This window comes from Paraburkholderia nodosa (genome assembly GCF_001718195.1).
GTDB lineage: Bacteria > Pseudomonadota > Gammaproteobacteria > Burkholderiales > Burkholderiaceae > Paraburkholderia > Paraburkholderia nodosa_A.
The window spans coordinates 1-56,553 of sequence record NZ_MCNV01000007.1 but is presented as its reverse complement, the minus strand read 5'-3'; the positions used below and the strand labels follow the sequence as shown (position 1 = coordinate 56,553).

The following is a 56,553-nucleotide window of genomic DNA, read 5'->3' as shown; positions in this document are numbered from 1 at the left end:
ACTGCGCTCGAACCAGGCGCGGCTTGGCGCGCGCATGATCGAAATCGCAGAAGCCGACGCACTGCGTCTCGCGGCCAATCTCGCGCCAGGCTCGTTCGATGTGGTGTTCCTCGATCCCCCGTTCGGCGACACCGCGCTGCTCGAGCGCTCACTCGAACTGGCTGCGCCGCTCGTCGCCCCGGACGGCTGGCTTTACGTGGAGTCAGGTGAGCGTATCGATCCAGCTGCGCGGCCCGTGCTGGCGGGCTGGAGCGTGGTGCGCGAGGGCCGGGCCGGCGCCGTTCACTATCATTTGCTGCAGCGCGAAAATGAGGAATAATGCGCGTTCGATAAGAAGCGGCGGGCGGCCTGGCCGTCACGCACGCACGTGCGCATGCGTCGCCACGGCACTGCATTGCGCCCCATTTCTGTTGAGAGGAGAAGCCTCATGGTAGTCGCCGTGTACCCCGGTACCTTCGACCCGCTCACGCGCGGCCACGAAGATCTCGTGCGGCGCGCGTCGAGCATTTTCGACACGCTGGTAGTCGGCGTTGCGGACAGCCGCAACAAGAAGCCTTTCTTCTCGCTCGACGAGCGGCTCGAGATTGCCCACGAGGTGCTCGGCCACTATCCGAACGTGCAGGTCATGAGCTTCAAGGGGCTCCTGAAGGACTTCGTGCGCACCAACAACGCACGCGTGATCGTGCGCGGCCTGCGCGCGGTGTCGGACTTCGAGTACGAATTTCAGATGGCGGGCATGAACCGTTACCTGCTGCCCGACGTCGAGACGATGTTCATGACGCCATCGGACCAGTATCAGTTCATTTCGGGCACGATTGTGCGCGAAATCGCCCAGTTGGGCGGCGACGTGAGCAAGTTCGTGTTTCCGTCCGTGGAAAAGCGCTTGCAGGACAAGGTGGCCTCGATGGGCGCCCCGGTTACGAAGGTGTGAACGCCCGGCCAAAGCAGCGTAAACTGTCGGGCTAAGCAACGTGTGAGCCGGCCTTCGCGCCGGCGGGAAGTGAGAACAGCATGGCCCTGATGATTACCGACGAGTGCATCAATTGCGACGTGTGCGAGCCCGAGTGCCCGAACGACGCGATCTCGATGGGCCCGGAAATCTATGTGATCGACCCGAAGAAGTGCACCGAATGTGTCGGCCATTTCGATGAGCCGCAGTGCATCCAGGTGTGCCCGGTGGAGTGCATTCCCAAGAATCCGGAGCATGTCGAGTCGCCCGAGCAGTTGATGCAGAAGTACCACGCGCTGACGGCCGCCAAGAACAACGCCTGAATCGCGTAATTCTGCGGAAAATAAAAAACGCGCCAACTGGCGCGTTTTTTTTTCATCCTGCCGTCTTCTTACGCGACGGTGGCCTTCAATGCGTCGATGAGCGTGTCGCACTCGAGATCCGTGCCGATCGAGATACGCAGATGCTGTCTCACGCGCGGCGCGTTGAAATGGCGCACGAAGATCTCCTTTTCGCGCAGTTTGGCCGCAATTGCCGCCGCGTCGTGCGCAGAATGCGTCGCGAACACGAAATTCGCCGCCGAAGGCACCACGTCGAAGCCGAGCGCGGTGAGCGCGGCCGTCAGGCGCTCGCGGCTGGCGATCACGCGCGCGCTCGTGGTCTTCAGCCACTCGCCGTCTTCGTAAGCGGCGGTCGCGGCGGCTTGTGCCAGGCGGTCGAGCGGGTACGAGTTGAAGCTGTCCTTTACGCGGTTGAGCGCGTCGATGAGATCGGGGTGGCCGAACGCGAAGCCCACGCGCATGCCCGCGAGCGAGCGCGATTTCGAAGTTGTGTGCACGACCAGCAGGTTCGGATAGCGGTCGATCAGCGCAATCGCCGACTCGGCGCCGAAATCCACATACGCTTCGTCGATCACTACCACGGATTCCGCGTTCGCCGCGACAAGCCGCTCGATTTCCGCGAGCGGCAGCGCGTGACCCGTGGGCGCATTCGGATTCGGGAAAATCACGCCGCCATTGGGCTGGCGGTAATCGTCGACGCGAATCGTGAACTGTTCCGTGAGCGGCACGGTGCGGTACTCGACCTCGTAGAGCCGCGCGTAGGTCGGGTAGAAGCTGTAGGTGATGTCGGGAAAGAGGATCGGCTCGTCGTGCTTGAGCAGCGCCTGGAAGGCGTGAGCGAGCACCTCGTCCGAGCCGTTGCCGACGAACACCTGCTCCGCGCGGATGCCGTGATGCGCGGCCACGGCGGCGCGCAGACGCTTCGCGACGGGGTCGGGATAGCGGCGCAGCGACTCGCCCGTCTCGCCCAGTTCGTGGCGGATCGCCTCGAGCACACGCGGGGAGGGCGCATACGGATTCTCGTTGGTGTTGAGCTTGACCGGCTTCGCGAGCGCGGGCTGCTCGCCCGGCACGTAGGGCACGAGCCGGTTGACGATGTCACTCCAGTAACGACTCAAGACGCTCTCCTTGTTTCAACCGTTGCGATGCAGCTGCATCACCGCGCGTTCGGCCTCGCCCTTCACGAACGTCGGCATCACGGCGAGCGCGCGTTCGATCGATGCGTCGATCACCTCTTGCTCTTCGCGGCGCGGCGGCTTGAGCACGAAGTTCGCGACATCGGGCTTTGCACCGGCGCGCGCGCCTTCGGGGATCAGGTCGCGCGGATGGCCGATGCCGATGCGCAAACGCCAATACTGCTGCGTCGACAGATGCGCGGATATGTCCTTCAGGCCGTTGTGGCCGCCGCTGCCGCCGCCGAGCTTGAGCTTGACGGCGCCGGGCGGCAGATCGAGCTCGTCGTGCGCGACGAGGATCTGATCGGGCAGGATCTTGAAGAACGCCGCGAGAGCGACGACCGATTGCCCCGAGCGGTTCATATAGGTCTGCGGTTCGAGCAGATGCACTTCCTCGCCGTAGAGTCGCGCCTTCGCGTAGTGGCCGTGGAAGCGCCGCTCGTCGCGCAGCGTCGTGCCGGCTTCGCGCGCGAGCTGGTCCACGAGCCAGAAGCCCGCGTTGTGGCGCGTCGCCGTGTATTCGGCGCCCGGATTGCCGAGCCCGACGATCAACCTGATCATTGTGGTGTTCCGCTTGCGTAAATCGATGAACTGACCCGCAAGTGTACGAAAAAGTGCGAAAAAAAACCCGCCGGGGCGAACCGCGGCGGGTCACGTCGACCGTTTCAGGGAAACGGATCGAGAGGATCGGCTCATTGAGGCCGCTGCGCTTACTCCGCAGCCGGCGCTTCTTCGCCTTCAGCAGCCGCCTGGGCGCCAGCCGGCACGGGTGCCGACACGATGACCGGGTTTTCCACTTCGACGTGCTGAACCAGCGTCACGCCTGCGGGCAGGGTGATGTCCTTGGCATGCAGCGATTGACCGGCTTCGATCTTGGCGAGGTCGACTTCGAGGAATTCCGGCAGTTGGCCCGGCAGGCACTGGATTTCGATTTCAGCCAGAACGTGCGAGATGATCGCGCCACCCGTCTTCACAGCCGGGTTGGTTTCCTGGTTCATGAAGTGCAGGGGCACCTTCGTGTGGATCTTCTTGCTCGGATCCACGCGCTGGAAGTCCACGTGCAGCACGAGCTGACGGAACGGGTGGTATTGCACGTCGCGCAGCAGCACTTGCTGCGACTTGCCGGCCACTTCGAGGTCGAGGATCGACGAGTGGAAGGCTTCCTTCTTGAGGGCGTGCCACAGCGCGTTGTGATCGATTTCGATCAGTTGCGGCTCGGCGCCGACACCGTAAACGATGCCAGGGGTCTTGCCAGCAATGCGCAGGCGGCGGCTCGCACCCGTACCTTGCAGGTTACGCTCGAAAGCGATGACTTTCATTTGATTCTCCATTGCACTGCCCGCGACCAGGCAGTAAAACGGGGCCTTTTCAGCAGAATGCCTGCCTTCCGGCCCCCAGCGATGCAGCGCGAACCATCGTCCGTTCGCGCCGATTACGTGCAAAAGCGCGGCGTCCTTGCGAACACCGCGCCTTGCGCGTCAATTCTTCTTAGCTTTCCGCGAACAGCGACATCACCGAGTCGCCGCGACGGATACGCGAGAACGTTTCGGCGAGAAGTCCTGCGCTCGTGAGCGAGCGGATCTTCGCGCACGAACGCGCTTCGGCGCCCAGCGGAATCGTGTCGGTCACGACGAGTTCGTCCAGAGCCGAAGCGGCGATGCGCTCGCCTGCGCCACCCGAGAGAACCGGGTGCGTGGCGTAAGCGAACACCTTCTTCGCGCCGCGTTCCTTCAGCACTTGCGCTGCCTTGCAGAGCGTGCCGGCGGTGTCGACCATGTCGTCCATGATCACGCAGGTGCGGCCTTCGACTTCACCGATGATGTTCATCACTTCGGCGACGTTCGCCTTCGGACGACGCTTGTCGATGATGGCGAGATCGCAATTCAGTTGCTTGGCGAGCGCACGGGCGCGCACCACGCCGCCGACGTCCGGCGAAACGACCAGCAGGTTCTCGTGATTCTGCTTGCGCAGATCGCCGAGCAACACGGGCGTCGCGTAGATGTTGTCGACGGGAATATCGAAGAAGCCCTGAATCTGGTCAGCGTGCAGATCCATCGTGATGATCCGCTCGACGCCGGCGATTTCCAGCATGTTCGCCACGACCTTCGCCGAGATGGCGACGCGCGCCGAACGGGGGCGGCGGTCTTGACGGGCATAGCCGAAGTAGGGAATAGCTGCGGTGATCCGGCCTGCGGATGCGCGCTTGAGCGCATCGACCATGATCATCAGTTCCATCAGGTTGTCGTTGGTCGGCGCGCAAGTCGACTGAAGGACGAAGACGTCCTTGCCGCGCACGTTTTCCTGGATTTCGACCTGGATTTCACCGTCGGAAAATCGGCTAACCATAGCCTTACCGAGGGGAATACCGAGGATCTTGACGACTTCCTGGGCAAGCGCGGGATTTGCGTTGCCAGTAAAAACCATCAGGCCGTCATGGCTGCTCATCATGCACCTGCTGCGGACTTTGGGGGGCGAGAGGAACTACTTGGGCGAACTGCTCCGGGTAACCCACAGAGCGAACTGCCTGGAATTTTTGGCAGGGGAGGAAGGACTCGAACCCTCGCATGCCGGAATCAAAATCCGGTGCCTTAACCAACTTGGCGACTCCCCTACACTCAACTTTGAGCCTGACTGACCGGTAGGACGATCAACCATGCAAAACTATGCCGCGAAAGCGAAGAGTGGATGCTTGTTCAGACTCGAGGCTACCGCGCTTCGCCAGTCCGGTTGTTCCGCAAGCAGTCTGGCCTGTGCCGATTCTGCTTCGGACCGACTGGCGAATGCTGCAAAAACGCTGGCACCCGATCCGGTCATCCGCGCTGGTGCGATGCTGTTCGAGACACTCTCAAACCATCGAAGCACCTGCGCTACTTCCGCGTATTTTCCTGCGACAACCGCTTGCATATCGTTATGACCGAAGCTGTCTGGCCATCCGTTCTGCGTTGCTTGCTGTGCAAGAAAGACTGCAATTGTGCAGGTCTTTGTGTCCCTTGTCAACGATTTTTCTGAAAAAATCTCGGCAGTAGGAACATGAACCCGCGGCGTCACGACCAAAAAATGACGCGGGGGCAATTGTACAGCCTCGAGGGCTTCGCCAACACCCTCCGCGAACGCATTTTTCCCGAACACGAAGAAGGGCACGTCCGCGCCCAGTTCGAGTGCGAGCGCCTGCAATTCCTCGCGTTGCAGGTTGAGCTTCCACAGGCGGTTGAGCGCGAGCAGCGTCGTGGCCGCGTCGGAGCTGCCGCCGCCGAGACCCGCGCCCATCGGCAGACGCTTTTCGATATCGATCTCGACACCCTCGCTCGTGCCCGTGTGTTCCTTGAGCAGCGTCGCGGCGCGCACGGTGAGGTCGTGCTCGGCAGGTACGCCTTCCACTTCCACGGTGCGCGTGATGCGGCCGTCGTGGCGGCGCGTGAAATGCAGCGTGTCGCCCCAGTCGAGCAACTGGAACACGGTCTGCAGATCGTGATAGCCATTGGGGCGCCGGCCCGTGATGTGCAGGAAGAGATTGAGTTTCGCGGGCGCTAGGCAGTCGCGCAGCGAGTCCTGGGTTTCGATCATGATGCTCTTGGGATGATGCCTGGATTCTGGCCGGCGCGTGCCGGCCAGATATTGCTGATGAGAGACCGCAACCGGCCCGCTTACTGGTCGAGCACGAGCTTGATCTGGAGCGGCGGTGCTTCGCGCGTGAGATTGACGCGTTTCACGCCATTGGCCGGCGCGTCGGCGTAGGCGACGTAATCGATGGTCCAGCCGTCCTGCTCGATCTGCGAAAGCCGCTGCGGATTCTGCGAGTCGGGCGTAGTGCGTGCATGCGAGGTGGGCGCGACCGAAGGCTGCAGCCAGTAGCGCAGCCCTTCCACGGGCAGGGCAAAGCCGAGCGCCTGCTGCATGAGCGTGCTCACGTTGTCGGCCGTGAGCGGCTGGCGGTTGGGCAGTTCCAGCGTGGCTTGCGACGGCGCGGAAGTGACGAGCGCGAGTGTCTGGCCGAGCGGATTGAGCAGTTGCAGCGTCACCGTCGAATCGGTCTCGTGCCAGTCGAAGTTGCCGTACGCGTTGCGCTGCTGGCCGTTCTGATCGACATATTGAACGGCGAAGCGGCCATGATAGGCGCGGTTCGTCTGCGTACTGAGCGACGTCGTGGCGTTCGAGGTGGAAGGTTGGCGCGGCGGCTGCTGCGTCGCGCAACCCGTCAGCGCGAGGAGCGCGGCCGCCGCTGCGCCGAGCGACGCGCGCCGTACGAAACTGGCTGCGCGCGCAACGGTGAGAGCCTGGGGGGAAATCGAAGTGAAAAAATCTGCCATCAGAGATCGTTGACCTGGAAGCGTTTGAGCGTCTTCAGGAGCGTGTCGTTGTCGGGTTCGAGCTTGCGGGCCTCGCGCCACGCGGCGCGTGCGCCGTCCTGGTCGCCGTTTTTCCAGAGCACTTCACCGAGGTGCGCGCCTATTTCCGCGTTCGGCTGGAGGCTGTAGGCCTTGCGCAAGAGCTTGATCGCGTCGGCATTGTCACCCAGGCGGTATTTGACCCAGCCCACACTGTCCATGATGAACGCGTCGTCCGGTGCGAGCGACGAGGCTTTTTCCACCAGTTTGTCGGCTTCCTGCAGGCGCTGATTGCGGTCCGCAAGCGAGTAACCGAGCGCGTTGTAGGCCTGCGGATTGTCGGGCTGCGTCTTGATCAGCTTGCGCAGCTGCGCTTCCATGACGTCGTAGTGGCCGGTTTTTTCCGCAGCCATCGCGTAGTCATAGGTGAGGTCCGGGTCGTCCGGGAAGTCGGCGGTCGCCTTCGCGAGCCGTGCTTCGGCTTCCGGGTAGCGCTTCGCGTCGAACAGGATCGCGGCGTCGGTGCGCGCGATCAGCGCCTGGTCGCGCGGATCGTCGGCCTGAATGCTCGCGAGCTGACGGCGCGCGTCGTCGGTCTTGCCTTCCTTGTCCAGGATCTGTGCGCGCGTGATCTGGGCCGGCACATATTGCTGGCTGTTGGGCTGGATCTTGTCGAGCCACTTCTGTGCGCCGGCGTCGTCCTTCTGCTCGACCGACAGTTGCGCGAGGTAAATATAGGCCTGACCTGGGTCGGCGGCCGGATTCTTCTCGGCAACCTGCGCGTATTGCGTCAGATACTTCTGCGCGGCGTCGAACTTCTTCTGCTGCACGCTGATGAGCGCGAGCGCCATGAGCGGCATCAGGTCGGTCGCGTTGTCCTTGTGCAGAATCTCGAACTGCTTCTGCGCGTCGTCGAGGCGGTCGGCAGCGAGATAGGTCTGCGCGAGTGCGAGACGCCCTTCACGCGACTTCGGGTTCTGCTGGACGTACTTTTCGATCGACGCAATGCCTTCGGCGCGCTCCTCCGGCCCCATCTGCGCGAGCATCAGCGCGGCGGGAAGGTAGTCGGGCTTGAGCGCGAGCGCCTGCTCGAACGACTTGCGTGCGCCGGGTGCGTCGTCGGCGAGCAGCTGCTGGCGGCCGATCGCGAGCTGCGCCTCGGGACGGTTCATGTCGTCCTTGAGCAGCGTTTTGAGCACATTCAGGCCGCCCACGCGATTGGGACCGCGCGAAAGCAGAAGCTGCAGCGAGAGGATCGCCTGGCCACGACTGTCGGCCGGTACCTTCGCGAGTTCGCGCGCAAGCAGCGGCTGGGCGTCGTCGGGCTTGCCCGCGAGCACGAGGAGTGACGCGTCGAGCTGCGCCGCGCGCTCGGAATCGGGCGCGTACTGCTGCCAGAGCTGCACCGCAGTCAGGGCGTCGGACGGGCTTTGCGCCGAGAGCGCGATTTCCGTCGCGCGCTGCGCCATGCGCGGGTCGTGCGTGTCGCGCGCGAGCGCGAGATACGTTTGAAAGGCGGGGGCAGGCTGGTCGCGCTGCAGCGCGATTTCCGCGGCGAGCACCTGGAAGACGATCTGGCTCGACAGCGGAACGGCCGGCAGATCCTTCTTCTCGTCGGGCGAGGGGGGACCGAAAGCGTCCGGCATGGTGACGGAAGTGTCGTCCGTGTCAGGGGACGGATCCTGCGCATATGCGCTCGACGTGGTCAACGCCCAGGCGGCGAGAACTGCGGCGCCAACGAGGCGACGCGCGAAGGCGGCAGGGGCGCGGGGCGTCGCGGGACGCTTCGCGAACAGCTTAACGAAAGACAGTTCCATGGAATTCCGTCGAATGTTTCGGTCGATTGTAACGCGCTGGCTACAATACGCGCACAACGCGCACACACGTTTACGCAAGTTGCAGACCAACCCGGACCAGCATCCGAATCAGGCCGCGAGATATGCCAGAGTTGCCAGAAGTTGAGGTTACCCGAAGGGGGATCGAACCGTGGGTCGCGGGCCGCCGCGTCGAGCGCGTGGAGGTGCGCAACCCCGCATTGCGCTGGCCCGTGCCGGCTACGCTCGCCCGTACGCTGCGCGGCCGCACGATACGTTCGGTTGGGCGGCGCGGCAAGTATTTGCTGTTCGAGGTCGACGAAGGCTGGTTCATCGTGCATCTCGGCATGACCGGCACGCTGCGCGTGCTGCGCAATCTGCCGAAGCCGCCGGCCGCGGAGAAGCACGATCACGTCGACTGGTTCTTCGACGACTTCACGCTGCGCTTTCGCGACCCGCGCCGGTTCGGCGCCGTGCTCTGGCACCCGCGCGAGGCTGGCGACGTGCTCGGCCATCCGCTGCTGGCGGCGCTCGGCATCGAGCCGTTCACACCGGCCTTCGACGGCGCGCTGCTCTTTCGCGAGACCCGCGGCCGCAAGGTCGCCGTCAAGCAGGCTCTCCTCGCGGGCGATATCGTGGTGGGCGTGGGCAATATCTACGCATCGGAAAGTCTGTTCCGCGCCGGTATCCGGCCGACGACCCCGGCGGGCCGCGTTTCGCTCGCGCGCTACGAACTCCTCGCGGATGCCGTGCGCGCCGTGCTCGCCTCGGCCATCGAGAAGGGCGGCAGCACGCTGCGCGACTTCGTCGGCAGCAACGGCGAAAGCGGCTATTTTCAGCTCGAATACTTCGTTTATGACCGCGCGGGCCAACCCTGCCGCGTGTGCGGCACGCCGATCAAACAGATCGTGCAGGGCCAGCGTTCCACTTATTTCTGTCCGCGCTGCCAGCGCTGAGCGCCAGGCATTTCCATGTACCGAACTTCTTCCACTTCCGCGCCGCTACCGGCTGGCGCGTATCCCGCTGAGCTGCTCACCGGTTTCGCGCCGCGCCTGATCGCCTGGCAGCGCGAGCATGGCCGTCACGACCTGCCGTGGCAGAACACGCGCGACCCGTATCGCATCTGGCTATCGGAAATCATGCTGCAGCAGACTCAGGTCTCGACCGTGATTCCGTACTACGCGCGTTTTCTCGAGCGCTTTCCCACGGTCGAAGCGCTCGCCGCTGCGCCCGACGACGACGTGATGGCGCTCTGGGCCGGCCTCGGCTATTACTCGCGCGCGCGCAATCTGCACCGCTGCGCGCAGGTCGTGGCCGATACCCACGGTGGCAAGTTTCCGCAGACGGTCGAGGCGCTCGCGGAGCTGCCCGGCATCGGCCGTTCGACGGCGGCGGCGATCGCGTCGTTCGCGTTCGGCGCGCGCGAAACGATCCTGGACGGCAACGTGAAGCGCGTGCTCGCGCGCGTGTTCGGCGTGGAAGGCTTTCCTGGTGAAAAGCGCGTGGAGAACGCGATGTGGACGCTCGCCGAAACGCTCGTGCCGGGTCCCGAAGCGAGCGACGCCGACGTGAGCGCGTACACGCAAGGCTTGATGGATCTTGGCGCGACGCTGTGCGGGCGGGGCAAGCCCGACTGCGCGCGCTGTCCGTTCGCGCAGGACTGCGTGGCGAACGCGACGGGACGTCAACGCGAACTACCCGCCGCGCGCCCGAAGAAGGCCGTGCCCACGCGGCGCACGTGGATGCTCGTGCTGCTCGACGGCGATGCGGTGATGCTGGAGAAGCGCCCGCCATCGGGTATCTGGGGTGGGTTGTGGAGCTTGCCCGAAGCCGCGGACGAACCCGCGCTCGCCGAGCGCGCGCGAGACTTCGGAGTGACGCCGGAGCGCGCGGCGTCGAGTTCGGCGCTCATGCCGCTCACGCATACGTTCACGCACTTCAAGCTCGACATCGAGCCGCGCGTGATCGAACTCAAGCGCAATGCCGCGCCGCTCGAAGCCAATGATGGACAGAGCGCATGGGTGTCGCTAGGCAACATCGACGCGTATGGCGTGCCCGCGCCGGTGCGCAAACTGCTCGATGGTTTGCGTGGACCGCTGATCTGAGTCAGCGAGCAAGCGGCATCAACGCTGCATCAAAGCAGCTGATGCTGCTGCATGTAGTGATGCACGATTTCGATACGCGCGCCGGCATCGTTCAACTCCATGAGCTTCTGACGCGCGCGCAGCGCGATCGGCAGCACCTCGGCCAGACGGTTCGATACCCACGAGGGATCGTCGAAGCGGAACGGCTCCGCAAACGGCAGGCTCGCGGAATCGCGCTCGCGGATCGTCGCGATGATGCGCTCGAGCACTTCCGCACACGCGCCGAATTGCGCGAGCTGTTTGCCGCCTTCCAGTGGAATATCTTCGGGGATCAACTCGGCCGTGCCCACGAGCAGGCCGTCGGCTTCCACGCGATGCGAGAGCAGATGAAAGCGTTGCGTGCCGTGAGCCTGGATATGCAGCATGCCGACGGTCTCGACATCGCATTGCTCGATGAGCGCGAGGCATCCCACGGATTCGGGCACGGCAGTCGTCTCGTCGGGCTGCGCGACTTCCGCGCCACTTTTGAGCAGGCACACGCCGAACGGCGTGTGCTCGCGCAGGCACTCGCTCGCCATGTCCAGGTATCGCGCTTCGAAGATCTTGAGCGGCAGCAGGCCGCCGGGGAACAGCACCGTATGCAGCGGGAACAACGGCAAACGGCCAAGCACGGCAGGAGACGAGGACATGGCGCAACGCTTTCGGTTAAGGGCCGCGCGATGCGCAGCCGGTTAGGCGATCAGCCGTGACGACTCTCCGACATCGAGAGGCGCGTCGCGGTGACGCACGATAACGTTCGACTCGCCGGCAAAGCGCGTGGCGAGCGTCTGGGCGATGTACACCGATCGATGTTGTCCGCCCGTGCAGCCGATCGCAACGGTGAGATAGCTGCGGTTGTCGGCGCGAAAATGCGGCAGCCACTTCGCGACGAACGCATAGACATCGTCGATCATTTCGTGGACGGCCGGCTGCGCATTGAGAAAGTCGATCACGGGCTGATCGAGCCCGGTGAGCGGGCGCAGGCGGGCGTCGTAATGCGGGTTCGGCAGCGTGCGCACGTCGAACACGAGGTCGGCGTCGAGCGGTACGCCGCGCTTGAAGCCGAACGATTCGAACGTGAGCATGAGCGAGCCGCGCTCGCCGCCGACGAACACCTTCACCCACTGGCGCAGTGCGTTGGAACTCAGGTTGCTCGTGTCGACCTGATGGCCGAACTCGGCGAGGTTCGAAACGAGTTCACGCTCGTGCTCGATCGCTTCTTCGAGTGACTTGAGCATGCCCACGTTGGCGTCGTGCGCGGCGGAGCCCGAAAGCGGATGGCGGCGGCGCGTTTCCGAGAAGCGCTGGATGAGCGACTGCGTGCTCGCGTTGAGGAAGAGCACGCGCACATCGTGGCGAAGCGCCAGGTCGCGGATCATCTCCGGCATGTCGTCGAACGACGAACTCGAGCGCGCATCGATAGCGACGGCGAGGCGTTCGTAGCCGTCGTCGCTGAGATATTGGGCGAGTTGCGGTAGAAAGCGCGGCGGCAGATTGTCGACGCAATAATAGCCGACGTCTTCGAGCGCATTGAGCGCCACTGACTTGCCGGAACCCGAAATGCCGGTGATCAGGATGATACGCATGGGAGAGTCGATGAACCCGATTGGGTCATCATAGCATCCGATCCGCGCGCCTGTATTGGCTCTCCGGGCCGCAGGCGCTCGTTTCGAGGGCGCGCACGGCGTACATTGCGCGCCTCGCCGGCCTCACCGCTTCGGGCGTCAGATCAGCTTGCCGGGAAACTGGCTGTCGGGGTCCTGCATGGCGAGACGCTGGCGGTCCATGAAGTCGCGCAGGGTGTCGATACCGCGCAATTGCAGGATCGTGTTGCGCACGGCGGCCTCGACCAGCACGGCGAGGTTGCGGCCCGCGGCCACCTGGATCGTGACCTTGCTGATGGGCAGGCCGAGCACGTCGACGGTCTGGCTCTCCAGCGGCAGACGCTGGAACTCGCCGTCCGGGCGGCGCACGAGTTGCACGATGAGCTTGAGCTTCATCTTCCGGCGCACGGCCGTTTCACCGAAGATCGTCTTGATGTCGAGCAGGCCGAGGCCGCGCACTTCGAGCAGGTTCTGCAACAGCGGCGGGCAGCGCCCCTCGACGAAATCGGGGCCGAGGCGCACGAAGTCCACGGCGTCGTCGGCTACGAGGCCATGGCCGCGGCTGATCAGCTCCAGACCCAGCTCGCTCTTGCCGAGACCCGAGTCGCCCGTGAGCAGCACGCCCATGCCGAGAATGTCGAGAAATACGCCGTGCAGCGTCGCGCGCGGCGCGAGAATGCGCGACATGTAGAGGCGCAGGCTGTCGATGACGGTGGCCGCCGACATCGGCGTGGTGAAGAGTGGCGTGGAAGAACGCGTGCAACGCAGCACCAGTTCGGGCGGCGCGGTCATGCCGTCGGCGACCACGAGAAACGGTGGTTCGAGCGCGATCAGCTCGGCCATGTGGCGCGAGCGGTCTTCGTCGGTCTGGCGCTGGTAGTAGTGAATTTCGGCGTCGCCGAGCACCTGGATGCGGTTCGGATGGATCAGGTTCAGGTGACCGACGAGGTCGGCGCTCGCCGTGGCCGTGGCCACCGTTTCGGTCGAAAAGCCGCGTTCCCAGCCTTCGTGCCCCGTCAGCCAGCTGAGTTTCAGCGTGGTGGCGTTGTCGTCGAAGATGCTTTGGGCGTTGATGCTGGAAGTGTCCATGAGTCGGTGACTCCGCGAGATGACTCGCTTAACGGCTGACTGAATTGCTGGCTAAATAATCCGCGCGACCTGGCCTGGGTGCGCTACCTGGGTGGTTCACGGCTGCCGGCGCCTTACGCTTCACCCCTGCAACGAGCGTCGAGCGCGCGCTGTTCGGCCGCGCGTACCGCGACCGCGCCTCGCAAGACGCCGCACATTACATCAAGGTTGCCACTGGGTGAGCAGGCGATGCAACGTTTCGCGGTCTTCTTCCGTATGGAGCCGCTCACGCGTTTCGCGATCCGACAGTAGTTGTGCGATCTCGGACAGGATTTCAAGGTGCTGCTGCGTGGCCTGTTCGGGCACGAGCAGGAAGATCAAAAGCGACACGGGCAGGCCGTCTGGCGCTTCGAAGGCGATCGGCTCGGCGAGGCGCACGAAGGCGGCCTGCGGCTGCTTCAGGCCCTTGATGCGGCCGTGCGGGATCGCGACGCCTTCGCCGAGGCCCGTGGAGCCGAGACGCTCGCGTGCGAAAAGATTGTCGGTAACCGTGCTGCGGGCGATGCCGTTCTGGTTTTCGAAGATCAGGCCAGCCTGCTCGAAGACGCGTTTCTTGCTGGTGACGGACAGGCCGACGACGACGTTCTCGATGGGAAGTATTTTGGCTAAACGATTCATGTTGGCAGGCGAAAACGTGGCCTGAATGCTCCACACCCCGACAGCTGACCGCTTTGGCGGAAGCTTTGGATCTGGCGACGAAGCCCGGTGCCGGGACCGTGGGGACCTGTTGGCGCGTTAGACCCCGTAATACGACTGGACCATTATAGAACAAGCGTCCACGCCGATGGTGCGATGCGCCACGCATGAGCGCAACCCTCGTTGCCCGGTTGCACCCAGCGGTAAAACCCAGCATTGCGCGTACTCACGAAAAAGCCGCCCGGTTTGGGCGGCTTCGCTTCGAGGGGCGGAGGATGAACTATCGACTCCAGCCCCGGTTCATGGCGTGAATCGCCACACAGGACACTGTGGGATCACTGCGGCGGGATTTCGATGATGGGCGCAGGCTGGTGCTTGATCGCCTCATGTTGATGTCCCTGCACGCGGTCCTTGTGACGTACGACCTGGCGGTCCAGCTTGTCGACCACGAGATCGATGGCGGCGTACATGTCGCCGTTCGCGCTCTCCACAAATATGTCCTTGCCTTTCAGATGAAGGTTCACTTCGACCTTCTGTCTCTTATCCTTTTCCTTATGGTTGTCGACCGAGAGGACCACATTGCCATCGATTACCTGATCGAAATGTCTTAGCACCCTGTCCAGTTTGGTGATCACGTATTCTCGCAACGCTGGCGTTACTTCGAGATGGTGTCCACTGATCTTCAGATTCATAGTGCTTCTCCAGGCTGATGGCCGCGTGACGCGTGAAGTGCGGCAATGCCGGTCGACTGTCTGCCAGAACGCGGCTCCCCGAAAGGCCTGCGACGGCGGGCGAACTCGGCCGGCCATGTCCGCCAACGGGCGTAGCGGCCGGAAAACGCCTGCTCCGAAAAAGCCGGAACAGGCTAAAGAGACTTGCGCAGATTGACGGCTGGAATCTTCAGCGCCTCGCGATACTTCGCAACGGTGCGTCGCGCGACCACGAAGCCCTGTTCTGCCAGCAGTTCGGCTATGCGGCTGTCTGAAAGAGGAGATTTGGTGTTCTCGGCTCCTATGAGTTGCTTGATGAGGGCGCGGATGGCGGTGGACGATGCAGCGCCTCCGGTGTCCGTCGATACATGCGATCCGAAGAAGTACTTAAATTCAAGTGTCCCGAATGGAGTCAGCATGTATTTACCGGTTGTCACACGCGAGACAGTTGATTCGTGTAGGCCCAGCGTATCAGCAATCTCCCTCAAAACCAAGGGGCGCATGGCGATTTCGCCGTGCACGAAAAAGTTCTTCTGACGCTCGACGATAGCCTGCGCGACACGCAGGATCGTCTCGAAGCGCTGCTGGATATTCTTGATGAGCCAGCGCGCTTCCTGCAGCTGCTGGCGCAGCGAACCGCTAGCCGGATCGCCACGGTTGTTGCGCAGGATATTCGCGTACAGGTGGTTGATGCGCAGCTTCGGCACCACCTCGGGGTTGAGTTCCGCATGCCAGTTCTGGCCGGTCCTCTTCACGATGATGTCGGGCACCACGTAATCGGCTTCGGCCTTGCCATACGACGAACCCGGGAACGGTTCGAGCGAACGGATCAGCGCATGCGCGTCACGCAGCTCGTCGTCGCCCGTCTTCAGTTGCTTGCGCAACCGCGTGAAGTCGCGCGCGGCGAGCAGTTCGAGATAGTTCGACACGATTTCGAGCGCGAGCGTGCGCGTGGGCGACGAAGTGACGCGCAACAACTGCAGCTTGAGGCACTCGGAGGCCGAGCGCGCGCCCACGCCCGCGGGGTCGAAGCTATGCAGCAGCGCTAGCGCCGCATTGAATTCGTCGGCGTCGACTTCGAATTCTTCGGGAATGTCGGCAAGAATTTCCTCGCAGGTCGCGCTGAGGTAGCCGTCTTCGTCGAGCGATTCGATGAGAAACGTGATGAGCGCGCGGTCGCGCTGGCTCGCGTTCGTTTCGCGCAACTGCGCCATGAGATGGTCGCGCAGCGTGGTGGTCGATTCGTGGATCTGCAGCGGCGGCAGGTCGTCGTCGTCGGAGGCGTTGCCCGAGCGGCCGTAATCGTCCAGGTTCCACTGGCTCGCGTCGCCGTTCGCGTCGCCGCCAAGGCCGTCGTATTCGTCCACGCCTCGCGGCTCGCTCTCGTTGTTTTCGCCGCTGCCGTTGGACGTCGAGGTGGAACTGTTCGCGCCCTGCATCGGCTCGGCGCCGGAGGGCGCGGGTGGCTGCGCGATGACCGAGCCGTCCGCGGCCACGCGCAGCGGGCTCGCGATCCAGTCGTCCTCGTTCTCGAGCAGCGGGTTCTGCGAGATCGCCGTCGCGACCTCCTGCTGCAGTTCGAGCGTCGACAGCTGCAGCAGCCGGATGGACTGTTGCAGTTGTGGCGTGAGCGCAAGATGCTGCGAGAGGCGGAGTTGGAGGCTGGCTTTCATGGCGGTGTGCGAACCATTGTAAAGAGTTTGCCACGCGGACGAAACCACGGGGCACTCGCAAAAACGAGCGTGCGCCACGCCGGTGCCTGCCCGGAATTTGGTGCGCAAACAGGGGCGCTCCCGGGCCTGCCATGCACCGTTTTGGGGGCAAGGTCGAGCAGTTACACGGGGAAACGCGAAAGATGAGGCCGGAAAAACGCGAAAGCGGATCGCGCGCGCCCGGGTGGGCGCTGCGGGACTGCGGTGAACGGGCGCGCGAGGCGCGCCCGGGGGCTTACATGCGGAAGTGCTCGCCGAGATAAACGCGGCGCACGTTCTCGTTCTCGATGATCTCGCCGGGTGCGCCGGCCGCGAGCACGCTGCCGTCGCTGATGATGTACGCGTGATCGCAGATGCCGAGCGTCTCGCGCACGTTGTGGTCGGTGATCAGCACGCCGATGTTGCGCTGCTTCAGGAACTTCACGATCTTCTGGATTTCCAGCACGGCGATCGGGTCGACGCCTGCGAACGGCTCGTCGAGCAGGATGAAGCTCGGATCGGTTGCGAGCGCGCGCGCGATTTCGACGCGCCGGCGTTCGCCGCCCGAGAGCGACAGCGCCGGATTCTCGCGCAGATGCGCGATTTGCAGCTCCTCGAGCAGCGCTTCGGCGCGCTCGGTGATGACGTCTTTCGACAGACGTTTGCCGTTGCCGTCGACCTGCAGTTCGAGCACCGCGCGGATGTTCTCCTCGACCGTGAGCTTGCGGAACACCGAGGCTTCCTGCGGCAGATACGAAAGACCGAGCGCCGCGCGCTTGTGGATCGGCAGAAGGCTGATGGAGCGGCCGTCGAGGTCGATCTCGCCCGCGTCGAGCGGCACGAGACCCACGATCATGTAGAACGACGTGGTCTTGCCGGCGCCGTTGGGGCCGAGCAGTCCGACCACTTCACCGCTCTTCACGTCGAGCGACACGTCCTTGACGACGGTGCGCGAGCCATAGCGCTTCTTCAGGTTGCGCACGACGAGCGTGCTCGTCTTGCCGGCCAGCTGGCGGCCGTAGCTTTGGGTGGCGGTGACGGTATTCACTGTGGCGGCGCTTCCTGCAGCTTGGTGGACGGCGTGAGGGCGGCCGGGGCGCCGGCGGGCGGCTGTGCGCCGGTGGCGGTGTTGCGCGGCGAGAGCATCGCGCGAACGCGGCCGCCGGGGTTGCCGGGACCCGCGACGTCCTTGCCGGAGCGCGCCGTGTAGAAGTCGTTCTGGCCGTCGTACGTGACGACGCTGCCGTGGACCTGATCCATCACCGTCGAGAGACCCTGCAGGCGGCGCACCGTCGCGCGCGTCGTGAGCGTGGTGAGGTCCTGCTTGCCGTCGTAGTCGATGCGCTCGGCCGTGCCGTCGACGTATTCGTCGAGGCCTTCGCGCTTCTGGCGGAAGTAGGCGAGCTTGTCGGCGGGCGTGCCCGGCGCGACAGTGCCGGTCGCGAACTGATAGCCCTGCGGGTCCTGGGTGACGACGAGCTTGTCGGCCTTGATGAGGATCGTGCCCTTGGTGGCAACCACGTGGCCCGTGAAGACGGTCTGCTGCTTCAGATCGTCATAGGTCATGTTGTCCGCTTCGATATTGAGCGGCTTGTCCTTGTCGGCGCGCTCGGCATGGGCCGCGGGCGCGAGGCCGGCGAACAGCAGCGCGCTGGCGAGCGCCATCAGCGCCGCGAAGCGTGCGCGGCGGGCGTCAGGCGAACGGCCGTTCAGTGGACGGGGAAGCGAATCGTTCATGCAATCGTGCCTTGCGTGGACGGCCCGGCGTTCAGGACGAGCCGCCGGAGTCTGCCGGGGCGATGGCTCCACGGACGTTGCCGAAGAGCTGGATGACCCGGGAGACATTGTTGTAGTTCATGCCGCTGGTGGCCATCATGACCGACTGGCCGCGTCGAAGTTTAACCGGCTTTTCGGTCAGGATCACATCGTCGTTCACGAGCACTTTGAAATGCTCGGAATCAGCCTGCATTTCGGGGTCGCCGGCGCCGGCCGCGCGCAGAATGCGCGCGTTGTCGTACAGATTGACGATCGAGGCGTCGGCGTTGACCGTGCCGCGCAGCCCGGTGGCCGTGACGATCGGCTTGCCGGGCTGGAATGCGCGCACGGCCGGGTTCGTGAGGTCGCTGTTCTCGTCGTCCTCGTAGTGAACCATATGCGTGGCCGTGAGCCGGTACTGCGTGGCGCCCGACTGGTCGAGCTCGGACACCGAGAAGTTATCGGCGAAATAATCGGGCGTATGCGTGGGCGCACGCGGCGCCGCCTCCTTCTCGCGCGGCTGGACGGCCTGCAGCAGCCACCACGTGAAACCGGCGAGCGCGGCGACGCACACGAGCGGCACGAGCGAAGTGAGGCGGAACTTCTGGTGGTTCATCGCGGCATCCCGGCGAGCGGCGCGCAGGCCGCGGCGAGCAGGGCGTCGTAGCGGTTCTGCGCGCGCAGGATCAGGTCGGTGACTTCGCGCACGGCGCCGTGGCCGCCCACCTTGTCGGACACCCAGTGGGCGCGCGAGAGCACGTCGGGGTGGGCGTTCGCGGGCGCAGCCGCGAAGCCGCACTGGAGCATCACGCCGAGGTCGGGCCAGTCATCGCCCATGTAGCCGCACGCTTCGGGCGCAATGCCCGTTTGCGAGAGCAGCTCGGCGAACGCGACGCGCTTGTCTTCCACGCCTTGCCACAGATGCGTGATCTTCAGTTCCTTCGCGCGCACGGCGACGATCTCCGAACGGCGCCCGGTGATGATGGCCGTGTCGATGCCGGCTTCGCGCAGGAGCTTCGCGCCGTGGCCGTCGAGCGAGTTGAACGCCTTCATCGTGTCGCCCGCGCCGGTGAAGAGCAGGCCACCGTCGGTGAGCACACCGTCGATGTCGAAAATCATCAAGCGCACACGCGCGGCGCGCGCGGTTGCGTCGAGTGGGCTAGCCATCAGATCACCTTCTTGGAGAACAGGTCGTGCATGTTGAGGGCGCCGATCAGCGTGCCCTCGGCATCGACGACCAGCATCTGATTGATGCGATGGCGCTCCATCAGTTCCACAGCTTCGACGGCAAGTTGGTCCGGGCCGATCGTGCGCGGGCCTTTCGTCATGACCTGAGCGATCGGCAGGTCGCGGAAATCGCCCACGCGCTCGAGCACACGGCGCAGGTCGCCATCCGTGAAGATGCCCTGCACGTGGTTGTCGGCGTTGACGACCGCCGTCATGCCCATGCGCTTGGCCGTGAGCTGGAAGAGGGCGTCGCGCACGGTCACGTCGTCGCGCACCTTCGGGATTTCGTCGCCCGTGCGCATCACGTCGCGCACGTAGGTGAGCAGGCGCCGGCCGAGCGCGCCGCCCGGATGCGAGCGCGCGAAGTCGTCGGCACCGAAGCCGCGCGCGTCGAGCACCGCGACCGCGAGTGCGTCGGAGAGCGCGAGTGCCGCCGTCGTGCTGGCGGTGGGCGCGAGGTTCAGCGGGCAGGCTTCTTTTTCCACGCCGGCGTCCAGATGCACGTCGGAAAGCTGGCCGAGCGTCGATTGCGGGCGATTGCCCGTCATGCCGATGAGCTTCGCGCCAATGCGTTTGACGAGCGGCAGGATCGCCACGAGTTCTTCGGATTCGCCGGAGTTCGACAGGCCGATGAAGACGTCGTCGGCGGTGACCATGCCGAGGTCGCCGTGGCTCGCTTCCGCCGGGTGCACGAAAAACGCGGGGGTGCCCGTGGAGGCCAGCGTGGCCGCGAGCTTGCGGGCAATATGGCCCGATTTGCCGATGCCGGAAACGACCACGCGTCCACGGCAGCTGAGGATGAGGTCGACCGCGCCGACGAAGTTGTCGTCGAGCCGGTCGCGAAGCCCGCGCACGGCGTCCGCTTCGATGTCGAGCACGTTGCGAGCGAGCTTCAGCGCCCGGTCGCCATTGATTTTCGCTATCATCCGCGGAGTATAGCAAAGGCGTCTGCGCGCCGCGCCGGCGCCCCCAGCGCCAAAACCCCGTGCGCGAGCCGCCGGGCTTGCCCAGCCGTTTCTCCGTAGCCCTTCCCATTTAGCCCGTTATTCATGTAAACAGGCCTTAGCCGCCCTGGCGTCGATCATTGACCCGGCGCGGGGCAGAATTTGCATCGCCGGTAACGACGCAGACGAACGAGGACGCTTCACACGATGATCTCCCCGCTGGAAATGACGCTGTTCCTGCTGCTCGCCTCGGTGGTTGGCGTCGTGCTGTTTCGTTATCTGAATCTGCCGCCGATGCTCGGCTACCTCACGGTGGGCATTCTCGTGGGCCCGCGCTCGCTCGGCATCGTGCCGGACACGCACGGCGCGCAGAACCTGGCCGAGTTCGGCGTCGTGTTCCTGATGTTCTCCATCGGCCTCGAGTTCTCGCTCTCGAAGCTGCGCGCCATGCGCCACGCCGTGTTCGGACTCGGGCTTTCGCAGGTGATGGGCACGATCGTCGTGGCACTCCTGCTCGGGCTCGTGCTGGAACCGTGGGTGCATATCACGTGGCAGGCCTGCGTGGCGCTGGGCGGCGCGCTCGCCATGTCGTCGACGGCCATCGTCAGCAAGATGCTTTCCGAGCGGCTCGAGATCGAATCGGAGCATGGCCGCAACATTCTGGGCGTGCTGCTCTTCCAGGATCTTGCCGTGGTGCCGCTTCTCATCGTGATCGCGGCGTTCGGCGGCTCGTCGGCGTCGCTCGTCGAGTCGCTCGGCACGGCGGCCGTGAAGATCGTGCTCGCGCTCGGCATTCTGCTCATCGTCGGCCAGAAGTTCATGACGCGCTGGTTCAACGTGGTCGCCCGCCGCCGCTCGCAGGAGCTGTTCGTGCTCAACGTGCTGCTCGTCACGCTGGGCGCCGCGTTCATCACCGACAAGTTCGGCCTCTCGCTCGCGCTCGGCGCGTTCATCGCGGGCATGCTGATCGCCGAGACGCCGTACAGGCACCAGGTGGAAGAGGACATCAAGCCGTTTCGCGACGTGCTGCTCGGCCTCTTCTTCGTGACCACGGGCATGCTGCTCAACCCGCACGTGATCTGGCAGCACCCCATCATGGTGGCGGCGTTCTTCCTCGGGCCGGTCGTGATGAAGGCCGTGCTCATCACGGCGCTCACGCGTATTTTCGGCGCCTCGCCGGGCGTGGCCATGCGCACGGGTCTCGGTCTCGCGCAGGCCGGCGAGTTCGGCTTCGTGCTGCTGAACCTCATTCTCGACAAGCATCTGGTCGACGCCACGCTGCTCCAGGCGATCCTCGCGGCCATGCTGCTGTCGATGCTCGCCGCACCGTTCCTGATTCAGAACGCCGACCGCATCGTACTGCGCCTCTCTTCGACGGAATGGATGCAGCAGTCGCTGATGATGACGCGCATCGCCACGCAAAGCATCAAGCAAAGCGGCCATGTGATCGTGTGCGGCTACGGCCGTGCAGGGCAGAATCTCGCGCGCATGCTCGAATACGAAGGCCTTTCGTACGTCGCGCTCGACCTCGACCCGGACCGCGTCGCGGCGGCTGCGGCGGCGGGCGAGTCGGTGGTGTTCGGCGACGCCGCGCGGCGCGAATCGCTTGTCGCGGCGGGCATCCACCGCGCGGCCGCGGTGGCGATCACGTACGCCAATACGCAATCGGCGTTTCGCGTGCTCCATCACATTCACGAACTGGAGCCCACCTTGCCCGTGATCGTGCGCACGGTGGACGACGCCGATCTCGAACGCCTGCTCGCCGCGGGCGCGACCGAGGTGATTCCGGAAATCGTGGAAGGCAGCCTGATGCTCGCCTCGCACATGCTGGTGCTGATGGGCGTGCCGATGCGGCGCGTGGTGCGCCGCGTGGAGGAACTGCGCGACGAACGTTACAGCCTCCTGCGCGGCTACTTCCACGGTACCGACGATGTGGGCGAGGACGGTCACGAGCAGGTGCGGCTACAATCCGTACCGGTCGACGAGCGCGCCGACGCCGTGGGCCGCACGCTCGCGGAACTGGGCCTGTACGAGCTTGGCGTCGAGGTGACGGCGATCCGCCGGCACGGCATTCGCGGTGTGGAACCGGACCCATCGACCAAACTGCGCGAGGCCGACATCGTCGTGCTGCGCGGCCTGCCCGAGCAGCTCGCGCAGGCCGAGGAGCGGCTTTCGCGGCATCGCAAGCCGGGCGCGGCCGGTGCGGGCGCGGCGGCGGTCTGATACGCCGTCGTTCGCGCAATCGCGAGACCGCGCCAAGCGGTCCAGCCCCGTTTAAATAACTCTACCGTTCTTGTCTGGTCATTACCCGGAGAAATCATGTCCAACGCACCTGCGAACCCGAGCGCTGAAGCCGCCCAGTTCGTGAACAGCCTGATCCGCACGGTGCCCGACTGGCCTGCGCCGGGAGTGCAGTTCCGCGATATCACGCCGCTCATCGGCCATCCGAAGGGCCTGCGCGTGCTGATCGACCTGTTCGTCGAGCGCTATGTCGATGCGAAGCTCGACTACGTGGCCGGGCTCGACGCGCGCGGTTTCATCATCGGGCCGATCGTCGCGTATGAGCTGAACGTTGGCTTCATTCCGATCCGCAAGATCGGCAAGCTGCCGTACAAGACGGTTTCCGAGACCTACAAGCTCGAATACGGCGAAGCGACCGTCGAGATTCACGAGGATGCCTGCAGCAAGGGCGACCGCGTCGTGATCGTCGACGACCTGATCGCCACCGGCGGCACCATGATGGCCGGCAAGCTGCTGCTCGAACGCCTCGGCGCGAGCGTGGTGGAGGGCGCCGCGATCATCGACCTGCCGGATCTGGGCGGCTCGAGGCTGCTCACCGATGCCGGTCTGCCGCTCTTCACCGTGACCGCCTTCGGCGGCCACTGAAACAACCCGAACGCCCACCGTCACGAGTCGATCTCATGCCGAATTTCGCGCTCTTTCTCGCCACCTCCATCGCCATCACGTTCGCGCCCGGTCCCGACAATCTCCAGGTGCTCGCGCGCGGCATTTCGCAGGGCCGCGCCGCCGGCCTCGTGGCCGCGCTGGGTTTCGCCGCGGGCGTGACGTTCCACACCACGCTCGCGGCACTCGGCGTGGCCGCCGTGCTGCGTTCTTCGCCGCTCGCATTCCAGATCCTCAAGCTCGCGGGCGCCGCGTATCTCGTGTGGATCGGCGTGAAGGCGCTGCGCAGCCAGGGCCTCGCCGCCGCCGGCGACAAGCCGCGCCAGCCGCTCTCCGCGATCTTTCGCCAGAGCGTGCTCGGCAACATCATGAACCCGAAGGTGACGCTGTTCTTCGTCGTGTTCCTGCCGCAGTTCGTCGACCCGCATGGCGCGCAGCCCGTCACGCTGCAGATGCTCGAGCTCGGCCTCGTGTTCATGGCGCAGACGGTCGTCGTGTTCTCCCTCTTCGGGCTGTGCGCGGGCACGATCGGCGGCTGGCTGAAGCGCCGCCCGCGCGCGGGCGTGTGGCTCGACCGCCTCGCCGGCATCACCTTCATCGCCATCGGCATACGCGTCGCCCTGCGCGACTGATCCATGGAGTCCTGATCGATGAGCTTGCCTTGCATTATCGACGCGCGACGCTTCGATGCCGGCGCGCATCTGCCGTTTCACATCGGTGACGAGCGCGTGGGCTGGATACGCGAGAACGACGTGGCGCGGCTCGCACGCTGGCCCGACGTGTTCGAAATCGACGGCGATGCGGATAGCGCCCGCGTGACGCTCGCCCCGCACTTCGACAGCGTCGATGCACGCAGCGCCGCGCTCGGTTCGGTGATCGGCGCACTCGCGGCGCAAGGGCACATTCCGGGCTGGCGCAACGAAACCTACGCGATCCGCAACACCTTCGATGCGCCGCCGCTCGCCTTTATCGAACGTGCGGCCTCGCGCTTTTTCGGCACGATGACGTACGCGGTTCATCTGAACGGCGTCGTAGAATACGCAGATTCCGGTGCGGCCGGCGTAGGCGCGCCCGGCGCGCCGCAATTGTGGATCGCGCGGCGCAGTGATACCAAGGCCACCGACCCCGGCATGCTGGACAACGTCGTGGCGGGCGGCATCGGCTGGGGCTTCGGTATCGAGGCCACGCTCGTGAAGGAATGCTGGGAAGAGGCGGGCATTGCCGAGGAGCTGGCGCGCGAGGCGCGCGCGGGCCGCACCGTGCACGTGCTGCAGTCGCTGCCAGAGGGCACGCAGGCTGAGCAGATCTTCATCTACGATCTCGTGCTCCCGGCCGATTTCGTGCCGCACAACCAGGACGGCGAAGTGGGCGAGCATCGCCTCGCACGCATCGACGAAGCCGCGCGCTGGATCGAGGAGGGCGCGATGACGGTAGACGCGAGCCTTGCGACGCTCGACTGCCTGCTGCGCCGCCGATGGATAGACGAAGACGCGTGCGAGGGCATTGCCGCGATCTTCGAACCGCCGACGCTGTGAAAGGGCGCCGGTTCTTTTAGCAAAGCCCAAAGCCCTTTTAGCAACACCAAGTCTTGACGGGAGTTACCAAGGTCATGTCGACCGATCACAGCTTCATCCTCAAACTGTCGTGCGCCGACCGGCCTGGCATCGTGCACGCCGTGTCGGGCTTTCTGTTCGAGCGCGGCAGCAATATTCTCGACTCGGCCCAGTTCGGCGACAGCCACACGGGCGAGTTCTTCATGCGCGTGCACTTCCAGCAAGTGGGCGGCGACCCGGGCCTCGACGGTCTGCGCAGCGCGTTCGAGCCGCTCGCGCAGGAGTTCGGCATGCGCTGGGAGATGCATGACGCGAACGTGAAGCCGCGCGTCGTCATCATGGTCTCGAAGATCGGCCATTGCCTGAACGACCTGCTGTTCCGCTATCGCACCGGCCAGCTGCCTATCGAGATTCCAGCGATCATCTCGAATCACAAGGACTTCTATCAGCTCGCCGCGAGCTACAACATTCCGTTCCATCACTTCCCGCTGCTCGGCGGCACCGAGGCCGACAAGGCCGCGCAGGAAGCGCGCGTGCTCGAAGTGGTGAACCGCGAAGGCGTCGATCTGGTGGTGCTCGCGCGCTACATGCAGATCCTCTCGCCGCAGCTTTGCAAGGCGCTCGAAGGCCGCGCGATCAACATCCACCATTCGTTCCTGCCGAGCTTCAAGGGTGCGAAGCCGTACTACCAGGCGTTCGATCGCGGCGTGAAGCTGATCGGCGCCACGGCGCACTATGTGACGTCCGATCTCGACGAAGGGCCGATCATCGAGCAGGAAGTCGAGCGCGTGGATCACAACATGACGCCGGATCAGCTCACCGCCATCGGCCGCGACGTGGAGTGCGTGACGCTCGCGCGCGCGGTGAAGTGGCACGTGGAGCATCGCATCGTGCTCAACGGTCACAAGACGGTGGTGTTCCGCTGATCTTTGGTTGATCGCGTGCGACACCATGCCGTAGCGTGTTTCATGACACGCTACGGCTTCTCGGACTAATCTTATTGCTCTCCGGCGCGTTCGCATGCATGCGATTTCGCTTCCACGCCAACTCGTTCCCGCGGTACTACTCCTTAAGTTCTAGTGGCGCATCGTCGCGCACTCCCTGCGGAGAATAGCCCGCACCTTTCGTCTTTCCTACTCTTGTCGCGTCAACTAAACGACAAGAGGGAAATTCATGAAAGCCGCCCCATCTCCGCAGGCGGAACCTGTCGCCGATAGCCGTGCCTGGCGCGTGCTGGGTTCAAGTACCTTCGCGTTCACGATCTGCTTTGCCGTCTGGATGATGTTCGCGATCCTCGGCATTCCGCTCAAAAAGCAGCTTCACCTCACCGATACCGAATTCGGCCTGATTGCCGCGATGCCCGTGCTCACGGGCTCGCTCGCCCGCGTTCCGCTCGGCATCTGGACCGACCGCTTCGGCGGGCGCATCGTCTTCTTCATCACCATGCTCGCGACCATCGTGCCGATCTGGCTCGTCTCGTACGCGACGCAACTTTGGCAATTCCTCACGCTAGGCCTGTTCGTGGGGTTCGCCGGCGCATCGTTCTCGGTGGGCACGCCCTATGTCGCGCGCTGGTTCCCGAAGTCGCGCCAGGGTCTCGCCATGGGCATCTTCGGCGCAGGCAATTCGGGCGCCGCGCTCAACAAGTTCGTGGCGCCCGTGCTGATTGTCGCGGCCGGCACGTGGACCATCGTGCCCAAGGTCTACGCCGTTGCGATGCTCGTGACTGCGCTGCTGTTCTGGATGTTCTCCGCGAGCCACCCGGCGCACCGCGTGCCTGGCACGCAGAGCGTGGCGGCCCAGTTGCGCGTGCTCGCCGACCCGCGTGTGCTGCGCTACGCGCAGTACTACTCGGTGGTGTTCGGCGGCTATGTCGGCCTGTCGCTGTGGATGCCGCAGTACTACGTAAACCAGTACGGCTTCGGCATCGAGCAGGCTGCGTTTCTCGCGGCGTGTTTCTCGTTGCCCGGCGGCGTGCTGCGTGCGGCAGGCGGTTGGCTCTCCGACCGCTACGGCGCCTATCGCACGACGTGGGCCGTGATGTGGGTCGCGCTCGCGTGCTTCTTCCTGCTGAGCTACCCGCCGACCGACTTCACGATCCACAGTGCGCATGGCCCGCTCGGTCTGCATATCAGCACCGGACCGGTGTTCTACACGGTGCTGATGTTCGTCGTCGGCATTGCGATGGCGGTAGGCAAGGCCTCGGTCTTCAAGTTCATCGGCGACGAGTACACCGACAACATCGGCGCCGTCTCCGGCGTCGTGGGGCTGGCGGGCGGTCTCGCGGGCTTCGTGCTGCCGATCTTGTTCGGCCTGCTCGTCGACCTCACGGGCGTGCGTACCACCTGCTTCATGTTGATGTTCGGCGCCACCCTGGTGAGCCTGCTGTTCATGCACTTTTCGTTCCGCCCCGAAGCGCTCGCCCACGGCAGCGCGAAGCTCGCGCACAAGGTTCGAGCCGCGCCGCCGGCGCCGAAGGAAACCACGTACTCCGAATGATCCAACTTGCGCCGCGCGTGCGGCGCCTACTGAACGAGCACAATCATGTCCAAGTATCTCCTGACCCAATGGGAGCCTGAGAACGCCAGGTTCTGGCAGGCTTCCGGCGAGCAGATCGCCACCCGTAACCTGTGGATTTCGATTCCCGCGCTGATGCTGGCGTTCGTGGTGTGGTCGCTGTGGAGCGTCACGGTCGTCAATCTCGACAAGGGCGGCTTTCACTTCACCAAGAACGAACTCTTCTGGCTCACGGCGTTGCCCGCGCTTTCGGGCGCCACGCTGCGCATCTTCTATTCGTTTCTCGTGCCGATTTTCGGCGGCCGCCGCTTCACGGCGATCTCCACGGCGAGCCTGCTGATCCCGGCCTTCGGCATGGGCTTCGCGCTGCGCGATCCGTCCACCTCGTATTCGACGCTGCTCGTGCTCGCCCTGCTGTGCGGTCTGGGCGGCGCGAACTTCAGCTCGTCGATGGCGAACATCAGCTTCTTCTTCCCGAAGGCGCGCAAGGGTTTCGCCACCGGCCTCAATGCGGGCATCGGCAACCTCGGCGTCTCGCTCGTGCAGTTCGTCACGCCGATCGTCATCTCGACGGCCGTGTTCGCCGGCCTGCTCGGCGACGGGCACACCTACGTGAAGGACGGCGTCGAGCACAGCATCTGGCTGCAGAACGCCGGCTTCGTGTGGATTCCGCTCATCGTCGTCTCGTCGTTCGCCGCGTGGTTCGGCATGAACGACATCGCCGACGCGAAGGCCTCGTTCAGCGAGCAGGCCGTGATCTTCCGCCGCGCGCACAACTGGATCATGTGTTTTCTCTATGTCGGCACGTTCGGCTCGTTCATCGGTTTCTCGGCCGGCCTCGCGCTTCTCACGAAGGCGGAGTTTCCCGCCATCAACCCGACTGCATGGGCCTTCCTCGGGCCACTCGCCGGCGCGCTCACGCGCCCCGTCGGCGGCTGGATCTCCGACAAGCTCGGCGGCGCGCGAGTCACGCTGTGGACTTTCCTCGCGATGATCGTCGCGGTGATGGGCGTGATCGCGTTCCTGCCGGGCGGCGCGCTGGGCGGCGCACAAGGCAGCTTCGCCGGCTTCCTCGCGATGTTCGTCGTGCTGTTCGCGCTCACCGGCATCGGCAACGGTTCGACCTTCCGCATGATTCCCGTGATCTTCCTGACGCAGCATCAACGCGCCGCGAAGAGCAAGGGTGATGACGCACAGCGCGGCGCGCTCGCCGAAGCGGGCAAGGAATCGGCGGCGGTGCTCGGCTTCGCGGGCGCGATGGGCGCGTACGGCGGCTTCTTCATTCCGAAGAGCTTTGGCTCGTCGCTCGACATGACCGGCTCACCGGTCGGCGCGCTCGTGTGCTTCATCGGCTTCTATGTGGTGTGCGCGGTGGTGACGTGGTTCTTCTATGCGCGCCGCAACGCGTCCACGCCTTGCTGACCCGGATTAGTCCTTTGGGAGTAGTGCGAACTCTCCCGTTGATGAATGGGCAGGCAGGTGCCTGCTCGCCATACTCGGAACGATACGAGCGCGAGGCGCCAGGCTTGCAACGCGAGCGGGCGGCGACAGGCGCGATCGATCGATTCCAGCAGCAGTCCCGGAGAACGTGATGAGTTATTTTCTGGACCGGTTGAAGTTCATGTCGCGCGTGAAGTCGACGTTTTCGAAAGGCCACGGCGCGGTGGTGAACGAGGACCGCAAATGGGAAGACGGCTATCGCAGCCGCTGGCAGCACGACAAGATCGTGCGCTCGACCCACGGCGTGAACTGCACGGGCTCGTGCTCGTGGAAGGTTTACGTGAAGAACGGCCTGATCACGTGGGAAACGCAACAGACCGACTATCCGCGCACGCGCGCTGACCTGCCCAATCACGAACCGCGCGGCTGCCCGCGTGGCGCCTCGTATAGCTGGTACGTGTATTCGGCGCAGCGCGTGAAGTACCCGATGATCCGCGGGCGCCTGATCGAGATGTGGCGCGAGGCGCGCAAGACGCTCGACCCGGTCAAGGCATGGGCTTCGATCGTCGAGGACCCGAAGAAGGCGGCGCACTACAAGCGCGCGCGCGGCCAGGGCGGCTTCGTGCGCGCCGGGTGGGACACGGCCACCGAGATGATCGCGGCGGCCAACGCCTACACCATCGGCAAGTACGGTCCCGATCGCGTGATTGGCTTCTCGCCCATTCCCGCAATGTCGATGGTCTCGTACGCCGCGGGCGCGCGTTATCTGAGCCTGATCGGCGGGGCGTGCCTGTCGTTCTACGACTGGTATTGCGACCTGCCGCCTTCTTCCCCGCAAGTGTGGGGCGAGCAGACCGACGTGCCCGAATCGGCCGACTGGTACAACTCCACCTATCTCATGGTGTGGGGCTCGAACGTGCCGCAAACGCGCACGCCCGACGCCCACTTCTACACGGAGGTCCGCTACAAGGGCACGAAGACGGTGGCCGTGTCGTCCGACTTCGGCGAGATGGTGAAGTTCGGCGATATCTGGCTCGCGCCGAAACAGGGCACCGACGCGGCGCTCGCGCTCGCGATGGGCCACGTGGTGCTCAAGGAGTTTCACGCTACGGCGAAGTCCGCGTACTTCCGCGATTACGTGAAGCAGTACACCGACATGCCGATGCTCGTCGCGCTCGCGAAGCGCGACGGCTCGCTGGTGCCGGACCAGTTCCTGCGCGCGTCGCAACTCGCCGCGAATCTCGACGAAGCGAACAACCCGCAGTGGAAGACGCTCGCCATCGATTCGACCACGGGCGACATCGTCGCGCCAAACGGCTCGATCGGCTTCCGTTGGGGCGAAGGCGAGCACGACGGCGGCAAGAAGGTGGGCCGCTGGAACCTCGAAATGAAGGACGGTGGCAGCGGCCGCGAAATCGATCCGCGCCTTTCGCTCGTCGATCGGCATGACGAAGTGGTCGAGGTGGGCTTCCCGTACTTCGGCGGCGAACATGGCGCGCTGCTCGCGCGCCGCGTGCCCGTGAAGCGCGTGGCGCTGGCGGACGGCACGAGTGTGCTGGTCGCCACCGTCTACGACCTGCAGATGGCCAACTACGGCGTCGACCAGGGGCTTGGCGGCCCGAACGTCGCGTCCTCGTATGACGACGACGTGCCCTGCACGCCAGCATGGCAGGAGAAGCACACCACGGTGCCGCGCAAGCTCGTGATCCAGGTGGCGCGCGAGTTTGCCGACAACGCCGACCGCACGCGCGGCAAGAGCATGGTGATCGTCGGCGCGGCGCTCAATCACTGGTACCACAACGACATGATCTACCGCGGCATCATCAATCTGCTGATGATGTGCGGCTGTATCGGCCAGAGCGGCGGCGGCTGGGCGCACTACGTCGGCCAGGAAAAGCTGCGTCCGCAATTCGGCTGGGCGCCGCTCGCGTTCGGGCTCGACTGGTCGCGCCCGCCGCGCCAGATGAACGGCACGTCGTTCTTCTACAACCACACGAGCCAGTGGCGCCACGAGAAGGTGAGTCTCGATGAGATCCTCGGCCCCGGCGCGGACCGCGAACGTTACAAGAATCTGTCGATGCTCGACCTCAACGCGAAGTCCGAGCGCATGGGCTGGCTGCCTTCGGCGCCGCAACTGGGCGCCAATCCGCTCGACGTGGTGGATGCCGCGCAGCGCGCAGGCGCGCCGCCGGTGCAATACACCGTCGATCAGCTGAAGTCGGGCGCATTGAACTTCGCCTGCGACGATCCCGACAACCCTGCGAACTTCCCGCGCAACATGTTCGTGTGGCGCTCGAACATCCTGGGCAGTTCGGGCAAGGGGCACGAGTATTTCCTCAAGTACCTGCTCGGCACGCAGAACGCGCTGTTCGGCGACGAAGCCGACGCGATCAAGCCTTCCGAAGTGAAGGTGCGCGAAGCGGCCGAAGGCAAGCTCGACCTGCTCACCGTCCTGGACTTCCGCATGAGCACCACGTGCCTGTACGGCGACATCGTGCTGCCCTCGGCCACGTGGTACGAGAAGGACGACCTCAACACGTCGGACATGCACCCGTTCATCCATCCGCTTTCGGAGGCGGTGCAGCCGTTGTGGGAGAGCAAGACCGACTGGGAGATCTACAAGGCCATCGCGAAGACGTTTTCGGAGATCGGCGGCGCGCATCTGGGCAAGCGCACGGACCTCGTGTGCACGCCGCTCATGCACGACACACCGGGCGAACTCGGCCAGGCGTTCGAGCCGAAGGACTGGCGTCTTGGCGAATGCGATCTGATCCCTGGCAAGACCGCACCTTCGATGACGCTCGTGGAGCGCGACTATCGCGAGATCTACAACAAGTTCACGTCGGTCGGGCCGCTGCTCGAGAAGCTGGGCAACGGCGGCAAGGGCATCAACTGGAACACCGTGCACGAGGTGGGCGAGTTTGCCCGGCTCACGGGCATCCAGCAGAACCGCGGCGCGGCCGAGGGACGCCCGCGTCTGGAAACGGCCATCGACGCCGCCGAGATGATCCTCACTTTCGCGCCGGAAACCAACGGCCACGTAGCGGTGAAGGCGTGGGACGCGCTCTCGAAGATCACGGGCCGGAATCACACGCATCTGGCCGAAGGCCGCGAGCACGACAAGATCCGCTTTCGCGACGTGCAGGCACAGCCGCGCAAGATCATCTCCGCGCCCACGTGGTCGGGGCTCGAATCGGAAGAGGTGAGCTACAACGCGGGCTACACGAACGTGCACGAGCTGATTCCCTGGCGCACGCTCACGGGCCGTCAGCAGTTCTATCAGGATCACCGCTGGATGCTCGATTTCGGCGAGGGCCTGTGCAACTACAAGCCCGCCATCGACACGAAGACGACCTCGCCGATGCTCGGCGCGAAACCCAACGGCGAGCACGAACTCGTGCTGAACTGGATCACGCCGCACCAGAAGTGGGGCATCCACTCCACGTACACGGACAACCTGCGCATGCTCACGCTTTCGCGTGGCGGCCCGCACGTCTGGGTCTCGGAAGCCGAGGCGAAAGAAGCCGGGCTCGTCGATAACGACTGGGTCGAAGTGTTCAACGTGAACGGCACGCTCACCGCGCGCGTCGTGGTGAGCCAGCGCGTGCCGCGCGGCATGTGCCTCATGTATCACGCGCAGGAAAAGATCATCAACGTTCCCGGCGCGGAAACGAGCGGCATGCGCGGCGGCATTCACAACTCGGTCACGCGCACGGTGCTCAAGCCCACGCACATGATCGGCGGCTACGCGCAACTCGCGTATGGCTTCAACTACTACGGCACCGTCGGCAGCAATCGCGACGAGTACGTGATCGTGCGCAAGATGAGGAAGGTCGAGTGGCTGGAAGGCCCGATGAAGGAAGGAGCAGCATCATGAAAATCCGCGCCCAGGTGGCGATGGTTCTGAACCTCGACAAGTGCATCGGTTGCCATACGTGCTCCGTCACGTGCAAGAACGTGTGGACGTCGCGCGATGGCGTCGAGTACGCGTGGTTCAACAACGTCGAGACGAAGCCCGGCATCGGCTATCCGAAGGAATGGGAGAACCAGGAGAAGTGGAACGGCGGCTGGGTCCGCAACCCGAACGGCAAGCTCGAGCCGCGCCAGGGCCCGAAGCTCAAGGTGCTGGCCAACCTGTTCGCCAACCCGAACCTGCCCGGCATCGACGACTACTACGAGCCGTTCACGTACGACTACGAGCATTTGCAGAAGGCGCGCCTCTCGCAGACGCCGCCCACCGCGCGCCCCGTGTCGGTCATCACCGGCAAGAAGATGGACAAGATCCATTGGGGTCCCAACTGGGAAGACGACCTGGGCGGCGAGTTCGCCTCGCGCAGCCGCGACAAGCTGTTCGAGAACGTGCAGAAGGAGATGTACTCGACCTTCGAGAACACCTTCATGATGTATCTGCCGCGCCTGTGCGAGCACTGCCTGAATCCCGCGTGCGTGGCCTCGTGCCCCTCGGGCTCGGTGTACAAGCGCGAAGACGACGGCATCGTGCTCGTCGACCAGGACAAGTGCCGCGGCTGGCGCATGTGCATCTCGGGTTGCCCGTACAAGAAGATGTACTTCAACTGGAAGAGCGGCAAGGCCGAGAAGTGCATCTTCTGCTATCCGCGTATCGAGGCGGGGCAGCCGACCGTCTGCTCGGAAACGTGCGTGGGCCGCATCCGCTATCTGGGTGTGATGCTTTACGACGCGGACCGCATCAGCGAGGCGGCATCGGTTGAATCGACGCAGGATCTGTATCACTCGCAGCTCGACGTGTTCCTCGATCCGCACGATCCCGCCATCCAGGCCGAGGCGCGCCGCCAGGGCGTGCCGCAGAGCTGGCTCGACGCCGCCGCGCGCTCGCCCGTGTACCGCATGGCGGTCGAGTGGAAGATCGCGTTCCCGCTGCACCCCGAGTACCGCACGCTGCCGATGGTCTGGTACGTGCCGCCGCTGTCGCCGATCCAGTCGGCCGCGGACGCGGGCCATATCGGAATGGACGGCGTGATTCCCGACGTGGCGAGCCTGCGCATTCCCATGCGCTATCTCGCCAACCTGCTCACCGCCGGCGACGAAAAGCCCGTGATTTCGGCGCTCAACCGCATGCTGGCGATGCGCGCCTACAAGCGCACCCAGGCCGTGGACGGCGTGAACGACAACGCGGTTCTCGCGCGCGCAGGCCTCACACCCGAGCAGGTCGAGGACATGTACCGCACCATGGCGATCGCGAACTACGAGGACCGCTTCGTCGTGCCGTCGTCGCACAAGGAAATGGTCGAGGACTCGTTCAACGAGAAGGGCAGTTGCGGCTTCTCGTTCGGCAACGGGTGTTCGGGCGGCGTTTCCGAGGGTTCGCTGTTCGGCTCGAAGGTCGAAGGCAGCGTGGTGTATGTCGATATGCCGAAGTCGCGTCGCAAGACGCCGTCCGAAGCTTGAGCGGGAGGGCATCATCATGTCGATTTATCCGGTTCTCTCCGCGCTGCTCGATTATCCCGAGCAGCCCTTGCTCGACGCGCTCGACGAGATCGAAGCCGCGCTCGAGGCCCTGCCGAACGGTGCATTCGCAGCGCGCGAACTGGCGCCGCTCATCGCGGCGCTGCGCGAGCGCTCGCTCGTCGAGTCGCAGGAGGCGTACGTGGCCACCTTCGACCGCAATCCGCGCCACTCGCTGCATCTGTTCGAGCACGTGCACGGCGAGAGCCGCGCGCGCGGCCAGGCGATGGTCGATCTGCTCGACGAATACCGCAGCCATGGCCTCGACGTCGCGACGAGCGAGTTGCCCGACTACGTGCCGCTCTTTCTCGAAGTGCTCGGCCTGATTGGCGAGGACGAGGCGCGCGCGCTGCTGGGCGAGGCGATTCACGTGCTCGCGGCGCTCGGCAATCAGCTCGAGAAGAGTGAAAGCCCGTACGCGGGCATCTTCACGGTGCTGTGCGAGCTGACCGATGTCGAGCCGCTGCCGCTCGTGGACGCTCCCGTGCGCGACATGGACGAGGCGCTCGAACGCTTTGGCACCGGCGCAGATGGCGTGGAGCCGCTCGTGCACGCGTTCGGCGCGAGCAACTCGCCGCAGGTCGTTCAATTCCACCCGCGAGCGCAGTTTGCCGCGACCACTGCGACCACCGCGGCTGCCTGCGCAAAGGAATCGCCATGAACACGTTCAATCAGTTTTTGTTCGGCATCTATCCGTATATTGCCGCCGCCATCTTCCTGTTCGGCAGCCTCGCGCGCTTCGAGCGGGAGCAGTACACGTGGAAGGCGGACAGCTCGCAGCTGCTCTATCGCGGACATTTGCGGCTCGGCAATATCCTCTTTCACGTCGGCGTGCTCGGGCTCTTCTTCGGGCATCTGTTCGGTCTGCTCACGCCCGTCGCCGTGTGGGACTGGCTCGGCGTGCCGCACGCGGTCAAGCAGCTCGTGGCGATGGTCGCGGGCGGCGTGATGGGCTCGATGTGTCTGGTGGGCCTCGCGATCCTGCTGCACCGGCGGCTTTCGAATGCCCGCGTTTCGGCCGTGACGCGGGTGGGCGACAAGGTGCTGCTGTTGTGGCTGCTCGTCACGCTGCTGCTCGGGCTGAGCACCATCGGCGAATCGGCGAGCCACATGGACGGCGCGATGATGGTGCGGCTCATGACCTGGGCGCAGCACATCGTCACGTTCCGCGGCGACGCCGCGAGCTACGTGGCAGAAGCACCGCTCATCTTCCGCATGCACCTCTTCATGGGCATGACGCTGTTCGTGATCTTCCCGTTCACGCGGCTCGTGCACGTGTGGAGCGGGTTCGCCTCGATCACCTATCTGTCGCGCGCCTGGCAGCTCGTGCGCAGCCGCTAGCGGCCAACGTCTGCCTCTGGACGGCCGTGGGGATGGCCGTTCATTGCGGGGAGCGAGACCCACTCGCATTCCCCGCTTTTTTTCGCGATGCGCACAGGTCGGGGGCGGCGCGACGTGGTTCGCCAGGACTTGCCCGGGGAGGCAGGTGATCTGACGCATAGTGTCGCAGTTGGCCGTGCAGACCGCGACATAGCGCGCGATCGGCCGCGCTCCGTCCGATAATGTCGATACAGGCGCCGCCGCTTCGGCGCAGCCGATTCCCGGTCCCGGCCATGACTCCGTCTTCCGATTCCGCAACCGCATCTGCCGCTTCTGCCGCATCCTCCGGCGCGCACGAAGCGCCGTTCCAGAAGCGGCTCTCCACGCGCATCGTTGTGCTCTCCACGGTTGCGCTGGCGCTCGTGCTTGCGATGATCAGCGGCACGCTCTGGCTCTCCTGGCAGCTCGAAGGCGGCGGCGCGGCGATCAACGACGCGGGCAGCCTGCGCATGCGCGCGAACGCGGTGGCGATCGCGCTATGGGAAGCCCGCACCGGCCAGCCCTCGCAAGTCGACGCGCAGATGCACCAACTCGACGAGACGCTGCGCGAATTGCGCGACGGCGATCCGGCGCGGCCGCTCTTTCTTCCCGCAGACGCCGGCATCCACGCGCAGTTCGAACGCGTCGCGTCTGCCTGGAGTCACACGCTCAGGCCCGCTGCGCTAAGCGACCTCGCCGCCAGCGGGGGCGAGCCCTCGATGTATATCGGCCTGCTGCCCGGTTTCGTCGACGACGCGAACCGGCTCGTCAGCCTGATCGAGCGCGAGAACGCGCGCAAGACCGCGTGGCTGCGCATTTCGCAGGTCGCGCTCGCGGCGCTGTCGTGCGTGGGCACGATGGCGATCGTCTATTTGCTTTACCAGTGGTTCGTGGCGCCTGTGCAGCGCTTGCAGGACGGGCTCGCGCGCATCGAGGCGCGGGAGTTCGACACGCGGTTGCCGGTCGAAACGTACGACGAGTTCGGCCATCTCACGCAAGGCTTCAACCGCATGGTCGCGGAGTTGCAGGCGCTGTACCAGGACCTTGCCGGGCGCGTGGACGCCAAGACCGCGCAACTGGCGGCGCAAAACCGCGAACTCGCCACGCTTTACGAGATGGCGGCGTTTCTCAATACGCCGGGCCCGGCGGAAAGCCTGTGCCACGATTTCCTCACCCGCGTGATGCGCGAATTCGACGCCGACGGCGGCACGGTGCGAGTCGTTTCGCCTGACGACGGCAATCTGCATCTGCTCGTCTCGGAAGGCATGCCCGAATCGATCACGCGCGCGGAGCAGTGCATGCCGGCGGCGGACTGTGCGTGCGGCGGTGCCACGGCCGAGGCGCCGGTCGTATTCGGCCTGGTGGCACAGCCGGGCACGCGCACGGCCGGCGGCGAAAGCGGCGAAAGCGGCTTGAGTGGGGCTTTTACGCAGCGCTGCCTGAAGGCGGGCTTCTTGAGCGTCGCGGTGTCGGCCATCGTCGCTCAGAACGAGACGCTCGGCACGTTCTCGCTGCACTTCCGGCGCGAGCGGGAGATTCCGCCTTCGGGCGTCCAGCTGCTCCAGACGCTCGGCCGCCACCTGGGCGTCGCGCTCATGAACCGGCGGCTCGTGGCGCTCGGGCGCCAGCTCGCCGTGTCCGAGGAGCGCAATCTCGTCGCTCAGGGGCTGCACGACAGCATCGCGCAAGGCCTGAGCTTCCTGAAGATGCAAGTGCACCTGCTCGATGGGGCGGCGCAGCAGGGCGATCTCGACGAGATTCGCGAGATCGTGCCGCTGCTCGCGGGCGGCGTAGAGGAGAGCTACGACGACGTGCGCGAACTGCTGCTGAATTTCCGCACGAAGCTCAGCCCAGGCAAGCTGCGCCTCGCCGTGGAGGACACCGTGGCGCGCTTTCGCCGCCAGTCGGACGCCGAGCTGACGCTCGACTATCGCGACGAAGACGGGCCGCCGCTGCCGCCCGACCAGCAGCTGCAGGTACTTTTCGTGTTGCAGGAGGCGCTCTCGAATGCACGCAAGCATGCGCAGGCGCTGCACGTACAGGTGAGTGTCGTGAACGCGCGCGACTTCCGCCTCACGATCGAGGACGACGGCGTGGGCTACGATCCCGCCGATATCGCCTCGCGTGGCGAATCGCATGTGGGCTTCCACATCATGCATGAGCGCGCGCGACGTCTTGCCGCCGTGCTCACGCTGCAGAGCGCGCCGGGGCGCGGCGCGCGCGTCGAACTGGTATTGCCCGCCGCGAGCCGCATGGCCGCGTAAATATGGCCAATGAACCTCGTCGATGGCGTTACGATCAAAATCAGAAGACATCGCGACAAAACAACGATCCCCATGACCATACGCATCCTGCTCATCGACGACCACACGCTCTTTCGCTCGGGCGTGAGTGCGCTCCTGCAGCGCCAGCCTGACCTGCAAGTGGTGGGCGAGGCGTCGGACGGCGTGGAAGGCGTCAAGCGCGCGAAGCAGCACCTGCCCGACGTCATCCTGCTCGACCTCAACATGCCGGGCCTCTCCGGGCTCGAAACGCTGCAACTGCTGGTGGAGGATCTGCCGGACACGGCGGTCCTGATGCTTACCGTCTCCGAGGAAGCCGACGAACTCACCGCCGCGATGCGCGAGGGCGCGCGTGGCTTCCTGCTCAAGAGCATCGACGCCGACGCGCTCGTCGCGGCGATCCGCAAGGCCGCGAGCGGCCAGCCGGTGATTACCGAGCACATGACGGTGAAGCTCGTGGAGCAGATGCGCAAGCCTGCGCAGTCGACCGGCGCAACCGGCACGACTGGCGCCGCGCGCGCGAGCGCGGAGGCGCTCACGGCGCGCGAGCGCGACATCGTGCGCGAACTGGCGCGCGGCGCGAGCAACAAGGAGATTGCGCGTGCGCTCGACCTGGCGGAGAGCACGGTGAAGATTCACGTGCGCAACATTCTGCGCAAGCTCAATCTCACGAGCCGCGTGCAGGTGGCGATCTACGCGATGGGGCACGACGGCATGACCGACGTGCCCGGCGAGCCGCGCGGGCGCTGAAGGCCGCGCGCGGGTCTGGGAAAAACGGGCTCAGACGAGCCGCAGATAGATCAGTTCGCGCTTGATATACGCGTAGAAAATCGGCGCGGCGACCACGCCTTGAATGCCGAACGCCGCTTCCATCACGAGCATCGCGACGAGCAGCTCCCACGTGCGCGCCTCGATCTGGCCGCCCACGATGCGCGCGTTCAGGAAGTATTCGAGCTTGTGGATCAGGATGAGGAACACGAGCGCCGTGACCGCCGCGGGCAGGCTCACGGTGAGCGCGATGGCGACGATCAGCGTGTTCGAGATCAGGTTGCCGATCACGGGCAACAGGCCCACCACGAAGGTCACCACGACCAGCATCTTCGCGAGCGGCAGCGGCGCGTGAAACAACGGCAGCGCGAGCAGGAGGAAGAGGCCGGTGAACACCGTGTTGATGGCCGAAATCTTCACCTGCGCGAACACGATGCGGCGGAACGCGTCGGCGAAACGCGACACGCGCGCGACGAACGCGGTCGAAAGCGGCAGCCGGGTGGCGTTCTTCTGCGCGCCAATGGCGATGATCGCGCCGATGATCATGCCGATCACGATATGTCCGAAGATGCGCGCGGCGTTCTTGCCGCCCTGGCCGAGCTGGGTGGCGTGCTCGTGCATGAGCGCGAGCGCCTTGAGCTTCATCTGGGCGACGTCTACGGGCAGATAGGCGGCAATGGACTCGGGAATGCGCCCGCGCGCCTGGTCGACGAATGTCATCATCTGCGCCATGACCTTCTGCACGCTCGGCACGTCGTTTTCGAACTGCTCGATGACGCCCACGGTGAGCCCCGTGAGCACGCCCACGATCACGATGGAAACCAGCACCACGGAAAGCCAGCGGGCGCGGCTGCTCGACATGCGCCGCTCGATGAGCGGCGAAATGGTATGAACGAGCTGGAAGACGAGCATGCCCGCGAGCAGCGCGCCGAGCAGGTTCAGGTGCAGCACCGCCAGCATGCCGGCGAGCGCGGCCACGTAGCTGCCGATTTCCACTGCCGAAAGCTTCGGCAGGCTCATGTCGCTCGTGAGCCTGACCGGCCGTGGCCGCAGGTCGCGCACCTGTTTATCTTCCGTCGCTTCGTTGCGCTTGACCATGTTGGGTGTATTCCGTCTCCAAACTTCGGGGGCGCACGCGCCCCTGCCCCGTTGTTGCTGCAGCTATTTCTACTGCTAAATTTCCGGCCCGGTCGTCAGCCCGCCTGGCGGGTCATTTGCCCGACGCCGTGTCCAGCGCGGCGATCTGGCGCTTGAGCAGCGGCGCGAGATAGCGGCCCGTGAAGCTTGCCTTCGACTTCGCCACCTGTTCGGGCGTCCCCTGGGCCACGATCTGCCCACCGCCCGCGCCGCCTTCCGGTCCCATGTCCACGACCCAGTCGGCGGTTTTGATTACATCGAGATTATGCTCGATGATGACCACCGTGTTGCCCTGATCTCGAAGCCGGTGAATCACTTCGAGCAAAAGCGCGATGTCGTGGAAGTGCAGGCCCGTGGTCGGCTCGTCGAGTATATACAGCGTGCGGCCCGTGTCCCGCTTGGAAAGCTCGAGCGAAAGCTTCACGCGCTGCGCCTCGCCGCCCGAGAGCGTGGTGGCGGACTGGCCGAGGCGGATGTAGCCGAGGCCCACATCGAGCAGCGTCTTGAGCTTGCGCGCCACCACCGGCACCGCCTTGAAGAACTCGTAGGCGGCTTCCACCGTCATGTCGAGCACTTCGCTGATGTTCCGGCCCTTGTATTGAATCTCCAGCGTCTCGCGGTTGTAGCGCTTGCCGTGACAGACATCGCAGGGCACGTACACGTCGGGCAGGAAGTGCATTTCCACCTTGAGCACGCCGTCGCCCTGGCAGCTTTCGCAGCGTCCGCCCTTCACGTTGAACGAGAAGCGGCCCGACTCGTAGCCGCGTTCCTTGGCGGCCGGCACGCCCGCGAACAGTTCGCGGATGGGCGTGAAGAGGCCCGTGTAGGTGGCCGGGTTCGAGCGCGGGGTGCGCCCGATCGGCGACTGGTCGACGTTGATGACCTTGTCGAAGTGCTCGAGACCCTCGATCGCCTCGAACGGCGCAGGTTCCGCCGACGATCCATACAGATGCTGCGACACCGCGTGATAAAGCGTGTCGTTGATGAGCGTGGACTTGCCCGAGCCCGAGACGCCCGTCACGCAGGTCAAAAGACCGACGGGCAGGTCGAGCGTCACGTGCTTGAGGTTGTTGCCGTGGGCCTCGACGATGCGCAGGCGGCGCTCGCCGGGCTCGATGCGCTCGTCGGGATAGTCGATGCGGCGCGCGCCCGAGAGATACTGGCCCGTCATCGAGGCCGGATCGTGTTCGACTTCCCCTGGCGTGCCTTGCGAAATCACCATGCCGCCGTGCTCGCCCGCGCCCGGACCCATGTCGACCACGTAGTCGGCCATGCGGATCATGTCCTCGTCGTGCTCGACGACGATCACCGAATTGCCGAGGTCGCGCAGATGCTTGAGCGTGGAGATCAGGCGGTCGTTGTCGCGCTGGTGCAGGCCGATGGACGGCTCGTCGAGCACGTACATCACGCCTGTGAGGCCGGAGCCGATCTGCGAGGCGAGGCGGATGCGCTGCGCCTCGCCGCCGGAAAGCGTCTCGGCGCTGCGCTCGAGCGAGAGATAGTCGAGCCCGACGTTGTTGAGGAACATGAGGCGTGCGACGATTTCCTTGACCACCTTGTCGGCGATCTCGCGCTTTGCACCTTCGAGGTGCAGCGTCTGGAAGTAGCCGAGCGTGTCGCGCAGCGGCCAGCCGCTCACTTCATAAATGGCGCGCGCCTCTTCGCCCGCGCCGATGCGCACGAAACGCGCTTCGCGGCGCAAGCGCGTGCCTTCGCAGTGCGGGCAGGCCTGGTTGTTCTGGTACTTCGACAGCTCCTCGCGCACGGCGGCGGAGTCGGTCTCGCGGTAGCGGCGCTCGAGGTTCGGAATGATCCCTTCGAATACGTGCTCGCGCACCGAAGTGCGGCCGCGCTCGTTGATGTACGAGAACGGAATCTCCTGCTTGCCGGAGCCGTAGAGCAGGGTCTTGCGCACTTTCTCCGGCAGGTCTTCGAACGCGGTGTCGATATCGAAGTCGTAGAACGCGGCGAGACTCTGCAGCATCTGGAAGTAAAACTGATTGCGCCGGTCCCAGCCCTTCACGGCGCCCGCCGCGAGCGACAGCGACGGGTGCGCCACCACGCGCTTCGGATCGAAGAACGTGATCTGGCCCAGACCGTCGCACTCGGGGCACGCGCCCATCGGGTTGTTGAACGAGAAGAGGCGCGGTTCCAGCTCCGGCAGCGAATACGAGCAGATCGGGCAGGCGAACTTCGAGCTGAAGAGGTGCTCGCGGTTGGTGTCCATTTCGAGCGCGATGGCGCGACCGTCGGCCAGACGCAGCGCGGTTTCGAACGACTCCGCGAGGCGCTGCTTCATGTCGGGGCGCACCTTCAGGCGGTCCACCACCACGTCGATGGTGTGGCGCTCGCTCTTCTTGAGCTTGGGCAGCGACTCCACCTCGTAGATCTTCGCTTCCCCTTCGTTGGCCGTGCCGCCGCCCGAGCGCACCCGAAAGCGCACGAAACCCTGCGCCTGCATGTCGTCGAACAGCTCGGCGTGCTCGCCCTTGCGGTCCACGATCACGGGAGCCAGGATCATCAGCTTCGTTTCTTCGGGCAGGGCGAGCGCGGCGTCCACCATCTGCGAGACGCTTTGCGACTCCAGCGGAATCTCGTGGTCCGGGCAGTAGGGCGTGCCGATGCGTGCGTAAAGCAGCCGCAGGTAGTCGTGGATCTCGGTGACGGTGCCGACGGTCGAGCGCGGATTGTGCGACGTGGCCTTCTGCTCGATGGAAATAGCCGGCGACAGACCCTCGATCAGGTCGACGTCGGGCTTCTCCATGAGCTGCAGGAACTGGCGCGCGTAGGCCGACAGGCTCTCCACGTAACGGCGCTGGCCTTCCGCGTAAAGCGTGTCGAACGCCAGCGAGGACTTGCCCGAGCCGGAAAGCCCGGTGATCACCACGAGCTTGTGGCGCGGCAGGTCCAGATTGACGTTCTTCAGGTTGTGGGTTCGGGCCCCACGGATACGGATCTGTTCCATGAACCTGCGGGAGAAAGGGAAACCAAACCTGCTACTATAACGACTTTTCCAGACCGCCGTTACGGCTTGCTGACGGTCTTTGAAAGGGCCCGGAGCGGCAAGTGCAAGGGCCTCGAAAGAGGCGCGTCAGGGGGCGTCCCGGTCAACAAACGTGCGGGCACATGCGGTCCGAACACATAACGCTCCGATGTCCTCCAATTCACCCGCTACCTCTTCACGCATGAGCGCGCCCGAGTTGCGCGCGACCGTCTCGCTGGCGGCGATCTTCGCGCTGCGCATGCTCGGTCTGTTCATGATCATGCCGGTGTTTTCCGTCTACGCGAAAACCATTCCCGGCGGCGACAACCTGCTGCTGGTCGGCATCGCACTCGGCGCGTACGGCGTCACGCAGTCACTTCTCTATATTTTTTACGGGTGGGTTTCGGACATGGTGGGCAGAAAGCCCGTCATCGCCACCGGCCTCGTCATCTTCGCGATCGGCAGCTTTGTCGCGGCGGGCGCGCACGACATGATGTGGATCATCGTCGGGCGCGTGATCCAGGGCATGGGCGCGGTGTCGTCGGCCGTGCTGGCGTTCATCGCCGACCTGACGGCCGAGGAGCACCGCACCAAGGCCATGGCGATGGTGGGCGGCTCGATCGGCATGTCGTTCGCCGTGGCCATCGTCGGCGCGCCGATCGTGTTCCATTGGGTCGGCATGAGCGGTCTGTTCGCGCTGGTCGGGGTGTTCTCGATCCTCGCGGTGGGCGTGGTGATCTGGGTCGTGCCCGACGCGCCCAGCAAGCCCGTGCACGTGCGCGCCCCGTTCGCCGAGGTGCTGCACAACGTGGAGCTGCTGCGCCTGAACTTCGGCGTGCTCGTGCTGCACGCCACGCAGACGGCGCTCTTTCTCGTCGTGCCGCGCCTGCTCGTGGACGCGGGCCTGCCGGTCGCGTCGCACTGGATGATCTACCTGCCGGTCATGGGCCTCGCGTTCGTCATGATGGTGCCCGCCATCATCGTCGCGGAGAAGCGGGGCAGGATGAAGGCCGTGCTCGTTTCTGCGATCGGTCTTATCCTGATCGGCCAGCTTTTGCTCGGCTCGCTCGCGCATACACTTGTCATCGTGTCGGCCGTGCTGTTCGTGTACTTCCTGGGCTTCAACATCCTGGAGGCTTCGCAGCCTTCGCTCGTGTCGAAGCTCGCGCCGGGCAACCGCAAGGGCGCGGCCACGGGCGTGTACAACACCACCCAGTCGATCGGGCTCGCGCTCGGCGGCGTGGTGGGCGGATGGATCCTCAAGCACGAGGGCGCGAGCGCCGTCTTTTACACGTGCTCGGGGCTCGTCTTGTGCTGGCTTATAATCGCGGCCAATATGAAGGCGCCGCCCAAGCGGGCAGAAGCCACGCGGGCTTGACCCGGGCGGGCCTGAGTTAGAACCAGCGGTTCACAGCAACGCAATTCGCGGAGGCGGTCCGCGACCGGCGAAGGCGCATGACACATCAGGCGCTCGCCGGCGCGCACCGCGCGGCCGCTCCTCGCAACGGAATCAAACAGGAGAAATTCATGGCATCCGTGAACAAGGTGATCCTCGTCGGCAACCTCGGCGCCGATCCGGAAGTGCGCTATCTGCCGAGCGGCGACGCCGTGGCGAACATTCGCCTCGCCACGACCGACCGCTACAAGGACAAGGCGTCCGGCGAGTTCAAGGAAATGACCGAATGGCACCGCGTGTCGTTCTTCGGGCGCCTGGCCGAGATCGTCTCGGAGTACCTGAAGAAGGGTTCGTCGGTGTATATCGAAGGCCGCATCCGCACGCGCAAGTGGCAAGCGCAGGACGGCACCGACCGTTACTCGACGGAAATCGTCGCCGACCAGATGCAGATGCTGGGCGGCCGCAGCGGCGGCGCCTCGATGGGCAGCGACATGGGCGACGACGGCGGCTACAGCCGTGAGCAGTCCGCACCGCGCGGCGGCGGCCGTGCTTCGGGCGGTGGCGGTGCGCCGCGTTCGAGCGGTGGCGGTGCTGGCGGCGGCGCAGGCGGCGGCCGTTCGAACGCGCCGGCTGGCGGCGGCTTCGACGAAATGGACGACGATATTCCGTTCTAAAGCGTTCGAACGGATCGGCAGGACCTGAAGCCCCGGCTCGACCTCACGGTCGAGGCGGGGTTTTTCATTTGTGCGTGCGGACCGAGCGAACCACGCGAGTCGAGCGCCGACCCGCTGCGACGTTTTCGCGCACACAGTCAATTCTCCGCCTCAAGCGACACGTTTTCTGATTTTTGTCACGGCAAAACTCCCGCCGGCGCGCGACCATTTAAAAGATGCATTGATTTTGCATCTTACAAGACGGCTCGCGCCGTCACCCCACAAGGAAAAGGAGAAAGCCGTGTTTTGCTATCAATGTGAACAGACCGACCGCGCCCAGGCCATACCGGGCTGCGCCTCGGCCAAGGGCAACTGCGGCAAGGACGCCACGACTGCGGATCTGCAGGACCTGCTGATCTACGCGGCCAAGGGCATTGCACAGTATGGCGCGCTCGCGCGCGGCCTCGGCAGCCCCGATCGCGAAGCCGACCGCTTCATGCTCTACGCGCTGTTCACAACGCTCACCAACGTCAACTTTAACGCCAGCCGTTTCGTGGCGATGCTGCGCGAGGCAGCGCAACACCGCGATCGCGTGAAGTCGACCTGCGAGGCGCTCGCGCTCGTGCAAGGCGTCGCCGCTGCGCAGCCGGGCGGCGCCGCGCTCTGGCAACCGGGCAACGACCTCGCCGAACTGCAGGCGCAGGCCGCGCTCGTCGGCATCAAGGCCGGGCTGCCGAAGGTAGGCGAGGACGTTGTGGGCTTGCGCGCCCTCGTGCTCTACGGCCTCAAAGGCGTGTGTGCCTACGCTCATCACGCGCGCGTGCTCGGATACGAGAGCGAAGAGGTCTACACGGGCGTGGAGGCGGCGCTCGTGTTTCTCGCGAGCGAACCCACGCAGGCCGGCGATCTTCTTGAACATGCGCTCGCCCTCGGCAACCTGAACCTCAAGGTCATGGAACTGCTCGATGCGGCAAACACGGGCCGCTTCGGCATGCCCGAACCCACTGCCGTGCGCGTGACGCCCGCGGCGGGCAAAGCCATCCTGGTTTCGGGCCACGACCTCGGCGATCTGGAGGCGCTGCTCGAAGCCACCCAGGGCACCGGCGTGCAGATTTACACGCACGGCGAAATGCTGCCCGCGCATGCTTACCCGAAGCTCAAGGCTTATCCGCATCTGGCAGGCAACTACGGCGGCGCATGGCAGGACCAGCAATCGGACTTCACTCATTTCCCCGGCCCGATCCTGATGACCTCCAACTGCCTGATCGAGCCGCTGCCGCAGTACCGCCAGCGCATCTTCACGACAGGGCCGGTAGGCTGGGCCGGCGTGCGCCATCTCGAGCATCACGCGTTCGCGCCGGTCGTGCAGGCCGCACTCGCGCTGCCGGGCTTCCGCGAAACGACGCCGGAGGAAACCATCACCATCGGCTTTGCGCGCAACACGGTGCTCGGCGTGGCCGACAAGGTGATCGACGCGGTGAAGGCCGGTCAGATCCGCCACTTCTTCCTGATCGGCGGCTGCGACGGCGCCGCACCCGGCCGCAACTACTACACCGAGTTCGCACAGGGCGCGCCCGACGACACCGTCGTCATGACGCTCGGCTGCAACAAGTACCGCTTCAACCGTCACCAGTTCGGCGACATCGGCGGCATTCCGCGCCTGCTCGATCTGGGCCAGTGCAACGACAGCTATTCGGCGATCCAGATCGCGATCGCGCTCTCGAAGGCCTTCGACTGCGGGGTGAACGATCTGCCGCTCACACTCGTGGTGTCGTGGTTCGAGCAGAAGGCCGCCGCGGTGCTGCTCACGCTGCTCGCGCTCGGCCTGCGCAACATCCATCTCGGACCGACGTTGCCCGCCTTCCTCACGCCGAATGTCCTCGACATCCTCGTCGAGCAGTTCGGCATCTCGCCGATCGGCGAAGCGCAAGCGGACCTCGCCGCGGCGCTCGCTCGCAAGGCCGCTTGAGCGCGGGTGAAAGGTCATGAGTTATCAAATCGAGCTCACCACGCGCGACGGCCAGGCGTTCGGCTTCGCATGCGAGCCGGGGCAGGACGTGCTGAGCGCGGCGGCGGCGGCGGATATCACGCTGCCCTCGCAGTGCCGGCGCGGCAGCTGCGGCGCGTGCCACGCCACCGTGACTGAAGGCGCGTACACGCTTGGCGACCACAGTGCGGACGCGTTGCCGTCCGGCGATCCGCACGCGGTTCTGTTGTGCCGCACGAGACCTTCGGCCGACTTGCGCGTCGCCGCGCCGTACGACGGCACGAAGGTGCTGCTGCAGCCGGTTGCCGCGCGCACGGCGCGCATCGCCGCGCTCGACACGATCGCCGACGACACGCGCCGTCTCGAACTGCTGCTCGACGCCGACGACACGAGCGGCAGCGCCGCCGAGTTCGAAGCGGGCCAGTTCGCGGAGCTGGAGCTGCCGGAGGGCGGCGTGAAGCGCCCGTTCTCGCTTGCCAACACGAGCAACTGGGAGGGGCGTCTCGAGTTCCTGATCCGGCTGCGGCCGCAAGGCGAGTTTTCGGCGTATCTGCGCGAGCGAGCGCAGCCGGGCGACGTGCTCACCGTTCACGGCCCGCAGGGCGGCTTCGGTTTGATCGCCGGCAGTCTGCGCCCGCGCTGGTTCGTGGCGGGCGGCACGGGTCTCGCGCCCCTGCTCTCGATGCTGCGCCGCATGGCCGAATTCGGGGAAATGAACGACGCGCGGCTCTTCTACGGCGTGAATCGCGAGAGCGAACTTTTCCTGCTCGACGAACTGGACGCACTTCGGGAGGCGTTGCCGCAACTGCATGTCGAGCTTTGCGTGCGCGAAGCGGGCGACGGCTGGCAGGGCTCGCACAGCACCCCAGTCGACGCGCTCGCCGCCGCGTTGGCAGACGCTGGCGCGGCGCCCGACCTCTACGTTTGCGGTCCGCCCGCGATGGTGAGCGCCGCGCAGGCAGTGGCGGCGCGCGCACGCGTGCCGTCCACGCAGTTCGTGAGCGAACGCTTCACGGTCTGACCAGCAATGCAGTGAGTCGTGTTTCTTCGTGTCTGATTGACCTCGCCTTCGGGCGGGGTTTTTTTTTCGCGTCTCGGGCGGCCATGCACGGCACTTCCGAGCGTTCTGTTCAAGCGATTGACATTCAGTCATTAACTGTCAAAATGTCCAATATCATGATGCCAACCCGCAAATCCCGTTCCGGCCTTTCCACTGACGAGAATGCGCTGCTCCTGCGCGAAGGCGAGAAGATCGTCGCGGCGCTCGGGCAGACGCTCGCGCCGCTCGTCGAGGTCGTGCTGCACGACCTCACGCGGCCCGAGCACTCGGTCGTGGCGATCGCGAACAATTTGTCAGGACGGCAAGTCGGCGACGCCGCCACCGAAATGGGCCTCGCGCGCATCACCGACTCCGGCTTTCCCGAAGTCGTGGCCAACTATCCGAACCGCTTTCCCGACGGGCGTCCGGCCAAGAGCACATCCATCGGCCTGAAGAACAGCGCGGGCGAGTACGTCGCGGCCCTCTGCCTGAACATGGATGTGTCGCTGATCGGCGCGGTGACGGCGGGCCTCGGCCAGCTGATCCAGACGAGCGCGGCTGCGCCCGTCGCCGAAACGCTCGCACCGCGCGGCGTGGGCTGTGTGCGCGAGGCGCTCGAACGCTTCGCTGCCACGCGCAACACCACACCGATCGGCATGACGCTCGCGCAGCGCCGTGAGGCCGTGCGCGAGCTCGCGACAAACGGAATGCTGAACCTGCGTCATGCGCTCGCCGACGTGGCCACCACGCTCGGCGTGGCGCGCTCGACCGTCTACACCTACCTGCCAGCCGAAGAACGACCATGAGCACTCTGCCTATTACCTTCGAAGACGTCGCCGCCGCCCACGAACGCCTGCGTGGCGTCGCGCACCGCACGCCGGTTCTGACTTCCAGCACCGCGAACGAACGCACGGGCGCGCAGCTCTTCTTCAAATGCGAGAACCTGCAGCGCATGGGCGCGTTCAAGTTCCGCGGCGCCTATAACGCGATCGCGCAGTTCACGCCGCAGCAGAAGGCGGGCGGCGTGATCACGTTTTCGTCGGGCAACCATGCGCAGGCGATCGCGCTGTCGGCGCGTCTGCTCGGCGTGAAGGCCGTGATCGTCATGCCGCACGACGCGCCCGCCGTGAAGGTCGAGGCCACGCGCGGCTATGGCGGCGAGGTCGTCTTTTACGATCGCTATACCGAGGACCGCGAGGCACTCGGCAAACGGCTTGCGGCCGAGCGCGGCCTCACGCTCATTCCGCCGTACGACCACGCTCACGTGATGGCCGGGCAGGGCACGGCCGCCAAGGAGTTGTTCGAGGAAACGGGCGAGCTCGACATGCTGCTCACCCCGCTTGGCGGGGGCGGGCTGCTGTCGGGCTGTGCGACCGCCGCGCATGCGCTCTCGCCCGCGTGCACGGTGATCGGCGTCGAGCCCGAGGCCGGCAACGACGGTCAGCGCAGCCTGCAGTTGGGCGAGATCGTCCACATCGACACGCCGAAGACCCTTGCCGACGGCGCGCAAACCCAGCATCTCGGCAACCTGACCTTCGCGGTGATTCGCGAGCGGGTGAGCGAGATCGTCACCGTGAGCGACGCGGAACTCGTCGATACGATGAAGTTCTTCGCGAGCCGCATGAAGCTCGTGGTCGAACCCACCGGCTGCCTCGCGGCGGCGGCGGTGCTGCACGGCAAGGTGGACGTGCGCGGCAAGCGCGTGGGCGTGCTCATCTCCGGGGGCAACGTCGACCTGCTGCGCTTTGCCGAACTGGTTCAGGCCGCAGGCTAAAGCGCCTGAACTCAAGCGAGCAGTTGCGCGAGCGCCGCGCGCGCGTTCGTCACGTGCGCGGACTCGCCCGGCCGGCCCGGCAGCAAATGAAATTCGGCCGCGGGCAGTGCAGGCAAGCCGAATGAAGCCGGGCAGGGCATCAGTCCTTCGCCGATCGACGACTCGTTCAGACACGAGATTCCCAGCCCCGCCTTGAGCGCGAGCTGCAGCCCGGCCACGCCCGAAGCCGAATGCGAAATCAGATAGGGCATGCGCGCTTCGTCGAGCAACCTCACGACACGGCGCTGCAACTGGCAGGTCGCCGGCAGCAGCACGAGCGGCCAGGGCGGCGTGAGCGCGGGCCGCTCGCGCAGCGTTTGCGTCGCGCCCACCCACACCAGTTTTTCGCGCCGTATCGACGTGCTCTTGTGCGTGCTGCGGCCTTCCTCCACCAGCCGCAGCGACAAGCCGATGTCGTAGGCGTTATCGTCGGCGCTGCTGTCGATCACGGCGCTCGGCAGCACGGTCACATGCAGACGCAGGCGCGGATGCTGGACCGCGAAGCGCCGGATGATCTCGGCGACGTCGTGCGGCCGGTAATAGTCCGTGATCGCAATGCGCACTTCGCCGTCGAGCGTGCGCCCGAGCATGTCGTCGAAGGCGGCGTCGCAAAGCGCGACGATGCGGCGTGCGTGGTCGAGCAGCTTCGCGCCCGCGGGTGTGGCGGACATGCCCTGCTTGCTGCGCACGAAAAGCGGCTGGCCGACGCGCTCTTCGAGCTTCTTGAGCTGTTCGCTCACCGACGACTGCGAGAGGAACACCCGCTGCGCACCCGCAGAGACACTGCCCGCTTCTGTCACGGCGATAAACGTGCGCAACTGCGCGAGATCGAAACCGCGTGCGTTCATTGATTCGGCTTGATCAGATACGTTTCATGCAATTCAATGATTCGGAAATTCCGAATATACGGATTGGAATTTCCCGCTTTTCCGATAGATGGTGCGCCTCTACGATGCCCTCAGTCAACCGTTTTCTGGAGATCATCATGGGACGCAGTACGACGCGAGGCGCCGCACACCGCTGGAAAGTGCTCGCGGTGGGCGTGGCGGCCAACGCGAGTTTTGCGGCAGCGCTCGGCGGCATTCCCGCAACGGGCGTCTTGATTCGGTCGGATTACCGTATCGGTACCGGGGAACTGGGTGTCGTGCTCGGCATGCTGGGACTGGGCATCGTGCTGAGCGAGCTTCCCTGGGGACTCCTGACGGATCGCTGGGGCGACCGGCGCGTGTTGCTCACGGGGCTCTCCACGACAGCGCTCGCCCTCGTCGCGATGGCGCTCTGGGGCGCACCGGCGGGCACGCACACGCCCAGCGGCACGGTGCTCGCGGTAGGCCTGCTCGCGCTCGGCCTGCTTGGCGGAAGCGTGAACGGCTCGAGCGGGCGTGCGGTGATGGCGTGGTTCGCCACCCACGAGCGCGGCCTCGCGATGAGCATCCGCCAAACGGCCGTGCCAACCGGCGGCGGGCTGGGAGCGCTCGTGCTGCCCGCGCTCGCCGAGCATGCGGGATTCGCAGCCGTGTACGGCGCGCTCGCGGCGATGTGTGTGGTCTCCACCGTGCTGACGATCGTCTGGTTGCATGAACCCGCGCACGAACAGGACGCCGCGCAGGCGCCACTCGTCGCTCACGAAGCGCTCGGACAGGCACAACGCGCCGTCTCACCGCTGCGCAGCGTCACCGTGTGGCGCATGGTGACCGGCATTGGCGTGCTGTGCATTCCCCAGGTGGCGGTGCTCTCGTTCGCGAGCATTTTCCTGCATGACGTCGGCCATGCGGGTACCGCAGCAGTCAGCGCGACGCTTGCGGCCGTGCAGGGCGGCGCGGCCTTCATGCGTGTGTACGGCGGCCGTTGGACGGACCGGCACGGCGACCGGCGCATCTGGCTGCGCGGTTGCGCGGCGCTCACCGTCGCGCTGTTCGTCGTGCTTGCCGCGTTGACGGCTTTTGCGTCGCCAGCGCATCGCGCAAGCGCAGCGTTCGTCACCCTGCTTGCCGTGGTGATCGTGCTAGGCGGTATCGCCGCTTCCGCCTGGCATGGCGTTGCCTTCACCGAACTCGCGACGCTCGCGGGCAACGGTCGCGTGGGAACCGCACTCGCCATGGGCAACACCGGCGCATTCCTTGCGTTCTTCGTCGCGCCTTCGGCGATCCCGCTGCTGTTGTCGTGGTTCGGGTGGCCGGCGGTCTGGGCGGCGGCCGCGCTCTGCGCCGCGCTGGCATGGCCCGCATTCGCGGCGCCGCGCGAGCGCAGCGACGCGATGCGCACTGGCGAGCGTCGACAACGCACTCGCGCGCGCGCCGCGGTTTGACCGTACGGAACACAAGCCATATTTAACGTTTCGGAAATCTCCGATTTCGACGGCGGCCTTTCAATGGTCAGATGAACACCTTGTCGATGTTGCTGGTTGCCGATGCGCTCATGCGGCGCATCGCTTCCACGCAGATCCGCCTCGAAGGAGATTCAGTGTGAAGCTACGTATCGTCCTCGCCGACGATCATCCATTCGTTCTGCTCGGCGTTCGCTCGGTGCTCCTTGCAGCAGACGATATCGAGGTCGTGGGGCAAGCGTGCGGCGCGCGAGAGTTGTTGCAGACGCTCGAAGCCGTCCCATGCGACGTGGTGATCACTGACCTCACTATGCCGCCTGTCTCCGGCGAAGCGGAGGACGGCCTGCGCCTCCTGCAGCGTTTGCGCCGCGACTGGCCGCATATCGCCGTGGGCGTGCTGACCGGGGTTGCGAACGCCGTCCTCCTGCGCGCAGTGGCGCACGCGGGCGTGGTCGCCATGTTGCGCAAAACCGGGCCGATGGACGATCTCGCAACCATCGTGCGCGGCGCCGCCCAGGGTCTCGCCCATCTCAGCCCGGCCATCGAGCGCGAACTCGCGGCCGCCGGCGGACCTTCCGACCTGTGTTTGCCGCGTTTGACGCCGCGCGAATCGTGCGCGTGGATGTGGAGCCGGACGTCGCGGTGCAGTTGCGCGGCGATAGTGTGCGGCTACGGCAGATCCTCTTCAATCTCCTCAGCAATGCGATCAAGTTCACACCGGCAGGCGAAGTGAGCGTGCACTTTCGCGCGTGCGATATCGGCGTCCGCGGAGGCGCGCCTGCCTGCCAGCGGTTGTCGATCGCGGTGGCCGACACTGGCATCGGCATTGCGCCCGAAGCGCAGGCGCAGCGCTTCGAGCCGTTCGTGCGGGCCGAGAGTTCGACCACGCGACGCTTCGGCGGCACGGGGCTCGGCCTCACGATCTGCCGCAAGCTCGCGGCGCTGATGGGCGGCACGCTCGAACTGAAGAGCGAAGTCGATCGCGGCACCTGTCTGACGCTGCATATCGAATTGCCCGTGGAAGTGCCTAGCGGCACGGCCGCCGGGCTGCGCGGCAAGCGCGCGCTCGTGGCGTGCGAGGACGTGAGCATCGCCGCCGCATTGATGCATTTTGGCTCGGCGCTCGGCATGGAAATGCGTCGCGCCGCGCCAGCGGACCTCGCCCGCGCCGTAAGCGCGGACAAGGCCGATCTGGGTGTTCGTGTCGGAAGCGCTGGCCGAGCAGTTGGGCAAACTCGGTGTGCCTGTGCTTTGTCTGACGGACAACCCGAAGCCAAGCGGTTATCGCGTCGTCGAGAGCGGCGTGCGCGTGAGCGTCAACCCGTTATCCTGGCGGGGCTTGAGCGCCGTTTGCGCGCTGGCGCTGGCGGGGCTGCCGGTCAAGGCTGCCAGCCCGTCGCGTCCTGCCGCCGAGGTCGAAACCACACTCCCGGCGCCCGATCGCGAGCAGGAACGCGCTGCTAGCCGCCTCATCCTCGTGGCAGAGGACCATCCCGTGAATCAGGAGCTGATCCGCCATCAACTGGCGTTGATCGGGTTCGCTTGCGACGTCGTCGACGACGGTGCGAAGGCGCTCGAAGCGCTGGCCGAATGCGAATACGGCTGCCTGATCACCGACTGTCTATGTGCAAGTTTGCAAGTTATTCCGTAGATGTGTAAGTCTAGATAAAATGGACGCCACATAAACAAGGAAGCAGCACATCCACTTGCGTAGGCACTAGAAGAAATGACAAACGCAGCAAATAAAATAACATTGCCAGAGCTATCCCTTACTGAACTAGCCGGCGGTCCCGGAGAAAACGCAACTCAGGTCGACATTCCCGCGGAAAACGGTGGGACCTTCACTTAGTACACGAGGCCGGTGGGCTATGTTGACTGGATCACGCGCAGGCGCCACGACAACAAACCTAGCTGGTCGCCACATACTTTCCCTCTTTTCCCTGTCGTTCGGAACGCTGACGGCTCGCCTTGGTTAGAGGCAAATCTATGGATAATCGACAGACTCGTGGGCAAACACGCGCCCGAAATGCTGAGCTACGCGACCGTCGCACAGGACTTGGCCGCGTTTCGCCGGTATGTAGAAGAGAAAAAAATCAACTGGCTCAACTTTCCATCTTTCAAGCCTTATCGCCCGACGTATCGATACAACGGGTAGGCGCGACACTGCGCTCGTGGCGCGAATCGAGAAAGACGTTGACATGGAGGGTAGGCCTGACAGAGCATGGCGAGTTAGCCGATCCTTGATTTGAACCACGCGGCACTTCCCGAGGTCAGCAAAAGTAACCCGGCAACAGTTTCTACGGCAATGCTTATCAAACCCACAACGTTGTTCAGCTGGGACGATAGTCCGTCCGCAAACAGATGATAGATGGTTGTTGCGACGAGGAATGTCGTAACGAAAAGTGCAAGGTTCCTTGCCCAAATCTTTCCAGCCGAAATCCGCATGATGGTGAATGCGTAAAATATAAAAAATGTGGAAAGCAGCCCAAGCAACATGATTGCCGCTTCTCTTTCGCTGATAGTATTGAAAGGCGGAATGCCCACTCCAGTAACGATTCGCAGGAGCGAAACTGAAAATGCAAGCCAATAGACAGCGACTGCGGCTCGAACTGATTGCGGAGCGTTGTCTTCGGGTAAAAAGATAAACTTGCTTTTCGCTTTCAAAGGACCTCCGAAAAATTGATGTCGAGGCTGGCTCGTCTGCTGATCTTAGTAGTGTTTCAAAGCATTTTCTAGAAAAAATAGGGAATCGCGCGGCGCAACTGATTTTCGATGAATGGCCGCTTTGTAGAGCAATGACCGGCGGCTCTGGGTCGGTTATGCCTGTTGCACGAGAGCGTGGGCCTTGGGCGAGCGGCGTGCCTGGTCGTGGGGCGCAGTGCGGCCATGAGCGGACACTCGACAGCGTGGTCTAGATCGCTAACAATCGGCGCTGCATCATGTTGATCCTCGCGCTTTCGCTCGCCTGCTGGGCTACTTGGGACGCGAAGAAGATGGAACGCCAAGCATTGAGACTCAGCTACCTCGGTGAGTGAACTTCTTTCCGGTGCCCACGCAGCGTGCGTAGTGCAGAAAGGGTGAATACAGGAAAAACCGCTATGCCTCTTGAAACGGTTCGACTAGATCGCGTCTTTGGCGTCGTCCAGACGTCGCAGAACCGCAAGGTAGTCACTCTATTCGGGTTCGAAAGTGCGAACCGAAGGGAGTATTCGGTGGCCGCGCCAGGCAAGCCCCGTATCGAGTCCGGAATGACGATTACCGCTTATCTCAAGGAGGTCGGAAACTGGCAAACTCTGATCGGGTGGCGCGACCATAAGAGCGGTGAGATTGTGTGCGAACCCGAAGGTGGACCAATTTTCCTTTGCGTTTGGAGCACCCTAGGCTTTTGCATGACAGCGCGCGGCTTTTGGGACCGGTCACCGACTCTGTCGGTGATTGCGGGAGTTATGGTTGCCACATTCGGGTGGGGCATTCGGAACGTTCGGTTCCTGCGGCGAGTTCGCCGCGAATTGAAAGCGTCAGCGACGCTCGGCGATATGAAACGCAATTCCTAACCGAAGTCGGTTTGCCGGTCTCGGTGCGGCCAGAAGCAGACAGTCGACGAGCCTACATGGTTCGTCGACAATAGCCGCTGGAGAGATGAATCCGGAGCTGGAATGCAACTTATCCTTGCGCCGCTATGGCGCGATCACGATGGCATGCTGCAACTTCGATATTCCATGCAGGGCTCCGGCTTTGCAGCGGAAGTCGATTTTTACGTTTATCCAGAGTCGATGGAAACGTTCGGCCGTACCCTGCAGGAATTTCCTCGGTCATCGACAGATGAAGTGGTTTTTGAGAACGGCTCGAATGCTCCGAATTCATATAGCTGGCTGGTTCTGCGTGCGTTCGTTTTCGACGGAGTGGGTCATTCGGCACTCGAGGTCGAATGTCAGAAAAATGGTACACGTCTGATAAGCGCCCGATCTCGCTTCGCCGTTGAGCTTGAGCCTGCAACAATCAATCGGCTTGGTTATGAACTCATGAGCTGGATATCGTCGGGCGTCGAACAGCCTTTCGTATTCACCGACGAACCTCAATAAGAACGAGTGTTGCGAGTGACCGCTGTCACTGTCTCCTGTGGATCGGTTACGCCTGTTGCATGAGACGTGGGCCGTGGGCGAGCGGCGCGCCTGGTCGTGGGGCGCAGGGCGGCCGAGGCCGTGTAAAAACGCGCAGAACGGCCGACCGGTGACGCGCGGTTGGGCACGCAGTTACGTTAGGCCGAGACGCAGGCAGGTGACGTGATCGTTTTTACTGGCAAACGACATCGGCGCGTGGGAGTTCACGCGCCTGCGAGCTTCATTGCACGCATCGTCTTTGCGAACCCGAGAATCCTGATGACCCGTTTTAGGTTGTAGGCCAGCACGTGCAAACTCATTTCAGCAGCGACATGACCAAGTCCGCGCGTCTGGAAGTGCGTCGAACCCATCCAGTGCTTGAGCGTGCCG

Annotated in this window: 50 protein-coding genes, 1 tRNA gene and 2 pseudogenes (1 of these 53 only partly in view); 29 read left to right on the top strand and 24 right to left on the bottom strand. The window is 64.7% G+C overall.

What is annotated here, in order from left to right; all coding sequences use genetic code 11:
• The 3 genes from rsmD to BFD71_RS14425 form a co-directional block, all read left to right on the top strand.
• On the top strand, positions 1-319 hold the 3' end of the coding sequence (rsmD, locus tag BFD71_RS14435) for a 16S rRNA (guanine(966)-N(2))-methyltransferase RsmD (protein ID WP_069264887.1). It extends 323 nt beyond the left edge of the window; 319 of the gene's 642 nt are visible here — the last part of the coding sequence; the start codon falls outside the window, past its left edge; its stop codon occupies positions 317-319.
• 108 nt (positions 320-427) lie between these two features.
• The gene (gene coaD / locus BFD71_RS14430; protein ID WP_069264884.1) at positions 428-931 is read left to right on the top strand and encodes a pantetheine-phosphate adenylyltransferase; all 504 of its coding nucleotides are present in this window, start codon (positions 428-430) and stop codon (positions 929-931) included.
• Positions 932-1,011: 80 nt separating this feature from the next.
• Positions 1,012-1,272: a YfhL family 4Fe-4S dicluster ferredoxin gene (locus BFD71_RS14425; protein ID WP_069264882.1), complete on the top strand. Its 261-nt coding sequence runs from the start codon at positions 1,012-1,014 to the stop codon at positions 1,270-1,272.
• Positions 1,273-1,340: 68 nt separating this feature from the next.
• Here the strand turns inward: BFD71_RS14425 and hisC are convergent, their stop codons facing one another.
• The 8 genes from hisC to BFD71_RS14385 all read right to left on the bottom strand — a co-directional run bounded on the left by hisC (position 1,341) and on the right by BFD71_RS14385 (position 8,607).
• On the bottom strand, positions 1,341-2,408 hold the full coding sequence (gene hisC, locus BFD71_RS14420) for a histidinol-phosphate transaminase (RefSeq protein WP_069264880.1): 1,068 nt from the start codon (positions 2,406-2,408) through the stop codon (positions 1,341-1,343).
• A gap of 15 nt (positions 2,409-2,423) precedes the next feature.
• The gene (gene pth, locus BFD71_RS14415; RefSeq protein WP_069264878.1) at positions 2,424-3,026 is read right to left on the bottom strand and encodes an aminoacyl-tRNA hydrolase; all 603 of its coding nucleotides are present in this window, start codon (positions 3,024-3,026) and stop codon (positions 2,424-2,426) included.
• A gap of 149 nt (positions 3,027-3,175) precedes the next feature.
• On the bottom strand, positions 3,176-3,784 hold the full coding sequence (locus tag BFD71_RS14410) for a 50S ribosomal protein L25/general stress protein Ctc (protein WP_069264876.1): 609 nt from the start codon (positions 3,782-3,784) through the stop codon (positions 3,176-3,178).
• Positions 3,785-3,953: 169 nt separating this feature from the next.
• Entirely contained in the window at positions 3,954-4,910 is a 957-nt protein-coding gene (locus BFD71_RS14405; protein WP_069265235.1) for a ribose-phosphate pyrophosphokinase, read from the bottom strand.
• An 89-nt stretch (positions 4,911-4,999) separates the two neighbouring features.
• A tRNA-Gln gene (locus BFD71_RS14400) sits at positions 5,000-5,076 on the bottom strand.
• Between the two features lie 50 nt (positions 5,077-5,126).
• Positions 5,127-6,029 carry a 4-(cytidine 5'-diphospho)-2-C-methyl-D-erythritol kinase gene (gene ispE, locus BFD71_RS14395; protein WP_069264874.1) on the bottom strand — a complete coding sequence of 301 codons (903 nt, stop codon included), beginning with the start codon at positions 6,027-6,029 and terminating at the stop codon, positions 5,127-5,129.
• An 80-nt stretch (positions 6,030-6,109) separates the two neighbouring features.
• Positions 6,110-6,772 carry a lipoprotein insertase outer membrane protein LolB gene (gene lolB / locus BFD71_RS14390; RefSeq protein ID WP_069264872.1) on the bottom strand — a complete coding sequence of 221 codons (663 nt, stop codon included), beginning with the start codon at positions 6,770-6,772 and terminating at the stop codon, positions 6,110-6,112.
• Positions 6,772-8,607 (bottom strand): tetratricopeptide repeat protein, encoded by a 1,836-nt coding sequence (locus tag BFD71_RS14385; protein WP_069264869.1) that lies wholly within the window; start codon positions 8,605-8,607, stop codon positions 6,772-6,774. The genes lolB and BFD71_RS14385 overlap by 1 nt, the downstream gene beginning before the upstream one ends.
• A 122-nt stretch (positions 8,608-8,729) precedes the next feature.
• Here BFD71_RS14385 and mutM point away from each other — a divergent pair, with 122 nt between their 5' ends.
• On the top strand, positions 8,730-9,560 hold the full coding sequence (mutM, locus tag BFD71_RS14380) for a bifunctional DNA-formamidopyrimidine glycosylase/DNA-(apurinic or apyrimidinic site) lyase (RefSeq protein WP_069264868.1): 831 nt from the start codon (positions 8,730-8,732) through the stop codon (positions 9,558-9,560).
• 15 nt (positions 9,561-9,575) lie between these two features.
• The gene (mutY, locus tag BFD71_RS14375; RefSeq protein WP_083245258.1) at positions 9,576-10,709 is read left to right on the top strand and encodes an A/G-specific adenine glycosylase; all 1,134 of its coding nucleotides are present in this window, start codon (positions 9,576-9,578) and stop codon (positions 10,707-10,709) included.
• Positions 10,710-10,738: 29 nt separating this feature from the next.
• On the opposite strand, the gene BFD71_RS14370 is transcribed toward mutY, so the two are convergent.
• The 11 genes from BFD71_RS14370 to kdsD form a co-directional block, all read right to left on the bottom strand.
• A complete protein-coding gene (locus BFD71_RS14370; RefSeq protein WP_069264867.1) occupies positions 10,739-11,377 on the bottom strand; it encodes an LON peptidase substrate-binding domain-containing protein in 639 nt (212 codons plus the stop codon).
• A 42-nt stretch (positions 11,378-11,419) separates the two neighbouring features.
• Complete coding sequence (gene rapZ / locus BFD71_RS14365) at positions 11,420-12,313, bottom strand: RNase adapter RapZ (RefSeq protein WP_069264864.1); 894 nt, start codon at positions 12,311-12,313, stop codon at positions 11,420-11,422.
• 138 nt (positions 12,314-12,451) lie between these two features.
• The gene (gene hprK / locus BFD71_RS14360) at positions 12,452-13,420 is read right to left on the bottom strand and encodes an HPr(Ser) kinase/phosphatase (RefSeq protein WP_028201859.1); all 969 of its coding nucleotides are present in this window, start codon (positions 13,418-13,420) and stop codon (positions 12,452-12,454) included.
• A gap of 201 nt (positions 13,421-13,621) precedes the next feature.
• Positions 13,622-14,077 carry a PTS IIA-like nitrogen regulatory protein PtsN gene (ptsN, locus tag BFD71_RS14355; protein WP_069264863.1) on the bottom strand — a complete coding sequence of 152 codons (456 nt, stop codon included), beginning with the start codon at positions 14,075-14,077 and terminating at the stop codon, positions 13,622-13,624.
• 353 nt (positions 14,078-14,430) lie between these two features.
• On the bottom strand, positions 14,431-14,787 hold the full coding sequence (hpf, locus tag BFD71_RS14350) for a ribosome hibernation-promoting factor, HPF/YfiA family (protein WP_028201861.1): 357 nt from the start codon (positions 14,785-14,787) through the stop codon (positions 14,431-14,433).
• A 173-nt stretch (positions 14,788-14,960) separates the two neighbouring features.
• Positions 14,961-16,478: an RNA polymerase factor sigma-54 gene (locus BFD71_RS14345; RefSeq protein WP_069264861.1), complete on the bottom strand. Its 1,518-nt coding sequence runs from the start codon at positions 16,476-16,478 to the stop codon at positions 14,961-14,963.
• 274 nt (positions 16,479-16,752) lie between these two features.
• Positions 16,753-17,544, bottom strand: coding sequence for an LPS export ABC transporter ATP-binding protein (gene lptB, locus BFD71_RS14340; RefSeq protein ID WP_069264858.1), 792 nt, complete (start codon positions 17,542-17,544; stop codon positions 16,753-16,755).
• Positions 17,541-18,233, bottom strand: coding sequence for a lipopolysaccharide transport periplasmic protein LptA (gene lptA / locus BFD71_RS14335; RefSeq protein WP_069264856.1), 693 nt, complete (start codon positions 18,231-18,233; stop codon positions 17,541-17,543). The genes lptB and lptA overlap by 4 nt, the downstream gene beginning before the upstream one ends.
• Before the next feature lie 31 nt (positions 18,234-18,264).
• Entirely contained in the window at positions 18,265-18,867 is a 603-nt protein-coding gene (gene lptC / locus BFD71_RS14330) for an LPS export ABC transporter periplasmic protein LptC (RefSeq protein WP_069264854.1), read from the bottom strand.
• A complete protein-coding gene (locus BFD71_RS14325) occupies positions 18,864-19,418 on the bottom strand; it encodes a KdsC family phosphatase (RefSeq protein WP_069264851.1) in 555 nt (184 codons plus the stop codon). Before BFD71_RS14325 ends, lptC begins: the two co-directional genes overlap by 4 nt.
• Entirely contained in the window at positions 19,418-20,404 is a 987-nt protein-coding gene (kdsD, locus tag BFD71_RS14320; protein ID WP_069264850.1) for an arabinose 5-phosphate isomerase KdsD, read from the bottom strand. The genes BFD71_RS14325 and kdsD overlap by 1 nt, the downstream gene beginning before the upstream one ends.
• A 225-nt stretch (positions 20,405-20,629) precedes the next feature.
• Between kdsD and BFD71_RS14315 the strand changes: the two genes are divergently transcribed.
• The 13 genes from BFD71_RS14315 to BFD71_RS14255 all read left to right on the top strand — a co-directional run bounded on the left by BFD71_RS14315 (position 20,630) and on the right by BFD71_RS14255 (position 38,711).
• On the top strand, positions 20,630-22,645 hold the full coding sequence (locus BFD71_RS14315; protein WP_069264848.1) for a cation:proton antiporter domain-containing protein: 2,016 nt from the start codon (positions 20,630-20,632) through the stop codon (positions 22,643-22,645).
• A 96-nt stretch (positions 22,646-22,741) separates the two neighbouring features.
• Entirely contained in the window at positions 22,742-23,308 is a 567-nt protein-coding gene (locus tag BFD71_RS14310) for an adenine phosphoribosyltransferase (protein WP_069264845.1), read from the top strand.
• 35 nt (positions 23,309-23,343) lie between these two features.
• A complete protein-coding gene (locus BFD71_RS14305; protein ID WP_069264843.1) occupies positions 23,344-23,958 on the top strand; it encodes a LysE family translocator in 615 nt (204 codons plus the stop codon).
• Positions 23,959-23,976: 18 nt separating this feature from the next.
• Entirely contained in the window at positions 23,977-24,861 is an 885-nt protein-coding gene (locus BFD71_RS14300; RefSeq protein ID WP_069264841.1) for an NUDIX hydrolase, read from the top strand.
• A 74-nt stretch (positions 24,862-24,935) separates the two neighbouring features.
• Entirely contained in the window at positions 24,936-25,805 is an 870-nt protein-coding gene (purU, locus tag BFD71_RS14295; RefSeq protein ID WP_069264838.1) for a formyltetrahydrofolate deformylase, read from the top strand.
• A gap of 247 nt (positions 25,806-26,052) precedes the next feature.
• Positions 26,053-27,378 (top strand): MFS transporter, encoded by a 1,326-nt coding sequence (locus BFD71_RS14290; RefSeq protein WP_069264835.1) that lies wholly within the window; start codon positions 26,053-26,055, stop codon positions 27,376-27,378.
• 45 nt (positions 27,379-27,423) lie between these two features.
• A complete protein-coding gene (locus BFD71_RS14285) occupies positions 27,424-28,818 on the top strand; it encodes a NarK family nitrate/nitrite MFS transporter (protein WP_069264832.1) in 1,395 nt (464 codons plus the stop codon).
• A gap of 169 nt (positions 28,819-28,987) precedes the next feature.
• Positions 28,988-32,713, top strand: a complete 3,726-nt coding sequence (locus BFD71_RS14280; protein WP_069264830.1) for a nitrate reductase subunit alpha — start codon at positions 28,988-28,990, stop codon at positions 32,711-32,713.
• Positions 32,710-34,263, top strand: coding sequence for a nitrate reductase subunit beta (narH, locus tag BFD71_RS14275; RefSeq protein ID WP_069264827.1), 1,554 nt, complete (start codon positions 32,710-32,712; stop codon positions 34,261-34,263). The genes BFD71_RS14280 and narH overlap by 4 nt, the downstream gene beginning before the upstream one ends.
• Before the next feature lie 16 nt (positions 34,264-34,279).
• On the top strand, positions 34,280-34,981 hold the full coding sequence (gene narJ, locus BFD71_RS14270; protein WP_069264823.1) for a nitrate reductase molybdenum cofactor assembly chaperone: 702 nt from the start codon (positions 34,280-34,282) through the stop codon (positions 34,979-34,981).
• Entirely contained in the window at positions 34,978-35,661 is a 684-nt protein-coding gene (gene narI, locus BFD71_RS14265; protein ID WP_069264820.1) for a respiratory nitrate reductase subunit gamma, read from the top strand. The genes narJ and narI overlap by 4 nt, the downstream gene beginning before the upstream one ends.
• A gap of 272 nt (positions 35,662-35,933) precedes the next feature.
• A complete protein-coding gene (locus BFD71_RS14260) occupies positions 35,934-37,943 on the top strand; it encodes a type IV pili methyl-accepting chemotaxis transducer N-terminal domain-containing protein (protein ID WP_083245256.1) in 2,010 nt (669 codons plus the stop codon).
• A gap of 72 nt (positions 37,944-38,015) precedes the next feature.
• Positions 38,016-38,711 carry a response regulator gene (locus BFD71_RS14255; RefSeq protein WP_069264817.1) on the top strand — a complete coding sequence of 232 codons (696 nt, stop codon included), beginning with the start codon at positions 38,016-38,018 and terminating at the stop codon, positions 38,709-38,711.
• 30 nt (positions 38,712-38,741) lie between these two features.
• Here BFD71_RS14255 and BFD71_RS14250 read toward each other — a convergent pair whose 3' ends face one another.
• Both BFD71_RS14250 and uvrA read right to left on the bottom strand, forming a co-directional pair.
• The gene (locus BFD71_RS14250; RefSeq protein ID WP_069264815.1) at positions 38,742-39,827 is read right to left on the bottom strand and encodes an AI-2E family transporter; all 1,086 of its coding nucleotides are present in this window, start codon (positions 39,825-39,827) and stop codon (positions 38,742-38,744) included.
• Positions 39,828-39,939: 112 nt separating this feature from the next.
• Positions 39,940-42,831 carry an excinuclease ABC subunit UvrA gene (uvrA, locus tag BFD71_RS14245; RefSeq protein WP_069264813.1) on the bottom strand — a complete coding sequence of 964 codons (2,892 nt, stop codon included), beginning with the start codon at positions 42,829-42,831 and terminating at the stop codon, positions 39,940-39,942.
• A 187-nt stretch (positions 42,832-43,018) separates the two neighbouring features.
• Between uvrA and BFD71_RS14240 the strand changes: the two genes are divergently transcribed.
• The 6 genes from BFD71_RS14240 to BFD71_RS14215 all read left to right on the top strand — a co-directional run bounded on the left by BFD71_RS14240 (position 43,019) and on the right by BFD71_RS14215 (position 49,698).
• Entirely contained in the window at positions 43,019-44,227 is a 1,209-nt protein-coding gene (locus BFD71_RS14240; protein ID WP_370684276.1) for an MFS transporter, read from the top strand.
• A gap of 149 nt (positions 44,228-44,376) precedes the next feature.
• On the top strand, positions 44,377-44,919 hold the full coding sequence (locus BFD71_RS14235; protein ID WP_069265232.1) for a single-stranded DNA-binding protein: 543 nt from the start codon (positions 44,377-44,379) through the stop codon (positions 44,917-44,919).
• A 280-nt stretch (positions 44,920-45,199) separates the two neighbouring features.
• Positions 45,200-46,867 (top strand): hydroxylamine reductase, encoded by a 1,668-nt coding sequence (gene hcp, locus BFD71_RS14230; RefSeq protein ID WP_069264807.1) that lies wholly within the window; start codon positions 45,200-45,202, stop codon positions 46,865-46,867.
• 16 nt (positions 46,868-46,883) lie between these two features.
• Positions 46,884-47,906, top strand: a complete 1,023-nt coding sequence (locus BFD71_RS14225; RefSeq protein WP_069264804.1) for a 2Fe-2S iron-sulfur cluster binding domain-containing protein — start codon at positions 46,884-46,886, stop codon at positions 47,904-47,906.
• A 155-nt stretch (positions 47,907-48,061) separates the two neighbouring features.
• Positions 48,062-48,730 carry a helix-turn-helix transcriptional regulator gene (locus BFD71_RS14220; RefSeq protein WP_218108657.1) on the top strand — a complete coding sequence of 223 codons (669 nt, stop codon included), beginning with the start codon at positions 48,062-48,064 and terminating at the stop codon, positions 48,728-48,730.
• Entirely contained in the window at positions 48,727-49,698 is a 972-nt protein-coding gene (locus tag BFD71_RS14215; protein ID WP_069264802.1) for a threo-3-hydroxy-L-aspartate ammonia-lyase, read from the top strand. The genes BFD71_RS14220 and BFD71_RS14215 overlap by 4 nt, the downstream gene beginning before the upstream one ends.
• 11 nt (positions 49,699-49,709) lie before the next feature.
• Here the strand turns inward: BFD71_RS14215 and BFD71_RS14210 are convergent, their stop codons facing one another.
• A complete protein-coding gene (locus BFD71_RS14210; protein WP_069264799.1) occupies positions 49,710-50,585 on the bottom strand; it encodes a LysR family transcriptional regulator in 876 nt (291 codons plus the stop codon).
• Between the two features lie 137 nt (positions 50,586-50,722).
• Here BFD71_RS14210 and BFD71_RS14205 point away from each other — a divergent pair, with 137 nt between their 5' ends.
• The 4 genes and pseudogenes from BFD71_RS14205 to BFD71_RS42150 all read left to right on the top strand — a co-directional run bounded on the left by BFD71_RS14205 (position 50,723) and on the right by BFD71_RS42150 (position 53,714).
• On the top strand, positions 50,723-52,045 hold the full coding sequence (locus BFD71_RS14205) for an MFS transporter (protein WP_069264796.1): 1,323 nt from the start codon (positions 50,723-50,725) through the stop codon (positions 52,043-52,045).
• A gap of 157 nt (positions 52,046-52,202) precedes the next feature.
• Entirely contained in the window at positions 52,203-52,796 is a 594-nt protein-coding gene (locus BFD71_RS42825; protein WP_370684275.1) for a response regulator, read from the top strand.
• Positions 52,682-53,017, top strand: a pseudogene (locus BFD71_RS42155) (ATP-binding protein); the annotation flags it as partial. The gene BFD71_RS42825 and the pseudogene BFD71_RS42155, both read left to right, overlap by 115 nt.
• A gap of 247 nt (positions 53,018-53,264) precedes the next feature.
• Positions 53,265-53,714 carry a hypothetical protein gene (locus BFD71_RS42150; protein ID WP_256094740.1) on the top strand — a complete coding sequence of 150 codons (450 nt, stop codon included), beginning with the start codon at positions 53,265-53,267 and terminating at the stop codon, positions 53,712-53,714.
• A gap of 578 nt (positions 53,715-54,292) precedes the next feature.
• Here the strand turns inward: BFD71_RS42150 and BFD71_RS40495 are convergent.
• Complete coding sequence (locus BFD71_RS40495) at positions 54,293-54,727, bottom strand: hypothetical protein (protein ID WP_141710668.1); 435 nt, start codon at positions 54,725-54,727, stop codon at positions 54,293-54,295.
• A 992-nt stretch (positions 54,728-55,719) separates the two neighbouring features.
• On the opposite strand from BFD71_RS40495, the gene BFD71_RS14180 reads away from it, so the two are divergent.
• Positions 55,720-56,145 (top strand): hypothetical protein, encoded by a 426-nt coding sequence (locus BFD71_RS14180; RefSeq protein WP_069264785.1) that lies wholly within the window; start codon positions 55,720-55,722, stop codon positions 56,143-56,145.
• Between the two features lie 242 nt (positions 56,146-56,387).
• Here BFD71_RS14180 and BFD71_RS40490 read toward each other — a convergent pair.
• Positions 56,388-56,553, bottom strand: a pseudogene (locus BFD71_RS40490) (IS5/IS1182 family transposase); the annotation flags it as partial.

Excerpts from the sequence above, each read along its gene's own strand:
- BFD71_RS14205 (WP_069264796.1), top strand. The coding sequence starts at position 50,723 with ATGGGACGCAGTACGACGCGAGGCGCCGCACACCGCTGGAAAGTGCTC.
- BFD71_RS14225 (WP_069264804.1), top strand. The coding sequence starts at position 46,884 with ATGAGTTATCAAATCGAGCTCACCACGCGCGACGGCCAGGCGTTCGGC.
- BFD71_RS14220 (WP_218108657.1), top strand. The coding sequence starts at position 48,062 with ATGATGCCAACCCGCAAATCCCGTTCCGGCCTTTCCACTGACGAGAAT.
- ptsN (WP_069264863.1), bottom strand. The coding sequence starts at position 14,077 with ATGAATCGTTTAGCCAAAATACTTCCCATCGAGAACGTCGTCGTCGGC.
- lptC (WP_069264854.1), bottom strand. The coding sequence starts at position 18,867 with ATGAACCACCAGAAGTTCCGCCTCACTTCGCTCGTGCCGCTCGTGTGC.
- BFD71_RS14300 (WP_069264841.1), top strand. The coding sequence starts at position 23,977 with ATGAGCTTGCCTTGCATTATCGACGCGCGACGCTTCGATGCCGGCGCG.
- mutY (WP_083245258.1), top strand. The coding sequence starts at position 9,576 with ATGTACCGAACTTCTTCCACTTCCGCGCCGCTACCGGCTGGCGCGTAT.
- BFD71_RS14370 (WP_069264867.1), bottom strand. The coding sequence starts at position 11,377 with ATGTCCTCGTCTCCTGCCGTGCTTGGCCGTTTGCCGTTGTTCCCGCTG.
- purU (WP_069264838.1), top strand. The coding sequence starts at position 24,936 with ATGTCGACCGATCACAGCTTCATCCTCAAACTGTCGTGCGCCGACCGG.
- BFD71_RS14410 (WP_069264876.1), bottom strand. The coding sequence starts at position 3,784 with ATGAAAGTCATCGCTTTCGAGCGTAACCTGCAAGGTACGGGTGCGAGC.
- hprK (WP_028201859.1), bottom strand. The coding sequence starts at position 13,420 with ATGGACACTTCCAGCATCAACGCCCAAAGCATCTTCGACGACAACGCC.
- BFD71_RS14315 (WP_069264848.1), top strand. The coding sequence starts at position 20,630 with ATGATCTCCCCGCTGGAAATGACGCTGTTCCTGCTGCTCGCCTCGGTG.
- BFD71_RS14280 (WP_069264830.1), top strand. The coding sequence starts at position 28,988 with ATGAGTTATTTTCTGGACCGGTTGAAGTTCATGTCGCGCGTGAAGTCG.
- narI (WP_069264820.1), top strand. The coding sequence starts at position 34,978 with ATGAACACGTTCAATCAGTTTTTGTTCGGCATCTATCCGTATATTGCC.
- hpf (WP_028201861.1), bottom strand. The coding sequence starts at position 14,787 with ATGAATCTGAAGATCAGTGGACACCATCTCGAAGTAACGCCAGCGTTG.
- BFD71_RS14305 (WP_069264843.1), top strand. The coding sequence starts at position 23,344 with ATGCCGAATTTCGCGCTCTTTCTCGCCACCTCCATCGCCATCACGTTC.
- BFD71_RS14405 (WP_069265235.1), bottom strand. The coding sequence starts at position 4,910 with ATGAGCAGCCATGACGGCCTGATGGTTTTTACTGGCAACGCAAATCCC.
- pth (WP_069264878.1), bottom strand. The coding sequence starts at position 3,026 with ATGATCAGGTTGATCGTCGGGCTCGGCAATCCGGGCGCCGAATACACG.
- ispE (WP_069264874.1), bottom strand. The coding sequence starts at position 6,029 with ATGATCGAAACCCAGGACTCGCTGCGCGACTGCCTAGCGCCCGCGAAA.
- BFD71_RS14290 (WP_069264835.1), top strand. The coding sequence starts at position 26,053 with ATGAAAGCCGCCCCATCTCCGCAGGCGGAACCTGTCGCCGATAGCCGT.
- rapZ (WP_069264864.1), bottom strand. The coding sequence starts at position 12,313 with ATGCGTATCATCCTGATCACCGGCATTTCGGGTTCCGGCAAGTCAGTG.
- mutM (WP_069264868.1), top strand. The coding sequence starts at position 8,730 with ATGCCAGAGTTGCCAGAAGTTGAGGTTACCCGAAGGGGGATCGAACCG.
- BFD71_RS14310 (WP_069264845.1), top strand. The coding sequence starts at position 22,742 with ATGTCCAACGCACCTGCGAACCCGAGCGCTGAAGCCGCCCAGTTCGTG.
- BFD71_RS14180 (WP_069264785.1), top strand. The coding sequence starts at position 55,720 with ATGCAACTTATCCTTGCGCCGCTATGGCGCGATCACGATGGCATGCTG.
- BFD71_RS14325 (WP_069264851.1), bottom strand. The coding sequence starts at position 19,418 with ATGGCTAGCCCACTCGACGCAACCGCGCGCGCCGCGCGTGTGCGCTTG.
- BFD71_RS14345 (WP_069264861.1), bottom strand. The coding sequence starts at position 16,478 with ATGAAAGCCAGCCTCCAACTCCGCCTCTCGCAGCATCTTGCGCTCACG.
- BFD71_RS14425 (WP_069264882.1), top strand. The coding sequence starts at position 1,012 with ATGGCCCTGATGATTACCGACGAGTGCATCAATTGCGACGTGTGCGAG.
- BFD71_RS14260 (WP_083245256.1), top strand. The coding sequence starts at position 35,934 with ATGACTCCGTCTTCCGATTCCGCAACCGCATCTGCCGCTTCTGCCGCA.
- narJ (WP_069264823.1), top strand. The coding sequence starts at position 34,280 with ATGTCGATTTATCCGGTTCTCTCCGCGCTGCTCGATTATCCCGAGCAG.
- lptA (WP_069264856.1), bottom strand. The coding sequence starts at position 18,233 with ATGAACGATTCGCTTCCCCGTCCACTGAACGGCCGTTCGCCTGACGCC.
- BFD71_RS14285 (WP_069264832.1), top strand. The coding sequence starts at position 27,424 with ATGTCCAAGTATCTCCTGACCCAATGGGAGCCTGAGAACGCCAGGTTC.
- coaD (WP_069264884.1), top strand. The coding sequence starts at position 428 with ATGGTAGTCGCCGTGTACCCCGGTACCTTCGACCCGCTCACGCGCGGC.
- BFD71_RS14250 (WP_069264815.1), bottom strand. The coding sequence starts at position 39,827 with ATGGTCAAGCGCAACGAAGCGACGGAAGATAAACAGGTGCGCGACCTG.
- BFD71_RS14210 (WP_069264799.1), bottom strand. The coding sequence starts at position 50,585 with ATGAACGCACGCGGTTTCGATCTCGCGCAGTTGCGCACGTTTATCGCC.
- BFD71_RS14240 (WP_370684276.1), top strand. The coding sequence starts at position 43,019 with ATGTCCTCCAATTCACCCGCTACCTCTTCACGCATGAGCGCGCCCGAG.
- BFD71_RS14255 (WP_069264817.1), top strand. The coding sequence starts at position 38,016 with ATGACCATACGCATCCTGCTCATCGACGACCACACGCTCTTTCGCTCG.
- BFD71_RS14235 (WP_069265232.1), top strand. The coding sequence starts at position 44,377 with ATGGCATCCGTGAACAAGGTGATCCTCGTCGGCAACCTCGGCGCCGAT.
- lolB (WP_069264872.1), bottom strand. The coding sequence starts at position 6,772 with ATGGCAGATTTTTTCACTTCGATTTCCCCCCAGGCTCTCACCGTTGCG.
- BFD71_RS14215 (WP_069264802.1), top strand. The coding sequence starts at position 48,727 with ATGAGCACTCTGCCTATTACCTTCGAAGACGTCGCCGCCGCCCACGAA.
- narH (WP_069264827.1), top strand. The coding sequence starts at position 32,710 with ATGAAAATCCGCGCCCAGGTGGCGATGGTTCTGAACCTCGACAAGTGC.
- BFD71_RS14385 (WP_069264869.1), bottom strand. The coding sequence starts at position 8,607 with ATGGAACTGTCTTTCGTTAAGCTGTTCGCGAAGCGTCCCGCGACGCCC.
- uvrA (WP_069264813.1), bottom strand. The coding sequence starts at position 42,831 with ATGGAACAGATCCGTATCCGTGGGGCCCGAACCCACAACCTGAAGAAC.
- kdsD (WP_069264850.1), bottom strand. The coding sequence starts at position 20,404 with ATGATAGCGAAAATCAATGGCGACCGGGCGCTGAAGCTCGCTCGCAAC.